Origin of the sequence: Brevibacterium litoralis, from assembly GCF_040212315.1 — a bacterium.
GTDB classification, from domain to species: Bacteria; Actinomycetota; Actinomycetes; order Actinomycetales; family Brevibacteriaceae; genus Brevibacterium; species Brevibacterium litoralis.
Map to the genome: position 1 here is coordinate 113,320 of NZ_JBDIUY010000022.1, position 57,671 is coordinate 170,990.

The following is a 57,671-nucleotide window of genomic DNA, read 5'->3' on the forward strand; positions in this document are numbered from 1 at the left end:
ACCGGTGGGCGCCGCCGGAGGACCCGAAGGCCGTCGAGTCGCTCGTCGCCGCCGTCATCCGCCACCACGTCGACGTCCTCACCTTCACCTCCGCCCCCTCGGCCGAGGCGCTCTTCGAGGCCGCCCGCGCCGAGGGCACCTACGACCTGCTCGTCGAGGCGATGCGCACCGAGGTCACCTGCGCCGCCGTCGGACCGGTGACCGCCGCGCCTCTCGTGGCCGCCGGGGTCGAACCGCTGATCCCGCCGCGACACCGCCTGGGTTCTCTCATCCGGGTCGTCGTCGACCACCTCAACGACCACGCGATCGACCGGGCCGAGACCCCGGCCGGGACGGTCGCCCTGCGCGGGGTCGACCTGCACGTGACGCCGATGGACGGCGCGCGTGATGGGGACGGTACCGGTCGTGACGGACGTGTCGGTGACGGCTCTGTCGGTGACGGTGAGCCCAACGTCATCACGCTGCCGCCGCACCTGGCCGACCTGTTGCGGATCGTCATCCAGGCACAGGGGGACGTCGTCAGTCGCGACACGCTGCGCCGTGCGCTGCCGGCCGCTCCGAGCGATCATGCGATCGACATGGCCGTCTCGCGCCTGCGCAAGCTCCTGGGCGACCTCCAGGTCGTCGTCACGGTGCCCAAGCGCGGCTTCCGCCTGGCCCGCTGACCACCCCACCGCTGACCTGATCGCCGCCCGACCCCCGGCACGCACATCGGCCTTGCAGTCACGTGACTACAAGGCCGATGTCGTTCGCCAGGACACATGTCTCGTAGTCCTTGGGGGTGACGAGACAGATGTCCTGTCGAACGACATCGACCTTGCAGTCGCGTGGCTGCAAGGCCGATGTCGTTCGACAGGACATATGTCTCGTAGTCCTTGGTGATGACGAGACAGATGTCCTGTCGAACGACATCAAGCTCGTAGGTACGCGGGTGGAGCCGATTCAGGCGGCCTTCCGCTCAGGCGGGGAAGAGGACTTCCACGGCGCCCTCGGTGATCCGGACCGGGTAGGTGATGAGGTGGAGGTCCGGGTGGGTGGGCGAATCCCCGGTCTCCAGGTCGAAGACGGCCTTGAGGAGGGGGCTCGCGACGGTCGGGTTCCCACCCTTGTCGCCGACGATGCCGCGCGACATGACGGCCGCACCGGTGTGGGGATCGACGTTGTCGGTGACGAACACCCGGTCGTCCCAGAGGCGGAAGATCGCGAGCTGGTGGCCACCGGGCTCGCCGTTCTCGATGAGCGCGGCCGCGCCCCATTCACGGTCCAGGGCGTCGAGCGCGCACAGACGGAGCCAGGTGCCGAGCGCCTCCGCCTCGGTCGCGGGTGAACCGGTGCTGGCGGCCGCGGTCGAGGGCGCCTCGGCAGCGGGAGCCTGATCGGTACGGGGAGCGGTGAGCGTGTCCATGGGGTTCCTCTCGTCGTCACCGGTCGAGCGACCGGTGGAGTCGTGCGGAAAGGGTGCGGGGGTGCCCGTGGTTCCAGGGCCGGTGTGGGGGTCCATCGTGCGGGTGGAGGTCGATCAGATCCGGGCGTCGCCGAGGACGGTGCCGCGGCGGCCGTAAACGGCCCAGGTGAGGAGACCGAAGCCCAGGTAGACGCCGGCGAAGGCGATGAAAGCCAGGTCGTAGCCGCCGGTGTTCTCCTTCACGAGGTTGAGCAACTGCGGGACGAGGAAGCCACCGTAGGCACCGACCGAGCTGATGAGGCCGAGCGCGGCGGCCGACTGACGGGCCGGGTCCATGACACCGGCGCGACCGCGGGCCGTCTTGAGCTGCGCCCGCAGGTCGAAGACCGTCGGGATCATCCGGTAGGCGGAGCCGTTGCCGAGCCCCGAGGCGACGAACAGCACCAGGAACGCCGCGAGGAACAGCCAGAAGCTGTCGACCTGCAGGATCCCGAGGACGACGACCGACATGACGGCCATGACGAGGAAGCAGGCGATCGTCGGGCGGGTGCCGCCGAACCGGTCGGCGAGCTTGCCACCGTAGGGCCGGGCGAGCGATCCGACGAGGGCACCCATGAAGGCGAGCGAGATCGTCGCCGCGCCGACCTGGAAGCTGGAGAAGACGGGGAAGGTGTCGGCGATGAGCTTGGGGAACACACCGGCGAACCCGATGAAGGAGCCGAAGGTACCGATGTACAGCAGCGCCATCATCCACATGTGCGGTTCCTTCACCGCGGAGGCATAAGCGGAGGTGTCGGACTTCGTGTTCGACAGGTTGTTCATGAAGAACCAGGCACCGACGGCCCCGAGCACGATGAGCGGCACCCAGAACCAACCGGCGAGCGAGAGCGGCGCGACCCCGGTCATGAGCACGGCGCCGAGGGTCACGACGATCGGCACGACGAACTGGGCGACCGCCGCACCGATGTTGCCACCGGCGGCGTTGAGCCCGAGTGCCCAACCCTTCTCCCGGGTGGGGAAGAAGAAGGTGATGTTCGTCATCGAGGAGGCGAAGTTGCCGCCGCCGAACCCGGCCGTACCGGCGACGAGGAGCATGAGCCAGAAGGGGGTGGCCGGGTTCGACAGGCACAGGGCCAGGCCGATCGCGGGGATCAACAGGAGCAGCGCCGAGATCACCGTCCAGTTGCGCCCGCCGAAGATCGGCACCATGAACGTGTACGGGATCCGCATCGTCGCGCCGACGAGGCTGGGCACCGAGATGAGCCAGAACTGCTGGGAACTGCTGATGTCGAACCCGTAGGCCGGCATCGACACGACCGCGATCGACCACAGCTGCCAGACGACGAAGCCCAGGAACTCCGCGTAGATCGACCAGCCGAGGTTCCGTCGCGCGATCGGCCTGCCCGCGGACTCCCACTGCGCGTGGTCCTCCGGGTCGAACCCGTCGATCCAGCGGCCGGGCCGGTGGACGAGCGCACCGCTGTCCGAGGGGGGCCGGGCCCGCACCGAGGACGGACAGCTCCGTCGCCGGGGCCGTGGCCCTCTCGTGTGTGACGTCCTGTGTGGTCCGCATGGCGTGTCCCTTCCGTCGGTGTGTTCCCGACACTAGGAAGGCCGTGTTCGGGTTCCGTGCACCCGCGATGACACCTCCGTCAGGTCCCCGTCACACGCGTTCGACAGGTGGTGAGAGTCACCGGAATACTGGTCCGCATGACCTCCGCCGCTCCCCCGCACTCCCCCGTTCCCCTCCTCGGGCTCGCCCACGGCTCGCGCAAGACGGAGACGGCCGGCGCGATCGACGCGCTCCTGGCCGCCACGGCCCGTCTCGCCGCCGAGGCGCCCCGCCCTCCCGATCAGGACCGCACTCCCGGCACCGCCCCCGCTGCCGGCACCGACCTGCCCGTGGCGGCCGCGTACCTGGAGGACTTCGCACCACCCTCCCCGACGGTCGCCGTCGAGGGTCTCGACTCCGCGGGTCTGCTGCCCGCGGACCGGACGGCCGTCGTCGTCCCGCTCCTCTTCACCCGCGCCTACCACGCGAAGACGGACGCCCCGCAGGCGATCGCCGCGGCCGAGAGCGCGACCGGCACCCGCCTGCACACGGCCGAGGTCCTGGGGCTCGGCACCGACATGGAGGACGTCGTCCTCGCGGCCATGGAACGCGACGGGGTGGAGTCCGCGGCCCCGGTCGCACTGCTGGTCGTCGGCTCCTCGGACGCGGACGCGAACGCCGCGGTCCACCGGTTCACCGCGGCGCTCGACGCCCGCCGGGACGGCAGCGTCACCGCCGTGTTCGCCACCTCGACCGAGCCGCGGGCGAAGCAGTGGATCGCGGAGTACGCCGATGGGAGGGACGGTGCCGACGCGAAGGACGGTGCGGACCTGGTGGTGGTCCCGCTCTTCGTCGCCCCCGGGCTCCTGCTCGACGGCGTGGCCCGGGTCGCGGAGGACCACGGAATCCGCACGACCGAGCCCCTGGGCGACCTCCTCGCCCCCGTGGTCCTCGCCCGCTACACGGCGGCACTCACCGCGTGAACTCTCCTTGAGTTCCACTGTGGAAGGAATGGCGTCCGCGAGGCTGTCCGACGCCATTCCTTCCACAGTGGAACTCCGGTCTCACTCCTGGGTGCGGAACTGGGTCTCGTAGAGATCGGCGTACCGCCCGCCGGCGGCCAGGAGCTCGCGGTGTGTGCCCGCCTCGACGATCCGGCCGGCCTCGATCACGAGGATCCGGTCGGCATTGCGCACCGTGGAGAGCCGGTGGGCGATGACGAGCGCGGTCCGGCCGGCCATCGCCTCGGTGAGGGCCTGGTGGATCGCTTCCTCGTTCGTCGAGTCGAGAGCGGAGGTCGCCTCGTCGAGCACGACGACCGGTGGGGCCGCGAGCAACAGCCGGGCGATCGTGAGGCGCTGACGTTCGCCGCCGGACAGGCGGTGTCCCCGTTCACCGATGACGGTGTCGAGGCCCTCGGGCAGATCCGCGAGGACCTCCTCCAGGCGGGCCCGGCGCACCGCGTCGCGCAGGTCGTCCTCGCTCGCGTCGGGGCGGGCGAGCAGCAAGTTGTCCCGGATCGACTCGTGGAACAGGTGTCCGTCCTGGGTGACCATGCCGACGGTGCGCTTGAGGGAGTCGAAGGACACCTCGCGGATGTCGGTCCCGTCCAGGCGCACGGAACCACTCGTCGCGTCGTAGAGGCGGGGCAGCAGCGAGGCGATCGTCGACTTCCCCGCCCCGGAACTGCCCACGAGCGCCACCGTCTGTCCCGGATCGATCCGGAAGTCGATGCCGTGGAGCACCTCCTCACCACTGCGGTGGTCGAGGACCGCCACGTCCTCAAGGCTCGCGAGCGAGGTGTCCTCGGCGGACGGATAGGCGAACCGCACGTCGCGGTACTCGACCCCGATGCCACCGGCGGGGAGGGCACGGGGTGAGGGCGCCTCGGCGATGAGGGGTTTCAGGTCGAGGACCTCGAAGACCCGCTCGAAGCTCACGACGGCGCTCATGATGTCCATCCGCGCGTTCGCGAGCATGGTGAGCGGCGTGTACAGGCGGGTGAGCAGCATGGCAAGGGTGACGACGGCCCCGGCGTCCAGGTGCCCGAGCACCGCCTGCGCACCGCCGAGGCCGTAGACGAGCGCGAGGGCCAGAGCGGACACGAGGGTGAGCGCCTGGACGAAGGTCGTCTGGAGCATTGCGGTGCGGATGCCGATGTCGCGGACCCGGGCCGCGCGCTCCGCGAACCCGCGGGACTCCGCCGCCGGGTCACCGAACAGTTTGACGAGGGTCGCACCGCCGGCGGAGAACCGCTCGGTCATGCGGGTCGACATCGAGGCGTTGTGGTCGGCGGCCTCGCGCTGCAGCTTCGCCAGGCGGCCGCCCATGAGGCGGGCGGGGACGAGAAAGATCGGCAGCAACAGGAGGGAGAGCACCGTCACCTGCCAACTGATCGTCACCATCACGCCGACGGTGAGCAGCAGGGAGACGATGTTCGACACCACGCCGGAGAGGGTGTTCGCGACGGCCCGTTGCGCGCCGACGACATCGGTGTTGAGCCGGGAGACGAGCGCTCCCGTGCGGGTCCGGCTGAAGAAGGCGACCGGCATGCGCTGCACGTGGTCGAACACGGCGGTGCGCATGTCGTGGATGAGGCCTTCGCCGATCCGGGCCGAGAGCAGCCGGTTGACGAGTGCAAGACCCGCGTCGAGGACCGCGACCCCGGCCATCGCGACGGCCAGGAGCACGATGAGACGGATGGGACCGTCCCCCGTGATCGCGTTGACGACGTCACCGGCGAGGATCGGGGTGATGACACCGAGTACGGCGACGAGCACCGAGAGCAGGACGAAGACGAGGACTGCCCGCCGCTGACGCCCGACGAAGGACCAGATGCGGACCCAGGTCTCCTGGGGGATCCGACCCGACCGTCCGCCCAGGTCACCACTCTTGCCCTGGGACCGGACGGTCTGCCGCATCATCATGTGCGGCGAGGGCATGGTCACAGCGCGAGTTCCGCCTTCACCACGGTGGCCAGGCGGTCGGCGTGGTCCTTGGCGAGTTCCTGGGTCGGGGCCTCGACCATCACGCGGATGAGGTCCTCGGTGCCGCTGGCCCGCAGGAGCACGCGGCCCTTGCCGTCCAGCTGCGCCTCGACCGCGGCGACCTCCGCGGCGATGGCCGAATTGCCGACCTGGGTCTTGTCGACCCCGCCGACGTTGACGAGCACCTGCGGCAACTGCGGGATCTCCGCGGCGAGGTCCGCGAGCGTCCGCTTGGTCCCGGCCATCCGGGCCATGAGGTGCAGGGCGGTCTGCACGCCGTCACCGGTCGTGCCGTGGTCGAGCATGAGGACGTGACCGGACTGTTCGCCCCCGAGGTTGTAGCCACTGCGCAACATCTCCTCGAGGACGTACCGGTCACCCACACCCGTCTGCACCGTGCGGATCCCGGCCTTCTCCATCGCCAGGTGGAGGCCCAGGTTCGACATCGTCGTGACGACGAGGGTGTCCTGGGCCAGCAGGCCCTTCTCCTTGAGACCGAGGGCCAGGATGCCCATGATCTGGTCGCCGTTGACCGGGCGGCCCAGGGAGTCGACGGCCAGGCACCGGTCCGCATCGCCGTCGAAGGCCACACCGAGGTCCGCGTTGTGCTCCGTCACCTGCGTGACGAGGTTGTCGATGTGGGTCGAACCGACACCGTCGTTGATGTTGTACCCGTCGGGATCGGCCGCGGTGACGATCACCTGGGCGCCGGCCTGCCGGAGGGCGGCCGGACCGACGACGCTCGCGGCCCCGTGGGCGCAGTCGACGACGACGGTGAGGCCGGACAGCGGGGAGTCGTCCCGGTTGCGCTCGACCTCCTTGACGAGGGTCTCGGTGTACTCGTCGGTCGCCGAAGGGAACCGGGTGATCCGGCCCAGACCGTCACCGGTGGGCCGCTCCCAGTCCTTGCCCATGAGGTCCTGGATCCGGTCCTCCAGGGCGTCGTCGAGCTTGGTCCCGCCGCGGGCGAAGAACTTGATGCCGTTGTCCGGCATGGGGTTGTGCGAGGCGGAGAGGACCACACCGAAGTCCGCGCCGGTGTTCTTCACGACGTGGGCGACACCGGGCGTCGGGAGCTCGTCGACGAGCAGCACGTCGACACCGGCCGAGGACACGCCGGCGGCGACGGCGGCGGCGAGCATCTCACCGGACACCCGGGTGTCGCGTCCGACGACGGCGAAGGGACGGGCACGTCCCTCCGGGGCGGGGCCGGCGCGTACACGGGCCCCGGCCTCCCCGAACTGGAGGGCCAGGGAGGCGGTGACCAGGCCGGTGGCCAGGCCACGGACGCCGTCGGTTCTGAAGAGTAGGGTCATGGGTTCAAGTCCTCGTTCCTGCGGTCGGGGTGACGGCACTCAAGACTAGTGGAAAGGAGTGGGGACGACGGGACCCCCGCCGCCGTGGACGCACGCGGCGCACACGGGGACGGGGGTCGTCGGGCACGGACGGGGTCCGTGCGGCAGTCCGGCTGCCTGATCGGATCCGATCAGCGCTTGGAGAACTGCGGAGCCTTGCGGGCCTTCTTGAGACCGGCCTTCTTGCGCTCCGGGACGCGGGCATCGCGGGCCAGGTAGCCGGCCTTCTTGAGCTCGGGGCGGTTGTTCTCGCGGTCGATCTCGTTGAGCGAGCGGGCGACACCGAGGCGGACGGCGCCGGCCTGACCGGAGGGGCCACCACCGGAGATGTTGACGAACACGTCGAAGCGGCCCTCGAGGTCGAGCAGGGTGAAGGGCTCGTTGACGAGCTGCTGGTGCAGCTTGTTCGGGAAGTAGGTGGCCAGGTCGCGGCCGTTGATCTTCCACTCACCGGAGCCGGGCACCAGGCGCACGCGGGCGATGGCCTGCTTGCGGCGGCCGACGGCGGAACCGGGGGCGGTCAGGGACTGGCCACGGCCACCGGCCACGGCCTCGCCCAGACCGGCGTCTGCCGGGGTCTCGGTCGAGTAGGAGGTCATCTCGACGTCCTCGACGACGTCAGGGGTGTTGTTCTCAGTCACGATTCTCCTCGTCAGTCTTCAGTACCGGGCGCTCACTGCGCAACCTGGGTGAGCTCGTACACCTGGGGTGCCTGAGCGGTGTGGGGGTGCTCGGCGCCGGCGTAGACCTTGAGCTTCTTGACCATGGCGCGACCCAGACGACCCTTGGGCAGCATGCCCGCGATCGCCTTCTCCACCGCGCGCTCCGGCTGGGTGGCGAGGAGTTCCGCGTAGTTGGTGGACTTGAGGCCACCCGGGTAACCGGAGTGGCGGTAGGCCTTCTTCTGCTCCAGCTTGGAGCCGGTGAGGGCGACCTTCTCGGCGTTGATGATGATGACGTTGTCGCCCATGTCCACGTGGGGGGCGAAGGTCACCTTGTGCTTGCCGCGGAGCAGGCGTGCGGCCTGCGAGGCAAGACGACCGAGAACGACGTCAGTGGCGTCGATGACGAACCACTGGCGATCGACGTCGCCGGGCTTGGGGGTGTACGTACGCAAAGTAGCCTTCTTTTCGTCTATGGATGATCTGAAGCGAGTGTCCGGTGAACCGGGAGGTCGTGAGGTCTCCTGAAGCCCGGACTGGCTTGCCATGTGCGCGGTACGTTCCCGTCCAGCCGACCTCACCACACAATGCCTGCAACGCGATTGAGGCTTCGTGAGGGGCGTGCACTGACGTACGCAACAGCAGACGAGTCTACGCCCGTTCCGACACTGAATGCAATCGGTCACGGGCCCCCGGGGGCTGGATGTGGCACTGAATACACGGACGGCACCGAATACGTGCCGGGCCCCGTGGACACGACCGACCCCGGGTCCCTCCCATGGAAGGAGCCCGGGGTCGGTCGTGTCTGCGGTGGCCGCGGTCGGCCGGCCTCAGACCCGGCGGCGGGTGAGGACCATGGCGGCCCCACCGATCGCCAGGAGCAGGACGCCGGCGCCGACGAAGGGAGCGGCGTTCGACCCGGTGTACGCGAGGTCACCGGCCTCGTCGTCCCCCGCGCCCGAGGTGCCCTGACCCTCGTCCTCGGTCGCGTCCTCCACGACCGGTGCGGTGGTCGCCTCGGTCGGGGCCTCGGTGGGCTCCTGGGTGGGCTCGACCGTCGGGTCCGTCGTGGGCTCCGCGGTCGGCTCGGTCGTCGGTTCCGTGCTCGGCTCCTCGGTGCCGTCGGCCGCGGCGATCGAGAACTCGAAGCCCTCGAAGGCGTAGGCGGCGGGCATCGGGTTGTCGTCCCAGAAGGCGGCGGCCGGGTCGGCCTGGATCTGCACGTCGACGCTGTAGTCCCCGGCGGGGCCCGTGAAGGAGAAGGGGATCTCCGACTCACCGGCGGGGATCACGTCGATGGTCGCGGTGTTGACGTCGGTGACGGTCACCGGCAGTTCGGCCGGGAGGGCACCGGTGACGGCACCCCCTGCGTTCGCCGCCTCGGCACCGGACCACTGCAGCTCGACTCCCTCGGGGAGGTCGAAGGACAGGAGGAAGGGACCGGTGACGTCCTCGGTCGCGTTCGACACGAAGGTGTAGGCGCCGTCGGTGTAGGAGGCCAGGGACAGTCCGTCCTCGGCGATCCTCCCGGTGTTCACCGCGTCGAGCGCGACATCGGCCTGACGCTCGGCGGTGTCCGGGGCGACCGGCGAGTGCTCGGCGAAGTAGTCCGCCCAGACCTCGTAGTCCGTGTACCCGGTCTGTTCGAAGGGTCCGTTCGTGAAGGCGGTGAAGTTGTCACCACCGGTGGCGAGGAAGGACAGGGTCGCCACCCGGTAGGTCGCGGCCGGGTCGATCGGCTCGCCGTTCACGGTGACCTGCTGAACGCGGGCGCCCTCCGCGGCGTTCGAGTCGTAGACGACCTCGATCTCCTCGGAGATGCCCAGGTGCAGGAAGGACCGGCTCTCACCCTCGGGCTGCCACTGCTGCTCGAAGAGCTGGATCACGTCGGCACCCGTGAGGGTGGAGACCACGTGGTCGTTGGCGAAGGGCAGGACGGCGTTGAGCTCGGCGGCGGTGACCTCACCGGGCGCCTCGTCGTTGTAGATCGCGTCGACGAGCAGGTCGTCGCGCAGACCACCGGGGTTCGTCAGCGCGAAGTCCGCCGGTGCGACGTTCGGGTTGAGGGTCGAGCCGTACTGCAGGGCGTCGGCCACGAGGTTGCCGAGCGTCGACTCCGCACCGCGGTCCTCCTCACCCGTCTCGTCGGTCGCCCGTGTCAGGTCCTCGGTGATCGATCCCTCGACGACACTGCCGGGGCCCTCGGCCGCGGCCTGGGCGGCCTCGACGATCCGCGTGGTCTCGTCGATCACGGGGTTCGTGCCCGGCTCGGGGATCGTGGCGGCCTCGGTGTCGAGCAGTGCGTGCTCGGCGACCGTCCAGTCACCCTCACCGAGCGGCGAGAGGACGACCTGGGCGACGGTCGAACCGTAGTTGGCACCCTGGAGCAGCGGCCGGATGCGCCCGTCGCCGAGGTCCTGCACGTAGTCGGCCGGCAGGTGGGTGTGGCCGAAGAACATCGCGTCGACCGCGTCCGAGGCGTTCGTGACGAAGTCCCCGAACTCGGAGCTCGACGCGATGGCCTCCTCCATCGTCCCGGCGGTGTCGTTCGGGCCCAGGTGCGCCTGGACGACGATCATCTCGGGACGTTCGGCCTCCGGCAGGGCGTCGAGGGCCGCGGCCTCGCGGTTCATCGCCTCGGTCGGGTCACCGAACACGATGTCGGCGATCCCACCGGGCGAGACGAGGGAGGCGGTCGCCTCGGTGACGACGCCGATGACGCCGATCCGCACGCCGTCGACCTCGATGACGGTCGAGCCCTCGAGGCCCGGGGCCACGTCCTGCGTGCCCGCGGCGTAGACGTTCGCGCCGAGGTAGGGGAAGGCGGCCTCGTCGGTCACCCGGCCGGTCAGGTCGTCCATGCCCTTGTCGAACTCGTGGTTGCCGACGGCGGAGGCGTCGAGGCCGAGGGCGTTGAGATATTCGAGCGTCGGGGTGTCGTCGGCCGAGGACGAGGCGAACACGGAGGCACCGATGTTGTCACCGGCCGAGAGGAAGGCGGTGGGGCCACCGAAGTCCGCGCGGGCGGCCTCGACGGTCGCGGCGGTTTCGATCGCCGGGTCGTACTCGCCGATCCGGCCGTGGAAGTCGGTGATGCCGAGGAGCTGGACGTCCTCGCCGGTCTCGGGGAGGGGCGCTGCACCGACCGGCGTGACGGCCAGTCCGCAGCCGAGGCCGAGGGCGGTGACGCCGCCCAGGACACTCAGGAGAGTTTTCCGCATGGGGTATCCGTTCTCAGGGAGTAATGCACTGATACACAGTCTCCCCGCAGCATGTGACCCACGTCCACCCCGAAGGTGAATGTTTCGTGAACGGTCGCCCGCCTTCCCTTTGTACCCTGGTTGGATGCAGCGATCCGTGCCGAACCCCCTTCCCCGCCCCGGCCTCTCGCTGCTGCGCGCCACCACCCTCCCGGTCCTCGTGGCGACCCTTCTCCTCGCCGTCGTCCTCACCGGCCTCGGGCTCCCGGCACGGGCCACGCCCGCTCCCACCGACACCCCGTCCTCCCCCGCCCCCGAGGCGCCCGCCACGGCCGGTGCCGACGTGCAGGGCGCCTCGGCGGCGGACTCCGCTGAAGCCGGTACCGGGGAGGCGGACTCCCCCGTCCTCGTCCTCGGGGCCTCCGGCCTGCGGTGGACGGACATCGACCCCGAGCTCACCCCGCACCTGTGGGGGCTCGCGGAGTCCGGGGCGCTCGGCAACCTCACGGTGCGGACGCTCACCTCGACCACCTGCCCGACCTCCGGCTGGCTCACCCTCGGCGCGGGCAAGCGCGCCCGCGACCCCCGTCCCGGTGGACTGAGCGTCTGCCCGGACGCGACCGGACCCGCGGACCTCCGAACGGGGCCGCTGGGCACCGACGACGACCCCGCAGGCCTGTCCACCGATCCCCTCCCCGCGCCCCCGGCGGCCGACACCGACGCCGAGGTGCTCCCCGGGTTCTCCCTCCTCGAACGGGTGAACGCCTCCGGCGGGTACTCGACGCGGCTGGGCGTGCTCGGCGACGCGGTCGCGGAGTCGGGGCAGTGCCTGCGGACGATCGGCGGGGGCGCCGGGTACGCGGGTGTGCGCAGCGACGGGACCGTGGCGGACTGGGCGCCGGCCGGGGCACCGGTCGTCCCGGAGGACGCGACCGACCCCTGTGGCGTCACGCTCGTCGATCTCGGCACGATCGCGGTCCCGCGCTTCAGCGACGACACGGTCCTCGCCTCCGACCGCGAGACCTTCGACGACGCGGCCTACCGCGCCCAGGTCGCCGCGGTCGACGCACACGTGGGTGAGTACCTGGCGCAGATCGACCCGGCGGACACGACCGTCTTCGTCGTCGGTGTCGGCGACACGACCAACCCCTCCCGGCTGCGGACCGTCCTCCGCGCCGGCCCCGGCGTCGAGCCCGGTTACCTGGGGTCGACGACCACCCGCCGCGACGACCTGGTCCAGCTCACCGATCTCACCGGCACGATCGTGCGGGCGGCCGGGATCGACACGATGCCCGGCGGCGCGGCCGTCGACCCGACGGTCACGACCGGCACGTCCGCAGGTGTGGAGGAGCGGGTGGCCCGGTTGCAGGCCGAGTACACCTCGGCCGCGACGGTGCACAAGAGCGCCTCGACCTTCGGAGTCGTCCTCGACGTCTTCTTCTACCTGCTCGTCCTCGCCGCCGCGGCACTCTTCCACCGGGGTGTGCGGGTGCGGTTGGACGGTGTGCTCGGGGACGGTGGTTCCGTCCCGCGTTGGCGGCGGGTGGTCGGCGGGATCGGCCTGGGCGCGGCGACCGTGCCGATGGGGGCGTTCCTCGTCGCACTCCTGCCCTGGTCGCGGTTCCCCGTGCCGGAACTCGGGCTCGGTCTCGGGATCGGGCTCGCCTCGCTCGCGCTGCTCGGGGTGGCCTTCCTCGGGCCGTGGCGACGGACCTGGTCCGGCCGGGTGGCCGCGATCTGCGTGACGACCGCCCTCGCCCTGGCCGTCGACAACGCGACCGGGTCCCGCCTGCAGTACGACACGCTCATGGGGTACAACGCGATCGTCGCCGGGCGGTTCTACGGCCTCGGCAACCAGGGTGTCGCCTTGTTCATGGTCGCGGTGTTCCTGGGCCTCGGCCTCGTCGTCGCCCGCCTGCGGGGTGCTGGCCGGGCACGGCTCGCCCTCGGCCTCACGGTCCTCGTCGGCCTCGCCTCCGTCGTCGTGCTCGGCAATCCCGCCTGGGGTGCCAAGTTCGGCGGGACCATCGCGGTGATCGCCGGCTTCCTCGTCTTCGCAGCACTCCAACTGGGCATCCGGCTGAACATCCTCAAGCTCGCGGGGATCGGTCTCGTGTCGCTCACGGTCGTCCTCGGGATCGCCGGGCTCGACCACCTGCGGCCGGAAGCGCAGCAGTCGCACTTCGGCCGCTTCTTCGGGCAGATCCTCTCGGGGGAACTGTTCACCGTCATCGAGCGGAAGCTCGCGGCCAACCTGAACATCGTCTCGATCAACCCGGCACTCGCGATCGTCGTGCCGCTGGCGGTCCTGCTCGTCGTCGTCTTCCTGTCCTACGGCCGGTGGCGCCGTGAGGGACCCCTGCGGGAGATGCCGGTGCTTCGGGACTGGCAGGGACCGCTCCCCCGCCTGTTCCGGGAGTCGGATCCGGCGCTGCACTGGGGGTTCCTCGCCGCCGTCACCGCACTCGGCGTCGGGCTCGTCATCACGGACTCCGGCGTCGCCGTCCCGGCCACCGGAGCCTTCATGCTCGTGCCGCTGCTCCTGGCCCTGTGTGCCGATCAGCCCGGCTGGGATCCGGTCGAGCGCACGAGTGGGCCCGACTCGGACGACGACTCGGAGGCGGATGCGGCGGAGACACAGGCGGAACCGCGACTCCTGAGCGCGTGAGCGAGTGGTCGCAGCGCCATCGAGTGTTCGCAGATCACAGGTCTGCGAGTCCGGGTTCGGGATCCTGCGACCACTCGATCACGCTCTGACCAGTCGTCCGGCCTCGACTCACTCCGTGTCGCGGCGGGCCTTCGTGCGTTCGACCCGGAGCGCCCACTCATCGGGGTCGTCCGGGTAGTCGATCCGCTCGAGCACCAGACCGTGTGCCGGCATCACGTGCATCGGCCCGAGCTCCGCCTTGGTGGCTGGGGCGGTCGAGGCGGCGGGCGTCCTCGACCCGGCGGGCGTCTCGGCGGCGGTTCCCGGAGGCACCGGTCCTTCCGCGCGGGCCACGAGTTCGGCCGGGCGGGTGACGGGCCAGGAGCCCGTCCCGACCTTCACGAGGGCCCCGACCGTCGCGCGGACCATGTGGTGGCAGAAGGCGTCGGCCGTGATCTCCAGGACGATGACGCCGGCCTCGTCCCGCGTGACGTCGAGTGCTTCGAGCGTCCGGATGGTCGTCGACTCCTCCCGCGGCTTGCAGAAGGGCAGGAAGTCGTGGAGGCCGAGCAGTTGGGTGGCCGCCTCCTGCATCGCCGCGGCGTCGAGCTCCCCGCAGTGGACGACGGTGTCCGCGGTGCGCAGAGGGTCGAGGAAGGCCGATTCGTCGGCGATCCGGTACGTGTAGGTACGGCGCAGGGCGGCGAACCGGGCGTCGAAGGAGTCCGGGACCGCGGCGGCCGCGTGGATCACCACGTCGTGGGCACCGAGATGTCCGAGCACCCCACGCAGCCGGGAGACGAGGGCTTGGGCCGGGGTCCGGCGGGTCCCGTCCTTCCGGGGCCGCCCGGCCAGGCGGTCGAGGGCGTCCCCGGCGAGATCGAGGTGGACGACCTGGCGGCGGGCGTGGACTCCGGCATCGGTGCGCCCGGCGACGACCGTGCGCACGGGTGCACCGCACACCTTCTCCAGGGCCTCTTCGAGGATCCCCTGGACGGTGCGCAGTCCGGGCTGCCGGGCCCAGCCGTGGAAGTCGGTACCGCGGTACCCGAGGTCCAGTCGCAGGCGCGTGGTGTCCGGGGCCGGCTGAGCGGTCATCGACCGCCCACCGGGTCGCGGTCGCCCTGCTCCTCGTCGTGACGGTCGTCTCCGGACTTCACCCGCGGGATCACCCGGGACAGGTCCTGATCCGGGTACTCCTCCCGGTCGAGGACCTCGAGGGGGCCGACACCGCGATAGCGGACGGGCGCCTCGGCGGCGACGAGACCACGGAAGGGCAGGGAGCACGGACGGGCGCGGCGGGCGTTGTGCACGACGACGGCATGGGAGTGGTACCGGACGGCCGCCGCGATCCGGGATTCGAGCGTGGCGAGTTCGGGGAGCAGGTGGGCGGTCTCGTCCAGCTGTGCGGCGGTGACCAGGACCTCCTGGCTCAGCAGGGACTCCGCCGCCCCGATCTCCTCGGGGGTGTGTGCTGCCGTTGCGGCGCGGACGGCCGCGCAGAGCTCCGCGGCGCCCCTCTCCGCGAGGACCGACTGGACGAGCAGGTGGCGCTCCCGGCGGACGTTGGCCAGCTGACGGTGCGCCTCGCGGACCAGGTGCCGCGCCTGGAGGAGCGAGTTGTAGCGGACGGCCATGCAGACGCCGAGAGCGGCGAGTGCGAGGACGACGAGGAGGACGACGACCAGGACGAGCATCCTGCGACCTCCCCTTCTCACGGGCCGGTCGGTCGACCGGCGGCGGACATACGTGCGACGGGCACCGACCCGTCCCACCCCGCACCGGTGCCGGGCTCGGTGAGTTTATCGGGAATTCTCCACCTGTTTCCAGAACCGTGTGTTTGCGCACATCCGTTCCTCATCCGCCCGGCGTCCAATGAGAAGCGTGAGAACAGCGATCGTTGCCGAATCGTTCCTGCCGCAGACCAACGGTGTCACCCACAGCGTGGTGCGCATCCTCGAACACCTCGCCGAGCGGGGCGACGAGACCCTCGTCATCTGCCCGGGTGAGGGCCTGGTCGAACACGTCGAGCACCCCGCGGAGGCCTTCGGCGCGAAGGTCGTCCGCGTGCCCTCCTTCGCCGTCCCCGCCTACCGCAAGGTGCGCGTGGCCCCGGGGACCGTGGCCCGGGTCCGCCGGATCCTCAGCGAGTTCGACCCCGACGTCGTCCACCTCGCCTCCCCCTTCGTCCTCGGCTGGCGCGCCGCGCTCGCCTGCCAGGACCTCGGCCTGCCCTCGGTGGCGGTCTACCAGACGGAGGTCCCCGCCTACGCCGCCCGCTACGGCATGCACGGCGTCGAGCAGGCCCTGTGGAACCACGTGCGCAACCTCCACCAGCACGCCTCGCTCACCCTCGCACCCTCCAGCTACACGATCGACCAGCTCACCGATGCGGGCGTCTCCGAGGTCCGGCTGTGGGCCCGCGGGGTCGACTCCACCCGCTTCGATCCCTCGCACCGTTCCGAGGAGTGGCGGCGGTCAGTCCTCGGGTCCGCCGCCGAGGCGCCCTCGGCTCCCGGCAAGAAGATCGTCGGGTTCGTGGGCCGACTGGCCGTCGAGAAGCAGGTCGAGGACCTGCGCGCGATCGCCGATCTCCCCGACGTCCAGCTCGTCATCGTCGGCGAGGGACCCCAGATGCCCCGCCTGCGGCAGGTGCTGCCGGACGCCCACTTCACCGGGTTCCTGGGCGGCGACGCCCTGGCCCGCGCCGTCGCGAGCTTCGACCTCATGGTCGCCCCCGGTGAGTTGGAGACCTTCTGCCAGACGATCCAGGAGGCGATGGCCTCGGCCGTGCCCGTCGTGGCACCGGCCCGCGGCGGTCCGCTCGACCTCGTGCGGTCCTCGCACACCGGGTGGCTCTACGCCCCGGGTGACCTCGACGCCATGCGCCGCCACGTCCAGGACCTCGTCGGTGACGACGCCAAGCGCCGTGCGATGGGCCGCTCCGCCCGCGAACTCGTGCTCGGCCGGTCCTGGAAGAGCGTGTGCAACGAACTCGTCGGCCACTACGCCTGGGCGATCGAGAACCCCGCACCCCAGGTGCTCGGCCGCTCCCTCACCGGCTTCCCCCGCTGGGCCCAGGACCGCGTCGGCTGAACCGTTCAGTGGGCGCTCCCTACCTGTCGACCGGGCGCTCCCGAACCGCTCAGCCGAGGCCACGGGCGTCGAGTGCCTTGCCGACCCTCTCGGCGTGGGCGACGGTGCCGAGGACGACGGGGACCGTCCGGGCGCGCAGGTCCCGGTCGAGTCCCCGGGCCCGTGCCGCGTCCCCGGCGGTCGCGGCGAGACCCGCGATGTGCGCGATGCTCCGGATCATGAGGGCCGCGGCGAGTGCGGGACGTTCCGGTGGTACGCCGAGGCGTCGGATCCCCGGCCACCCGAGCGGGGCGCACAGCAGCGCGAAGAGCGCCAGGATCTCCCCCTGGGAGGTCGTGAGCATGAACAACCCTGCCGCACCCACACAGGCGAGCAAGGTCGTCGACAAGGTGAGCGCCGCCCACGGCCCGACCAGGAGCCCCTGGACGAGGAGGACCGCGAGGACGAGCACCCACACCGCGCGATAAGGCCGCAGCAGGTACCGCCACGGGATCCGGGCCGTGGCACCCACCGAGCACACGCCGGCGATCACCAGACCGTTGACCCAGGGCTCACGCACGAGCAGGACGACGATCCCGAGCACCACGAGGACCGCGAACCGCACCGGCGTCGGGATGCGGTGCAGCCAGGTGTCCATCGGGACGTGCTGCAGGAGTTTCACCGCTCCGCCGCCCCCTCCTGCTCCGCGGGGGCCGCGCCGTCGGCGAACCCCGCATGGCGCGCCGCGATCCGGGCGCGGTAGGTCTCGATCGCGGCGGCAGGGTCGCCGTCGAGGACGACCTGCGCGTCGTCGACGAGGATCGTGCGGTCCGCCGCGGCCGCGACCTCGAGGTCGTGTGTGGTGAGCAGGACGCGCAGTCCACGTCGCCGGACGAGGTCCTCGAGAGTCCGCCGCAGGAGCAACGTGTTGTGGAGGTCGAGCAACGTCGTCGGTTCGTCGAGCACGAGGACGTCCGGGTCGAGAGCGAGGACCGAGGCGAGTGCCACGAGTTGCCGCTGCCCGCCGGAGAGCTCGTGCACGCTGCGCTCGGCGAGGTCGGCGATCCCGAGCCCGGCGAGCACCTCGAGGGCACGGGTGCGACGGGTGGCGCGGGCGCCTCGCGAGCGGCCCGGGTGGGGCCGTCCGAGGGAGAGCTCGACGTCCTCGACGACCGTGGGCATGACGAGCTGCGCGGCGGGGTCCGTGAACACGAAGCCGACGCGGCGGCGGACCTCACGGCCCGCCCGCACGGTGTCGAGTCCGCCCACCGTCACGGAGCCCGTGGTCGGCGCGGTCAGCCCGTTGACCAGGGACAACAGGGTCGACTTGCCGGACCCGTTGGCACCGATCACCGTGACGACCCGTTCGTCCTCGGCCCCGAACAGGGTGAGGTCGGTGGGTGCCAGCAGGGTACGGCGGTCGGGCGTACCGTCGGGTGCCAGGTCCTCGACGACGACCGAGGCGCCCGTGAACCGGACGGTCGCGCCGTCCCCGGCGGGCGCCTCGGCAGCGGAGTCCCCGGAGGGCGTGCGCCGTGTGGACCGTGCGGTCACGGGCGGCGGAGGATCTGCGGGAAGGCACGGTGGACGAGCGCGGCGAGCAGACCGCCGAGCAGGCACTTGATGACGTCGCCCGGCCAGAAGGGCATGTCGAGGAACAGGGCCGCGCGCAGGTCGACGCCGAGCACCTGGCTCATGCCGAGGATGCCGAGCGGGTGGGTGGTCGCGAAGCTCGCCACCAGGGCACCGAGCGCGAGGAGCAGGCCGAGTACCCAGACCCGACCCCGGTGCACACGTCCGAGGCGGCGCAGGACGAACAGAGAGACGAGACCGCACACGAGCGCGAAGAGCGGGAAGGCGAGCAGGTAGCCGACGGTCGGCCCGGCGAGCACGCCCACTCCCCCGCTGAACTGGGCGAAGATCGGCACACCCAGGAGACCGACGGCCACGTAGAGGGCCGCCGCGAGGAAACCGCGGACCGGGCCGAGCACGAGACCGCAGAGGCCCACGGCGAGGGTCTGCAGGGTGATCGGCACGCCGCCGGCCAGGGGGATCCCGGGCATGAGCGCGAAGACGGCGATGAGTGCGGCGAAAACCGCGACATAGGCGAGATCGCGGGCGGGTGAGCGCCGGGTCGTACGGCGATCGGTGGCGGCCGCGGCAGGAGCGGCACCGGCGGTGACAGCGGTGGCACCGGCGGTGGCACCGGCGGTGGGAGTCGTCTCGTTCATGCCCGGAAGGCTACCTGAACAGTGTTCAGGAAGGGAAGTGCCGAGCCGTCGAGTGGGCGCTCCGTACCCGTCTACCGGGCGCCCCCGCACGGTGCGGGAACGACGACAGGGCGCCTCGTGCGCGGATGTGCGGCACGAGGCGCCCTGTCGATGGCGAGGGAGCGCCCACTCGACGGGTGGGGAGCGCCCACTCGACGGTTCGGGTCACTCCCACTCGATGGTGCCCGGGGGCTTCGAGGTGATGTCGAGGGTGACACGGTTGATCTCGTCGACCTCGTTCGTGATGCGGTTGGAGATGACCGCGAGCGTGTCGTAGGGGACGCGGGTCCAGTCGGCGGTCATCGCGTCCTCGGAGGACACCGGGCGCAGCACGACCGGGTGACCGTAGGTGCGGTGGTCGCCCTGGACACCGACGGAGCGGACCTCGGAGAGGAGGACGACCGGGCACTGCCAGATCTCCCCGTCGAGACCGGCCTTCGTGAGTTCCTCGCGGGCGATCGCGTCGGCGCGGCGGAGGATGTCGAGCTTGTGCTCGGTGACGTCGCCGATGATGCGGATGCCCAGGCCCGGGCCCGGGAAGGGCTGGCGGGAGACGATGACCTCGGGCAGGCCGAGTTCGCGGCCGACGGCGCGGACCTCGTCCTTGAAGAGGGCGCGCAGCGGCTCGACGAGGTCGAACTGCAGGTCCTCCGGCAGGCCACCGACGTTGTGGTGGCTCTTGATGTTCGCGGTGCCGCTGCCGCCACCGGACTCGACGACGTCGGGGTAGAGCGTGCCCTGGACGAGGAAGTCGATGGACTCGCCCTCGCCCTCGGCGGCCTCGGCCACGAGGTCGGCGGCGGCCTGCTCGAAGGTGCGGATGAACTCGCGGCCGATGATCTTACGCTTGGTCTCCGGGTCGGAGACCCCTGCGAGCTCACCGAGGAACTGCTCGCGGGCGTCGACGGTCACGAGGCGCACGCCGGTCGAGGCGACGTAGTCCTCCTCGACCTGCCGGCGCTCGTCCTGGCGCAGCAGTCCGTGGTCGACGAACACGCAGGTGAGCTGGTCACCCACGGCCTTCTGCACGAGTGCGGCGGCGACGGCGGAGTCGACACCGCCGGACAGACCGCAGATGACCTTCTTGTCGCCCACCTGGGCGCGGATCCGGGCCACCTGCTCGTCGATGATCGAGGAGTTGTCCCAGTCGGGCGCGAGGCCCGCGACCTCGTAGAGGAAGTTCTCGATGACCTTCTGGCCGTACTCCGAGTGGAGGACCTCCGGGTGCCACTGGACACCGGCGCACATGCGCGCGACGTTCTCGAAGGCGGCCACCGGGGTGTCCTTCGTGGCGGCGAGGACCGTGAAGTCGGCCGGCGCCTGGGCCACGGAGTCGCCGTGGGACATCCACACCGTCTGGTCGGCCGGCTGGTCCTTCAGCAGGCTGCCGGTCTCGGTGACCGTGACCGGGGTGGAGCCGTACTCCCGCTTGTCCGTGTGGGCGACGGAACCACCGAGCGAGTGGGCCATCACCTGGAAGCCGTAGCAGATGCCGAGCATGGGCACCTGCAGGTCGAAGACCCCGGCGTCGAGCGAGGGCGCGCCCTCGGCGTAGACGGAGGAGGGCCCACCGGAGAGGACGATCGCCACCGGCTTCTTGGCGGCGAACTCCGCCGCGGTGGCGGTGTGCGGGATGATCTCGGAGTACAGGCCCGCCTCACGCACACGGCGTGCGATGAGCTGGGCGTACTGGGCACCGAAATCGACGACGAGGACGGGAGGGACCGCCGTGCTCGCGGGCGTGGGGTCCGCGGCAGGGGCGCCGGTCGAAGACTGGGTCATGCGCCCGATTCTACCGACGCCGGTCGCCCCAGGCCCCTCCGGGGGCGCGAGGTGACCGGTCTCACGGCTCCCCTCAGGCGCCGCGAAGGCGCCGCGGGTCGAGAGTGCCGTCAGCGCAAGGCGGAGGAGCGAAGGAGTACGTGGGTTTTGTACTTCGAGCGATCGACAACGCAGCGCTGGCGGTGCTATCGGCCCGCGGCGGGGGCGATGACCACGACGTCTTCGAGTGTCTGTTCCGCTTCCTTGTGGAGCTTGCGCTCCATGAAGAAGGAGAGGACCGGCACGACACCGGCCAGCGCGAGGACGACCAGGCGCCCGATCGACCACTTCATCTGCGTGTTGAGCCAGAAGCAGGAGATGAGGTAGACGACGTAGACCCAGCCGTGGGCGATCGGGACGGCCCGCCCGAGGTCGAAGGGGCCGAACACGAGCGCCGAGGGGTCGTCCCGGAAGACGATGTACTTGAGGATCATCTCGACGCACATGATGAGGAGCATGACGCCCGTGATGATCGCCATCGGGCGGTAGAACCGCAGCGCGTTGCGCGCCGAGGTGTACCGGTTCACCGTCCAGGCGGTCGCCGGGTCGAAGTCCGGCCGTGCGTCCATGTCGTGATCGTCGGTGCTCATCGTCCGCCCTTCGTCCGTGTCCCCGCGGTCGTCCGTCCCGCGGTGGTGAGTTCCCTGGTCCCGGCCGGTTTCACGACCACGTACTCCACCGGGCCGCCGGCGCCGTGACCGGATGCCTCCGCCGCCTGGGTGCGCCGCTGGTGGGCGTCCCGCAGCAGGCTGAACCAGATGTAGAGCGCGAACCCGGCGAAGAACAGCCACTCCACGGCATAGGCCGCCGACTGCAGGTCGAAGCCACCGGTCGTCTGCTTCTCCAGGCCCACGTGTTCCAACCCGTCGACCGCTTCCGAGGCGCCCGGCCCGGAATCGTACTCCGGGAACAGGTACCCCGCGTAGGTGTACACGTCGAACATGTTGACCAGCTGGGCGGTCGCGACGGTCCGGAGTTGTCCCTCCGGCAGGTCCTCGGTGCTCGCCGGCGCCTCGTTGACGCCGACCCGGGCCCGCATGGTCACCTCGCCGGTGTCCGCACGGGAGGACATGGCCGTCTCCTCGTCGGCGGTCCACCCGCGGACGACGGCGATGGCGACCTCACGGTCGGGCACCTCGGGCTCGCTTTCCGCTGCCGGGTGGTCGCCGACGGCAGGACCGAGCGGGGCGTCGTCCGGGGCGAACATCGTGACGACCCAGTAGCCCTCCTCGCCGTCCTGCAGGCGGCCGGGGATCACGACCTGCATGTCCGGCAGGTAGTGGCCGGTGAGGTCGACCATCTGGTCGGAGAGCAGAGACGGCATGGGCACCTGGGCGTCCATGACCTCGGCGAAGGGACGCGGGGTGTCGACGTCCTGGGCGGCGATCGCGTCGTTCTTGTGCTGGGCGCGGTCGACCTGCCAGGCGGACAGCCCGACGAAGGCCGTGGCGAGCACGAGGACGAGCGCCAGCAGTGCGAGCCAGCGCGGGGTGAGGGCGAGCCGGAGCATGGCGGTGCGGCTCAGACCTCGACGTTCGAGGGAGTCTGGTACGGCGAGACGACGACGTCGACGCGCTGGAACTCCTTGAGGTCGACGTAGCCGGTCGTCGCCATCGCCTTGCGCAGCGACCCGGCGAGGTTCATCTCACCGATGGCGGAGTGGCCGGGACCGTTGACCAGGTTCTCCAGCGGGGCGATGGTGCCGATCTCGATCCGGCGACCGCGCGGCAGACTGCGGTGGTGCGCCTCGGGACCCCAGTGGAACCCCTTGCCGGGCGCCTCCTCGGCGCGGGCGAGCGCGGACCCGAGCATGACGGCGTCGGAGCCCATGGCGAAGGCCTTGACGATGTCGCCCGAGGTGCCCAGACCGCCGTCGGCGATCACGTGCACGTAGCGGCCACCGGACTCGTCCATGTAGTCACGACGGGCGGCGTGGACGTCGGCGATCGCCGAGGCCATGGGCACGTGGATGCCGAGCGACTGGCGGGTGGTCGAGGTCGCTCCGCCGCCGAATCCGACGAGCACGCCGGCGGCACCGGTGCGCATGAGATGGAGAGCGGCGGTGTAGGTCGCGGCACCGCCGACAATGACGGGCACGTCGAGTTCGTAGATGAACTGCTTGAGGTTGAGCGGCTCATCGCCGGTGGAGACGTGTTCGGCGGAGACGGTCGTGCCGCGGATGACGAAGAGGTCGACGCCCGCCTCGACGACGGTGCGCCAGTGCTCCTGGGTGCGCTGCGGGGTGAGCGAACCGGCCACGGTGACGCCGGCGTCGCGGATCTGCTGGAGCCGGGCGGTGATGAGCGCGGGCTTGATGGGCTCGGCGTAGATCTCCTGCATGCGGGCCGTCGCGGTCTCCGCCGGCAAGGAGGCGATCTCGTCGAGGTACGGCTGCGGGTCCTCGTAGCGGGTCCACAGGCCCTCGAGGTCGAGCACGCCCAGGCCACCCAGACGCCCGAAGGCGATGGCCGTCTCCGGGGACATGAGGGAGTCCATCGGGGCGGCGATGAAGGGGAGGTCGAACGTGTAGGCGTCGATCTGCCAGTCGATCGACACGTCCCGGGGGTCGCGGGTCCGGCGGGCCGGGATCACGGCCACGTCGTCGAGTGTGAATGCGCGGCGCCCGCGCTTGCCCCTGCCGATCTCGATCTCGATGCTCACCCGCACAAGGGTACTAGAGGGGCGGGGCCGCGTCCCTTCCGGGAGTTCCCAGGTGCGGGAGGATGTGGACGGTCGGGCGGCGTCAGGCTCCCACGAGTCCGCGGAGGGTGTGGAGCACCGCGTGCGGGACGGCGCCGCTGGAGCGCGGGTTCGCCGGCGAGGGCCGGTTGCGGATCGTGAAGTCGTACTCCCCCGCGGGGCCGGTGGCGGTGATGTGGTGCGCGGTGAGGTCCGCACCGGGGTCGGCCACGAGCTCGACCCGCACGAGGTCCCAGTCGTCGACGGCCAGCGCGAGCGCGGCGGCGACGTTGAGGGAGGAGGGGAACAGCCGGGCCGCCTCGGCGACGGGACCGGCGAAGACCGACATCGGGCCCGTCGCCTCCCGCAGGCGCACCGTCTCCCCCTCGTCCATCCAGTCCTGGACGAGCGCCCCCGGCTTCTTCGTGGTCCGCAGGGTCACCGACCCGAAGGGCGCCATGTGGGTGGCCGCCGCGAGCACGTCGAGTCCACCGACGGCACCCGCAGTGACGCCGAGGCGCCCCGGCCCCGTCTGCAGACGTTCCCGGAGACCGGGGTCGGCGAGTGCACCGACGGCCGTGACGAGGAGCGTCCTCCCGCTCTCCACGACCGCCGGTCCGTGGTCGCGCAGGGCCTGCTGCCCGGCGGCCTCGACGACGAGGTCCGCGCGGTCGAGGGCCTCGTCGAAGGGGAGATTCGGTGCCGGGGTGTCGGCGTGGGGTGTGCGCGTGACGACCGCGACGAGTTCTGCTCCGGGCACTCCCCCTGCGGCCAGGTCGGCGGCGACGACCGCACCGATCGCCCCGTGTCCGATGACGGCGACGCGGGTGGGCGCGATGGACGGACGGGCGGTGGGGCCGGTGTGTGGCGCGGACGTCATCGGGGCTCCTCGGTGGCGGTCGGCGATCGCCCTCCATTCTCCAGCACTCCCCACCGGCCTGCACTCTCCACCGGACTGCACGGTCCACCCGCCCGAGGTGACGTGCGACACTGTGGGCGAATGCGTGGCCCTCCCACCAGGGACGGGTCACGTGATGAGTCGGGGCCAGGGCGCCTCGGCAGCGGTCGGCGGAACCGCGGACCGGACGACACATGCGACGAAGGAGTCACAGGACGTGAAGTATGACGAGGTAGTGCACGGCAGGCGGAGCATCCGCGGGTACCAGGACCGGCCCGTCCCGAAGGAGGTGCTGCGCGAGGTCATCGAGATGGCGATGCGGGTGCCCTCGTCGATGAACACCCAGCCGTGGCACCTGTACGTCATCACCGGCGACGTGCTCGACCGGATCCGGGAGGGCAACACCGAGCGCAACCTCGCGGGGGTCCCGCACTCGCGGGAGTTCCGTGTCACCGAGGGCTACGAGGGCGAGCACCGCGACCGGCAGGTGGGGATCGCCAAGCAGCTGTTCGGCGCGATGGGGATCGAGCGGCACGACAAGGACGCGCGCCTGCAGTGGGTGCTGCGCGGGTTCCGTCAGTTCGACGCGCCGGTGTCCGTCATCATCACCTACGACAAGGAGCTCGCGGGCAACGACCTGGCACCCTTCGACTGCGGGGCGCTCGCGAACGCCCTGGTGAACGCCGCGTGGTCGCGAGGCCTGGGCTGCGTCATCAACTCACAGGGGATCATGCAGTCCCCGGTCGTGCGGGAACACGCGGGCATCGCCGACGACGAGGTCATCCAGATGGCGATCGCCATGGGCTACCCCGACGAGGAGTTCCCCGCGAACGCAGTCGTCTCGACCCGCAAGGGCATCGACGAGGCGGTCGTCTGGGTGGGCTTCGAGGACTGAACGTCGTCGGCGGCGCGCGGCATCGTGCGCGGATCGTGATTGAATACCCGCAATGTGTCACCGGTCACAGAGTCGTGACCAGCAGTCCACGAATCCAGGAGCCGTGCGATGAAGCTCGGAACGATGCTCGATGCGACCGTCCGCCGCGATCCCGCCAAGGAGGCCCTCGTCTTCGGCGACGAGCGGTGCACCTACGGACAGTTGAAGGAGCGTGCGCTGCGGGCGGCCGCCGTCTTCCGGGAGGCCGGGTTGGAGCCGGGCGACACGATCGGGATCATGACCTTCAACGTGCCCGGGTTCGTCTACGCGGCGTTCGGCGCCTGGTATCTGGGCCTCACCGTCGTGCCCGTCAACCACAAGATGCAGGCACCCGAGGTCGCCTACACCGTCGACCACTCCGGTATGAAGCTCGGGATCGTGAGTGCGGAACTCGCCGAGATCGCCCGGGCCGGTGGGCCGGACATCGACTGGTGGGAGACGGAGGCTCCCGAGGCGCCCGGCGGTTTCGACGCCCGTCTGGCCGCGGCCACCCCGCTGACGGAGGACGAGCTGCCGGAGTTCACCGACGAGCAGGTGGCGCAGGTGCTGTACACCTCGGGCACGACGAGCTCGCCGAAGGGCTGTGTCCACCCGCACCGGAACATCGCCGGGGTCGCGCAACTCATCACCCTCAACATGGCCTACGTGCCGGACGACCGGTACCTCATGTGCATGCCGATCTGGCACTCGGCACCGCTCAACATCCTGCTCATGCCGATGGTGTTCATCGGCGGGACCGTCGTGATGATGCGCGAGTACGACCCGGTCGAGTGCATGGAGATCCTGCCGCGGGAGAAGGTGAGCGTGTTCTTCGCGCCGACCGTCGGGTACGTCGCACCCATCCGGGTGGCCGGGCAGATGGGACGCGAATTCGCCGACTACGACCTGTCCAGCGTGCGGATCTGGAACTACGGCGGGGCGCCGATCGACCGGGAGACCGCGCAGCTACTCATCGACACGTACGGCACCGACCAGTTCTACAACCTCTTCGGCATGAGCGAGATGGGACCCACCGGGTGCATGCTCCGGCCGGCGGACCAGCTGCGGAAGGCAGGGTCCGTGGGCCGCGAGGCGATGTGGGGCAACGCGATGCGCGTGGTGAAGGCCGACGGCACCGAGGCCGGACCCGGGGAGACGGGCGAGATCTGGTTCTCGGGAGACTGCCGGATGCGGGAGTACCTTCACGATCCCGAGGCGACGGCCCAGGCCTTCGAGGGCGAGTGGTACAAGTCCGGGGACGTCGCGCGGATCGACGAGGACGGATATCTGTACATCGTCGACCGGATGAAGGACGTCATCATCGTCGGCGGGGAGAACGTCTTCTCACTGGAGGTCGAGGAGGCGATCATCGCCCACCCCCGTGTCGTCGACGTCGCGGTCGTCGGGCGGCCGGACCCGGAGTGGGGCGAGCAGGTGGTCGCCGTCGTGACGACCGGTGACGGCGAGGGGATGGAACTCCACGAGCTGCGCGACTTCCTGTCCGAGCGGATCGCCCGCTACAAGCTGCCCCGGCAGATCGTCGTGACCCCGGAACTCCCCCGGAACCCGAGCGGCAAACTGCTCAAGCACCGCCTGCGCGACCAGGTCGTCGAGGCGTGAGGCGCGTGACGGGAGCGAGAGCGAGAACCGCCGCCGCGACCTGGCAGACCACCGCCACCCACAGGAGAGAGACCCAGCTCGTCGGTCGTCTGGCGATCATCCCGCCGATCGGCTGTCCGGTCCGGGGGTCCGCACCGTCCCACATGATCGTGCCGTCCTGGAGGCCCATCCAACCGGCGGCGAGCACCAGTGTGCTCGCCGCGAGATAGACGGGAAGTGATCCGACGACCTTTGTCCCCACGGTTCGGGCCCGGAACTTCCACACCGCGACCGTGGCGAACCCCGTGAGGACGACTGTCGTGTACACGAGGAACGACACCGGATGTGCCGGGTTCTCGAGAACTCCGTACGGAAGCAGGTCGTGGTCGAAACTGCTCTCTGCCGGGAACACGTCGACGAGGCGGACGCATGCCGCGACGGATATCCCGACGAGAGCGAGCGTCAAGAACACCGTCCGTACGATCCTGAGCACCATGACCCCAGTGTTCCAGCGGAGCCCAGCCACAGGGCCTGCCGCCAGGTGACAGGATCGCCACGACGCCTGGCTACGAGCTCGATGTCGTTCCACGAAGCTCTTGTCCCGTAGTCGTCCGTGACTGCGAGACAAGAGCTCTGCACAACGACATCAAGCTCGTCATCCCGGGTCACTCGTCATCCCTGGCCGCTCGGTACCCACCCGGCCGGCACCCGGGCCGCCCGGCCCGACCTCACCGGGTCAGATACCGGACTGGTGTTCCTCCATGATTCCGCCGGCGAGCAGATTGAGGACGGCCGACTGCGCTCCGCGGTACGAACCCATCGCGACCATCGCGTCCTCCCCGTCCGCCGCGACCCTGTCGGCGAGACCCGCGATCTCGATCCGGTGCTCGACCCGCTCGTCCTCGGCCACCTCGAACGTCACGGTGAGCGTCAGGAAACACCCGGATGCAGCCTCATGGTCGATTGCCGCACCGATGCCCGGCAATCACGGCGGACCACCGGGCATCGGCACGGTAATCGACATCGAGGTTGCAGCGTAGACGGCCGAACCCACGAGGCCCGGGCCGAGAACCGCGCTCAGTCCCAGTTCTGGAGGTGGTGGGCGGTGTCCCAGAAGTGGCGTTCGAACACCGTCGCGCGGACGAAGGCACGCTCCATCCGCTCGCGCAGGGCGTCACCGGCGGGGCCTTCGCCCGCCTCGGCCGCGAGCTTCTCGTACACGCCGACCGCCTGGACGACCGAGGCGTCGAACTCCGGGGAGTCGTAGGTCCGGATCCACGTGCCGTAGGGGTGGGTATCGAGCGACATCCGCGTCCCGGACGCGTGCGCTTCCTCCGCCCGCGCCACGAGCACCTTCCCCACGTGGGCGTACACCCAGAAGCAGGGCAGCACCGCGGCCACACCCACGGGATAGGGCTCCGTCGCCGCCGTCGCGACGAGGAAGGACGCGTACCCGAGCGCCGTCGGCGAGGCGTGCGTGACCGGATCCGGCGCACCCGTCCCGGGCACACCCTCGTCCGGGCGCCCCGCGAACCTCTCCACGAGCCCGACGAACCGGTCCTCGGCCAGGAGGTCCTGGTGCATCTGCTGTTCGACGGTGATCGCCTCGCCGGCGGCCTGCGCCCAGAACCGCGTCTGGTCCTGGTCACCGGCCCGGGCCGCGAGCAGGCTCATGGCCCGCGCATAGGCGTCGAGGTAGAACTCGTCCTGCACGAGGTAGTTGACGAAGGGTTCCGGTTCCAGCGTCCCGTCGAGGAGTTCCTGCAGGTAGGGCAGCTGCTCGATCCGGGCGACCTCCTCGGCCACCCGTTCCCACACCCGCGCCGAATACGGCCCTGCCGAAAAATCCGTGGTCATCGTGTTCCTCCGTTCGCTTCCGCTTCCGTCCCCACCAGGTCGACGAGGTGGTCGACCGGTCCGTTCGCGCCCTCCGGATGCCGGGAGATCCGCCAGTCCGCCGCCGAGGCGAGCGCCCGCGTCAGGTACTCCCTCCCCGCGACGACCGCCGCCTCCAGGTCCGCACCCTTCGCGAGTTCCGCCGTGATCGCGGCACTCAGCGTGCACCCGGTGCCGTGCGTGTTCCGGGTGTCGATCCGCTCCTGCGGGTACTCCCGCACCAGGGTGTCGTCCCCGGCCCTCGCCACGAACAGGTCGACCATCCGACCGGTCTCCAGGTGGCCACCCTTGAGGAGGACCGCGCGGGCGCCTCGGGCGAGGAGTTCGTGGGCCTGCGCCCGCATGCTCTCCAGGTCGGTCGCGACGGCCACGTCGTCACCGAGCAGCAGGGCCGCCTCCGGCAGGTTGGGTGTCACGAGGTCCGCGCGGGGCACGAGTTCGGTCCGGACCGCCTGGACGGCGTCCGCGTCGAGCAGCCGGTGGCCGGAGGTCGACACCATGACGGGGTCGACGACCAGGCGTCCGAGGTCCCGTTCGTCGACGGTGCGGCACACGAGTTCGACGAGGGAGCGAGTGCCGAGCATCCCCGTCTTCGTCGCGTCGACGGGCAGGTCGTCGGCCACGCTCGCCACCTGGTCGGTGACGAAGTCCTCGTCGATCCCGTACACCCGCTGCACGCCGTGTGTGTTCTGCGCGACGAGCGCCGTGATGACGGTCGTGCCGTAGACGCCCCGGGCAGTGAAGGTCTTGAGGTCCGCATGGATCCCCGCCCCGCCCGAGGGGTCGGTCCCGGCGATCGACAGCGCGATCGGCGGCCGCAGGCCGCTGTCGTCCGGCCGTACACCACCCGTCACCGCGCACCTCCCAGGTACGCCGCGCGGATCGCGGAGGCTGCGGCCCGGGGGTCGTCGGCGGTGCAGATCGCGGAGACCACGCAGATGCCCACGACGCCCCGCGCGGCGAGCCCGGCCGTCCCGAGTTCCGCGGCACGCGCCGCATCGATCCCGCCGATGCCCACGCTCGGCAGCCCGGCCACACCCGCGAGTTCCGCCAGTCGCACCGGACCGAGTCCGGACGGCGCATCCGCCTTCGTCGTCGTGTCGTAGACCGGCCCGATCCCGAACATGTCGACGGCCCCGGTCGCCCGTCCGGCGGCGAACTCCTCCGGGGTCGCCGCCGAGAGCCCGATGAGCGGCTCGTCGCCGAGCAGTCGGCGCACCTCGGCGGGGTCCATGTCCGACTGCCCCACGTGCACGTGCACGCGCTCACCCGCGTCGAGGAGATCCCGCGCGACGGCCACCCGGTCGTTGAGGAACACCGGCACCTCCCGGTCGATCCCGTGCACCGCTCGGGTGCGGGCCACGGCCGCGAGCACCTCGTCGGCGAGCGCCCGGAAGTCGGCGTCGGACACGTCCTTGTCACGCACCTGCACGACGTGGGCACCGCCCGCGACCGCCTCGGCGACGGTCGCGGCCACGCTGCGTCCCGCACCCGCGCACTGGGCCGTGTCCGTGACGATGTAGAGGGTCGGGTCAACGCCGCCGAGGCGCTCCGCACTCGCCCCACTCACGCGCGGATCCCCTCCGCTTCGTCGGCCGGAGCCGTGACGGGCACCTCGGCGGTCTCGAGGTCGACCCGGACGGCGCCGATGTCCTCCGCGGAGACGGTGTACAGCGCGTCGAGGAAGGCGGTGGCGTAGCTGCCGGGCGCCTGGGCGAACCCGGCGGCGCGGGCACCCGCGGCGGCGAAATGCGCGTGGGCGGCGACGGTGGCCCAGAAGGCGGCGTCCGCGTCGAGGGTGCCGGCCTCCCCCAGTTCGTCGGAGGCCTTCGCGGCACCCAGGTAGGCGGCGACGGTCGCCCCGAGCGAGCAGCCGGTGCCGATGACCAGCGGCATGAGTTCGCTGCCGCCGTGCACGCGGGCCACCTGTCCGGTCGCGGCGGCACCGGTCGCGGCGACTCCGGTCCCGTCGGAATCGATGCGCACGATCGCGTCGACCTCACCGGAGACGCCGACGACCCCACCGGTCCGGTCGGCCAGCGAGAGTGCGGCGGGCAGGACGGCCTCGACGGAATCGGTCGAGTCGACGCCGCGACCACCCAGGCCCATCCCGGCGAGCGCCGCGACCTCCGAGGCGTTGCCGCGCACCGCGGTCGGACGGCGGGTGGCCATCGCGCGGATGCGGGAGGTGCGGTAGTCGATCGCGCCGACGCTCACGGGGTCGAGGACCCAGGGGGTGCCGATGTGGTTCGCGACCTCGACGGCGGCCTCCGCGCCGAGGAACTGGTGGCTGGTCGCCGTCCCGAAGTTCACGAGCAGACCGTTCGCGATGCCGGCGAACTGACCGGCGTCCGCCTCGTGGTCGAGCATCGCGGGGCTGGCACCGGCCGCGAGCAGCGCGTTCGCCGTGAACTGCTGGACCACCGTGTTCGTGATGCACTGGACGAGAGGCGTGTGCTCGGCCACGGCGCAGGCCGCGGTGGTGAGCATGAATGAGGGGTCAGTGTTCTCCATGACCATCCCTTCGCTGGTGTTAACCGGATCAGGTTCGACGGGTGTGTTCTCAGCCGGCCTCCGTGCCGGCACCCCGTGTCACTGCCCGCCACCGTACACCGGGACGTGGCCCGGGGCACGTCGGCCACCGCGCGCGAGGCGCCCCGGACAGGGCACCTCGCGCGCGGTGTCCGCGTGGGTCCGGCGGGTGCGGGCACGGACGAGGCGGGGCCCTGATTGTGACCCCGATCGCGCCGGGTGCCCGGGACCTCGGTAGGATCGCGGGCATGAGCACGACGCCCGACGACCTCACCGGCCACGTCCATCCCGTCGAACCGCGGGACGACGACGTGTTGTTCGGTCACAACGACCTCGAGGGGTCGTTCCTCGACCTCATGGACCTGGAGACGATCGACCCCAACATCTTCCGGGCCAACTACGTCTTCGAGGAACCCTGGGCGCTCTACGGCGGCCAGGTCGCGGCCCAGGCCCTGCTGGCGGCGGCCCGCACCGTCGAGGAGCCCGCCCGCCTGCCGCACTCGCTGCACGGCTACTTCCTGCGCCCGGGCAACGCCTCGGAGCCGACGATCTTCCAGGTCCACCGGGACCGTGACGGCCGGTCCTACTCGGCCCGCCGCGTCGTCGCGCTGCAGAACGGCAAGGTCATCTTCAACATGTCGACCTCCTTCACGGAGGGCACCGACTCCCCCGACCTGCAGGAGTCGACGGCGGCCTCGCGCGGGCCGGTGCGGATGGGCTCGGAGTCCAAGTTGCCGCGCATGTTCGACTTCATCGGGCGGACGACGGACCAGGACTACGACGTCGAGGACTACCCCGTCCGGTTCTGGGGCACGTGCACCGCGGACCTCGGCGACGACCAGTTGCTGCACGCCGTGGCGCTCACGTACATGTCCGACATCTCCAGCGGGGTCGGCGCCTTCAACACCGAGGAGTGGAAGAGCGGGTCGAGCCTCGACCACTCGATGTGGTTCCACCGGCCGGTCGACATGAACGCGTGGAACCTCGTCGACTTCTTCCCCCGGTCCGTCGCCCGGGGTCGTGGCCTGTACACCGGGGACATCACGGACGAGCGGGGTGCGCTCGTCGCCTCCGTCGCGCAGGAGACGCTGTACCGCAAGCACGTGAAGACGCTGCCGAAGTGAGTTCGTCCGCGGTCGGCACGCGTCACGCCGACCGGCCCCGGGGTGGGCTCGTCGCCCTGTGTGTGGCGGTGACCGTCAACTGGGGCATCCTCTTCTACGGGCTCCCGACGGCCGTCGTGCCGATCGCCGCGGACACCGGGTGGTCGCAGACGGCCATCACCGGGGCGTTCTCCGCGGGGCTCGTGCTCTCGGCCTTCCTCGGGATCCCGGTCGGGCGGTGGCTCGACGTGAGCGGGCCGCGCGGGATCATGACCGGGGGTGTCGGGGTCGGGGCCGCGGCGCTGTTGCTCGTCGCCTGGTCGCCGCACTACGTGGTCTTCGCGCTCGCATGGTTGATCGTCGGTGCGGCCCAGACGGCCACCCTCTACCCGCCGGCGATCGCGGTGATCACCCGCTGGTACGGGGCGCAGCGGGTCCGGCCGCTCACGCTCCTCACCCTGTTCGGGGCCTTCGCCTCGACCGTGTTCTCGCCGATCACGGCCTTCCTCGTCGAGGGTCTCGGGTGGCAGGCGGCCTTCGCGGTGCTCGCCGGCCTGCTCGTCGTGCTCTCCGGGCCCCTGCACTGGTGGTTCCTGGGCGCCCGGTGGACGGATGTCGGCGCGGAGTCTGCACCCGGCGCGGGGACCGCGGCCGGTGCGGGGTCCCGACCGCCCCGAAATCCTTCACGGCCCTCGGAATGTCGTGACATATCGGGGGCCGCGGACGATATCGGGGCGGAAACCGCCGGCGAGGTGCCGGACTCCGACGCGGCGCCGGAGTCCGAGGGACTCTCCGAGAAGGCCCGCACGAAGGCCGAGATCCGCGCGGTCGTCCGGGATCCGCGCTTCGTCCTGCTCCAGGCGGTCGCGCTGCTGGGCGGATTCGCGCTCTACACCGTGACGATCAACCTCATCCCCCTTCTCACCGGGCGTGGGGTCGACTACACGCTCGCGGCGACGGTGCTCGGACTCGTCGGGGCGGGCCAGGTGCTCGGGCGTCTGGCCTATCCGTTCCTGTCGGTCCCCGGACGTCCGGCCTGGCGGGCGATGACCGTCTACGCGTTCGGTGCGGTCTTCCTCTGGTTGCTCGCGCTCCTGCCAGGGCCCACCTGGCTGCTCGTCGCCTCGGCGATCGGAGCGGGTGCGGCCCGCGGGTGCGACACTCTCGTGAAGGCGACCGCGGTGGCCGATCGTTGGGGCACCCGGAACTTCGGGGCGATCAACGGCCGGTTCACGGTGCCGCTCACCATCGGCGCGGCACTCGCCCCGGTCGCCGGACCCTTCCTCGCCACGCTGTTGGGCGGCTGGTCGACGATGGCGATCGTCATGGCGGCGATCCTCACGGCCGCGGTCGCCCTGGCCTCCCGGACCTGATCCGCACTCGATACCGTGTCGCACCGGTCCCACCTGGAGAAACGCTCCGAACGTCCCCGCCCTCGCTCGGAACCGGGTCACCGGGTATTCAGCAAGGTTCGACGGCACCCTCGAACGCGAAGGAGAGCAGGAAGTCGCGTTGAATCGCGGGCCACAACACATTCGTGTCGAGAACTGCGGTGGACATGAGTGCACTCGATCAATTGGCCGCATGCGCACGTCGCTCCGCGGCCACGAGTTTTCGGATCTCTCGAAGCTCGGCAAGTACCTGCTCCTTGTCGTCCTCCGGACCGTAATCTCCCATGATGTCGTCGAGAGCGGCACGCTGTTCCTGCCGCCGGGTCTCCCGGTATTCGAGGCCATCAATTCGGAAGGCCCCAGGAGGGACTCACACCCGGCGCCCAGTGTCCGTCTGCGGGTCCTTCGCGAAACGGCGCTCCAGCCACACGCCGATGCCGACGAGCAGGCCACCGGCGAGGACGAGGCCGAGGACGGGGAGCACCTCGGCGGCGGGGATCGTGACGAAGTCACGGTTCTCGTCCTGCCAGGGCCAGAGTGCGCGCAGACCGCCGGCCATGAGACCGGTGATGACGACCATCGTCACGTGATGGCGGGTGGCCAGCAGCTTCCGGAGGCCGAGGACGATGAGGACGCCTCCGGTCGCGGCACCCAGGAAGAACAGGCCGAGGTAGCCGAGGTCGCGGTCGTTGACCGCCTCGATGGTCGGGGCGTAGATGCCCAGCGACAGCAGGATGAAGGAGCCGGAGAGACCCGGGAGGGCGAGCGCACACACCGCGACGGCCGCGCACAGGAGGATCGTCACGGGGTTCACGGCGATGTTCTGCGGCGGCAGGGAGACGGCCACCGCGGCGACGAGCGCGACGACGACGAAGGAGACCCAGTCCCGCGGACGGAACCGACCCGCCAGACGGATGGGCACGAGCAGCGAGACCGCGACCATCCCGAAGAAGGCCGCACGCATGTACACCGGATGTTCGTGGAGCAGGAACTCCATGAATCGCGACATCGTGAGCAGGCCGAGCACCATGCCGACGGCGAGCGGCCCGAGGAGCAGCCATTCGACGGTCGCCAGACGGCCCAATCCGGAACTGCGGACGGCAGGTCCGCGCCACAGGCCGGAGACGAGCTCCCACACGCCCGCGATCGCGTTCGTCGCCGAGGCGATGAGCCGCTCGTAGATCATGACGACGAGCGCGACGGTCCCACCGCTCACGCCGGGCATCGCCTCGACCATGCCGATCAGTCCGCCGCGCAGGGTGTTCGCGACGATCTCGGGGACCGGGCGCCGCCGGACTCTCGGGGCCGGGTCCATCGGGACGGTCGCGGGATCGGCCGACCGCGCGGCCGTCCCGTCGGTGCCAGGGAGTGCGCCACAGCCGGGATGGTCGTCGGCGGGCGTGGGGCGATCGGGGGTGTCGGGTCCGGTCATGCCCGAAAGCCTAGCGAGCGCACCTCGGCCCACCTGCCAGCGAGGACTCGGGAACGAATGATGATCAAGTACCAACAACTTTCCAGTCCGATCGGAAGACACAGTAAACCACAGCATCCAACAACTTGCGATTTTATCGATTATCATGATTCCAACAAAAGAACAATACCCAATTGTATTGAATTCTGATCTAATCGACACCACTGTGGAAGCCAGGCACCACACCATCACTCCCGAAGAAGCCTCATGATTCAGTCAATCAAGCGCACAATCTCCATACTTGCAGTCTCGATCCTCATCTCAACGTCCGCGGCCTCTGCAGCACACTCCAGCACAATCCAAAAGATGGCGCCGCCAGACTGCAATGCCTTCTTCCTGCAATACAAGGGAAACACTCTGACCACAGCAATGTTCTCCATAGTCGGTGTCGACGCAAGTCGGTGGCTCACAACCTATGAAGTCGTCGAGATGGCTTGGGAGAACAACTCAACAACTCCAAGACCCTCCACATTGGACCCAATACCGACCGATTCGACTCCGGAATCCTCGATCAGAGCGACAAAGATAGCATCTTTGTCGAGGTTACCATTCGAGATAATGTGGGAGGAAGAGTGATTTGCATTGAGTCTCTTTATGAAGATATTTCATGACACTTGAGAAATTCTGCGTTTTCGGGTTCTCCGAACCCCGGCACCCCCCGGGCGATCACATCCGACACCACGCGGTTCAGGACGGCATGGACGGCACCGACTTCGACGAATTGCTCTACCGGGGCCCGACCGCCCGGGTCGAATCCATGGTGACGACTCTCACCGAGCCGAACGATGCGTTCACGTCTTCGCGCGGCGAGCCGGGCGAGGCTGCCCGTTCGACGATCCTGAGCCTTTATTCTGGCGCGTCCGACTCGATCAAGCAGTGGATCCACAGCCTCATTCGAGCTGAGCCGGCAGACCCCGACCTCCGACACGACGTCATGTTCCACATCGACGGAATATCGACCGCCGGCCACATGTGGTTCACGGACGAGGCATTCGGAGGAGAAGTTCGCCTGGACCGCTACAGCATCGGAGTCGGTGGTCACGGCCGGTTCGACCCATGGGCGCTGAACCTCCGGACGATGACCGGCAACGACCTCGATCTCTTCGCGTTCCCGTCGATGCCCGCGCGCGACGGCACGAGGATCATCAACCGATTCGGCGAGCGCACACTGGACTCTTCCTCGTAGGCCCCGGCGGAACGATGCCGGCGGCGCGTGGCACATCGGGCGCCACCCTGTCCGACTCAGCGAGGACTCGGGAACGGATGATGCCCCGATACCGATATCGGGATTTCCCCACCTCCACGGGTGTCAAGTGCGCTTTACAGTGACGGCATGGACACGCACACGACCACCCCGCAGCCGATCTGGAAGACCCTCCTCTGGATGGGCCACTGGGCACTCCGCTACCTGCTCGCCGGCGTCATGCTCGTCTACGGCTGGTCGAAGGTCGTGCTCGGGCAGTTCGGCACCCTCGACTACTCGAACGCGCTCACCCAGTACGGCGAGATGAGCCCGATGGGCCTGTTCTGGCGGTTCTTCGGGTACTCCGAGTTCGTGCAGATCACCTCCGGCCTCGTCGAGGTGCTCGCCGCCGCCCTCCTCCTCTTCCACGGCACAGCATGGTTGGGCGGACTACTCATGACCGCCGCGTGTGGTGCGGTCTTCGCTTTCAACATGGCCTACGACATCCCCGTCAAGCAGAACTCGCTCGCCTACACGGTCATGGGCCTCCTCATCGTCCTGCCCTACGTGCCCGTCCTCCTGCGTATGCTCCGCGGCCGAGGCGCCCCGCCCCTCCCGACACCCCGCCCGATCCCCTGGCCGAAGGTCCGACGTGTGACCCGCTGGGTCGGTGGCGCACTCGCGGTGCTCATGATCGTCGGGTCCGCCCTGCCCTTCGTCTCCGGCGCCTTCTACGGAGCACGACCGACACCGGTCGATTCCGAGCTCCCGGGTGTCTACCGCGTCGTCGCGGACTCCCGCGAACCCGCGGCACAACTGGCCGAGGACACGCGCTGGCAGATGGTCTCCTTCGGGGAACTCGTCCGGGCCCCGGGTGCCACGGCGGCGGCGACCGCGGACGGCGGCACCCCGGATGTCGACGCCTACGGTGAGGACGCACGAACCGTCGGGATGGAGCTGCGACTGGCCAACGGCGACTACCGCAGTGGCATCGCGACGATCGACGGCGACGTGCTCCACGTGGAACTCAAGCGTCCCCGCGCGGGCGATTTCGGCACCCTGGAACAGCGCGAGGACGCCTTCGACCTCGACTGGACCGCCGACGGGCCCGACCGGATCGCCCTCACCGGAGAGACGACCGACGGCACCCCGGTCGACGTCACCCTGGAGATCGACCCCGAGCTCCAGTACCTCCACCACAACGAGATGCACTGGTGGCCGGACTTCTCGAACGGCGCGATCAACCGCTGAGCCCGGAACACCGGCGCCCCGGCACCACCCAGCCGGGTCCCGGCACCGCCCGCGAAAGTGAGATGCAGGTTCCGCCTCGAGATGTGAGCCGCGCAGGCTGCATCTGAAGGCGAATCCTGCTTCTCAACTCTGTGCTCCGTGTAAGGACCGGACGTTCCCGCTTCAGCCTTGCCCCGCAGCTGCACACGAGTACCATGTAGGAACATACCTACAATGGCGGAGGTGGCGACATGACGGCAATCAGCGCACGCGAGTTCAACCAGGACGTCAGCGCGGCCAAACGCGCAGCGGACTCCGGACCCGTGGTGATCACCGACCGTGGCGAACCCGCGTACGTCCTGCTCTCCATCGCCGAATACCGTGCCTTGCGACCTGCGCGGAGCCTGCTCGAGACGCTGCAGACGGACGACGACATCGATTTCACCCCTGTGGTCTCACGCGACTTGCCCGAGGCAGCCGACTTGTGAACCATTTGCTCGACACGAACGTCATCAGCGAGCTTCGCAAGAACACGACTCGGATCGATCCCGCAGTGGCGTCCTGGGCTTCCACCCTCGACGTGGAGCTCCAGTTCCTCAGTGCGGTCACCGTCTTCGAGCTCGAACTGGGCATCCGGCGGATCGAACGTCGCGACGAACGCCAAGCCGCGGTTCTGTGGCGCTGGTTCGACAGCGCTGTTCTCGATGCCTTCGCCGGCCGAATCCTTCCCGTGGACCTGACGGTGGCGCGAACGGCATCACGATTGCACGTACCGGACCCGCGCCCGGAACGCGACGCCTTCATAGCCGCGACCGCACTTGCACACGGACTCACCGTCGCTACACGGAACGTCGCCGACTTCGGCCCCACAGGAGTCGCCACAGTGAATCCGTGGGACAGCTCCACGCCGGACTGACGGTGCCCCGATGTGGCGCCGCACTCTCACCGCACCCCGCCTGAACTGAGATGCAGGACTTCTTGTGAGATGACGTGCTCGAACACGTCATCTCACAAGAAGTCCTGCATCTCACTTCGGGGTCCGGGTTCGGCCGCCGGTCGGTCAGCATGCCTCGGCACGACCCTCGCCGTCCGACCGTCTGCGGGATCAGGCGCCGACGGCGTGGAGCGCACCCGCGGAGTGGAACCCGTGGTGGGTCCGGCCGCGGATGTCCCGGAGTGACGGGTGTGCCGCGAGCTCCCGGGCCACGAGCGCGGCCAGGGTGTCGCGGTCGTGGACACCGTCGAAGACGGGGGTGCCCGGTTCGAACACGCGCCCGGCGGCCAGGGGTCCGGCATCGACGGCGTCGAATCCGAGACGGTCGAGAAGCGCCGCCACGACATCGCGTGCACGCGGGTCATCACCGGCGACGGCCTGCGCGCGACGTTCCGCGAACACCCGCCCGGTCGGCCCCGTCCGAGCAGGCTCCATCCCGGCCGACTCCGACCCGACGACCAGGGAGCTGGACACCGGCCGGGAATCACGTTCGATGTGCGCCCCGGCGATGTGGTTGAGCGTCTTGACGACGCGAGCACCCGCGAAATGACGCTGCACGTCCTCACTCGTCCCGGTCCTCCGCGGGGTCGTCACCCCGCGCTCGACGTCCTGGGACGGTGGCGCCCAGTGATTCATCACGTCGACGAGGGTCCGGCCGGTGAAAGGCACGGGGTCGACCGACCACGCGGCGTCGAGCGGGAGTGCGAGGACGACGAGGCCGGCCTCCGCCAGATCATCGGTGGCGACCGCACGCACGCGCGCACGCTCCGAGGTCGAGGCCCCGAACATGGCGTCGAGGCGCGCCTCGATCTCGACGGGGTGGGACCGGGCAGCGACGTTGACGGCGTATCCCGCTCGCAGAGCGGTCCGGAGCACCGCACCACCCACACGCCCGAGCCCGAGCACCCCGAGCGTCGGCGCCGGAATCGAGGCCGACGCGATTGCAGGAAACGCAGAGCTGCCGGGAACCGTCGAGGGCCCGGACACCACGCTCATCGGGACACGTCCGTATTCATCACCGCACACCGTACCCCGCACCCACTCCCCCGCGCCGTGGCGCTCATCACCCCCACGCGGAACACCCCGGCCCCTCCCGATTTCTCGGAAGGGGCCGGGGTGTTCGCGGAAGGAACCCGGGAGCGGAGGACCAGTCCGCCTCCGGTGCTGATCAGGCGGAACCGATCAGTTGAACTGGTTCATCGTGTTGTCCTTGCCACCGGCCTTGAGGGCGGCGTCACCGGCGAAGTACTCCTTGTGGTTGTCACCGATGTCGGAGCCGGCCATGTTCTGGTGCTTGACCGTGGCGATGCCCTCGCGGATCTCACGGCGCTGCACGTCGCGGACGTAGGCGAGCATGCCCTCCTCGGCGAAGTACCCCTTGGCCAGGTTGTCCGTGGACAGGGCGGCCGTGTGGTAGGTCGGCAGGGTGATGAGGTGGTGGAAGATACCCGCACGGGCGGCGCCGTCCTTCTGGAAGGACTGGATCTTCGCATCGGCCAGCTGCGCGAGCTCGGTGTCGTCGTAGTCGACGCTCATGAGGTTGTCGCGGTCGTAGGCCGAGACGTCCTTGCCCTCCTCGACCATGCGGTCGTAGGCCTGCTGGCGGAAGTTGAGCGTCCAGTTGAACGACGGGCTGTTGTTGTAGACCAGCTTCGCCTTCGGCTCCTGCTCGCGGATCTTGTCGACCATGCTGCCGATCTGCTCGACGTGCGGCTTCTCGGTCTCGATCCACAGCAGGTCCGCACCGTTGCGCAGCGACGTGATGCAGTCGAGGACCACGCGGTCCACGCCGGTGTCCTTGCGGAACTGGTACAGGTTGCTGGCCAGTCGCTTGGGACGCAGGAGCTTGCCCTCGCGGCGGATGACGACGTCACCGTCGCCCAGCTCCGCCTCGGAGATCTCCTCGACGTCGAGGAAGGAGTTGTACTGGTCGCCCAGGTCACCCGGCTCCTGCGAGACGGCGAGCTTCTGCGTGAGGCCGGCGCCCAGCGAGTCGGTACGGGCGACGATGATGCCGTTGTCGATGCCGAGCTCGAGGAAGGCGTAGCGGACCGCGTTGATCTTCGCGATGAAGTCCTCGTGCGGGACGGTCACCTTGCCGTCCTGGTGGCCGCACTGCTTCTCGTCGGAGACCTGGTTCTCGATCTGGATGGCGCAGGCGCCCGCTTCGATCATCTTCTTGGCCAGGAGGTAGGTGGCCTCCGGGTTGCCGAAGCCGGCGTCGATGTCGGCGATGATCGGCACGACGTGGGTCTCGTGGTTGTCGATCTCGTTCTGAAGGAACTCCACGGCGGTGTCGTCGCCGGCCTCGCGGGCCTCGTCGAGCTTGGTGAAGAGGATGTCGAGCTCACGGATGTCGGCCTGACGGAGGAAGGTGTAGAGCTCCTCGACGAGGGCCGGCACGGCGGTCTTCTCGTGCATCGACTGGTCGGGCAGCGGACCGAACTCGGAGCGGAGTGCCGCAACCATCCACCCGGAGAGGTAGAGGTAGCGCTTCTTCGTCTCCTTGAGGTGCTTCTTGATGGAGATCATCTTCTGCTGACCGACGAAGCCGTGCCAGACGCCCAGGGACTGCGTGTACACGGAGGTGTCCTGGTCGTACTCCTCCATGTCGCGGCGCATGATGTCCGCGGTGTACTGCGCGATCTCGAGACCGGTCTTGAACCGGTTCTGCGCCCGCATCCGGGCGACGTACTCGGGGTTGATCGCATCCCAGGAGGAACCGTTCTGATCCTTGAGGGCCTGCACTGCCTCGATGTCGTTCTGGAACGCAGTCATGATGCTTCCTTTGCGTGGTGGCGGTTGCACGGTCCGGATTGGGACATCGAACCGATCCTTCGGCTGTGGATCCCGTTTCCGTCCCCGTGCTTCGTTGACTGAGTCCATCTTCACCGCTCGCAACCCCCGAAACCCCCTCGAAACGAGGTGAAGATTCGCCGTTTTTCTACCGTTCAGAACTTCCGGCTGTCTGTGCCCGGAAAAGTGCCGGTCCGGACCCGGGCACGGCCCGGGGTCACCCCCACCGACGACGAGGCACCCTGCACTTCCCATCGGAAGTGCAGGGCGCCTCGGGAGCGAGGGCCGGGCCGGAACGATCCGACTGCGTCGGGGTTCGGGCCAGGGCGCCTCGGGAGCGGCCTCAGACGGTGTGCGTCACTTGGAGTGGTAGTTCGGTGCCTCGACCGTCATCTGGATGTCGTGCGGGTGGCTCTCCATGAGGCCGGCCGTCGTGAGGCGCACGAACTGGCCCTTCTCCTTGAGCTCGGGGATCGTGCGGGCTCCGACGTAGAACATCGTCTGGCGCAGGCCCCCGGTGAGCTGGTGCGCGACGTTCTTGAGACGGCCGCGGTAGGCGACGCGACCCTCGATGCCCTCGGGGATGAGCTCGGTGTCGGTGGCGACGTCGGCCTGGAAATAGCGGTCCTTCGAGTAGCTCTTGCCCTTGCGCGGGGCCATGGCGCCCAGCGAGCCCATGCCGCGGTAGGCCTTGTACTGCTTGCCGTTGACGAGGACGAGGTCACCGGGCGCCTCGGAGGTGCCGGCGAACAGCGAACCGAGCATCACGGAGTCGGCACCGGCGACGAGTGCCTTGCCGATGTCACCGGAGTACTGCAGGCCACCGTCTCCGATGACCGGGACGCCGGCCCTGCGGGCGGCCTGGGCGGCCATGTGGATGGCCGTCACCTGGGGCACGCCGACACCGGCGACGATCCGGGTGGTGCAGATGGAGCCCGGGCCGACGCCGACCTTGATGGCGTCCGCGCCGGCGTCGATGAGGGCCTGGGCACCCGCGGTGGTCGCGACGTTGCCGCCGATGATCTGCACGTGGGCGAAGGCCGGGTCGTTCTTGAGCTTGGAGATCATCTCCGTGACACCGCGGGCGTGGCCGTTGGCGGTGTCGACGACGAGGACGTCGACACCGGCCTCGGCGAGGAGCCCGGCGCGGTCGTAGGCGTCACCGTAGAAGCCGACGGCGGCACCGACGCGCAGGCGACCCTCCTCGTCCTTCGTCGCGTCCGGGTACTCCTCCGACTTCACGAAGTCCTTGACGGTGATGAGTCCCTTGATGTGGTTCTCGGCGTCGACGATCGGCAGCTTCTCGATCTTGTGCTCGGCGAGCAGCGCGAGTGCGTCCTCGGGGGCCACACCCTCCGGGGCGGTGACGAGCGGCATCTTCGTCATGGCCTCGGCGACGGTGGTCGTCGCGAAGTCCGAGTGCTTGACGAACCGCAGGTCGCGGTTGGTGACGATGCCCACGAGCACGTCGTTCGCGTCGACGACCGGCAGGCCGGAGATCCGGTACTGGCCGCAGATCGTGTCGAGTTCCTCGAGGGTGGCCTCGGGACGGATGGTGAGCGGATCCTGGATCATGCCGGACTCGGAGCGCTTCACGTAGTCCACCTGCTCGGCCTGGTCCTCGGCGGACAGGTTGCGGTGGATGATGCCGATACCGCCCAGGCGCGCCATCGCGACGGCCATGCGCGACTCCGTCACGGTGTCCATCGCGGCGGACACGAGCGGCATCTTGATGTCGATCTCACGGGTGAGGCGGGTGGTCGTCGAGGCCTCCGAGGGGATCACGTCGGTGTCCCCGGGCAGGAGCAGGACGTCGTCGTACGTGAGTCCGGTGAGCGCGAAAGGATCCTCCGTCACCATGTTCGTCGGCATGTTCTCCGGTTCCCCTGCCATGTGGTCCGCTCCCCTTCGGTCCTCGGTCCGGGTACCACGACACCTCGACGAGGGACGCGCCGGACCGGCGAAAACTGTTGGATCAATGGTAGCCCCGAGGCCTGAAGCGGCAGGCGTGAGATCCGGCACGTGAACTGTGGGTCCTGTCACGTCGCACCCGTTGAGGAGGCCACCTCAGGCCCGGGTGACGTCCGGGCGCATCCGGCTCGTGAACACCCGCTCCGCGCCGGTGAGCGGGTCGGTGAACTCGAGACGTTCGGCCACGAGCTGGAGCACGTGGGACATGTCGTAGGGGTCCGGCCCGAGGTCGACCGGGTACACCGGGTCCCCGAGCAGCGGCATGCCGAGGCCGTTCATGTGTACCCGCAACTGGTGGGTCTTGCCGGTGTGGGGTGTGAGGACGAACTCGCCGACGTGCCGGGTGGGGTGGTCGGCGGCGCCCGGGGTACCGGGATGTGTCAGGTCGGCGGGCACCTCGGCGGCGGGGAGGACACGGTCCAGACGGACGGTCGTGTGGGAGTTGGGCTCCCCCGGCTCCTCGATCACGGTGCGCTGCCCGTCGATCTTGCGGATGCGGGTACGGACCTCGGCCGACCGGCCGGACTCCAGGCCGAGCGGGAGCGGGTCACCCGGGACCCAGCCGACGGGCAGCCAGGCGAGTGCGCGGTAGGACTTGCGGATCCGCTTCTGCTGGAACAGGACCTGATACTTGCCGCGCGTGTCCGGGTTCCGGGACAGGACGAGGAGGCCACCGGTCACGCGGTCGAGGCGGTGGATCGCGACGAGGTCGTCCTCCCCGCGGGCCACCCGCAGGCGGGTGACGACGCACTCGCGGACGAAGACGCCGTTAGGCGTACTCGCGAGGAAGTGGGGTTTGTCGACGACGAGGAGGTCGGCGTCCTCGTGGACGACCGTGACCTCGGCGGGGATCCGGTCCTCGTACGGGATCGGCTTGTGGAACCAGTAGAACCCGCCCGGTTCGACCGGTTCGTCGAGGGACACGCGGTGCCCGTCGGCGGCGGTGAGTTCCCCGTCGGTGACGAAGTAGTGCAGGGCCGCCTCGGTCTCGGCGAGTGCGGTCACCATCGTCGTCTCGCGGTGGAGGACCTGTGGGAGGACGGTGTCGGTGAGCCAATCGCGGACACTCGCCGGCACCGGCAGGTGCGCGCCCGTGTGGGTCTCGTTACCGCCCGGGGCGCGCAGCTTGGCCGCGGAGATCCCCTCCCGCGGGGGAAGCGGACTCCGCGACCGGCGTCGGTAGGGGTGACTCACCGGTTCGACCCACCGGTTCAGAGACGGACGTCCTCGCCTGCTTCGGCGACGAGCTCCTCGAGGATCTGCTGCTTGCGGATCCGCGTCCAGTGCACGGCGCCGGCCTCGTCGACCGTGTAGGCGTAGACGGCGGTGCGGGGCAACGCGTTGTAGGAGAAGGGCGTCGACCAGTAGTACGCGCCGGTGTCGTGGATGACGGCGATGCCGTCCTTCTCGAACTCGGGCAGTTCGTAGTCGCGGCCGATCATGTCGCCGGTGAAGCAGCAGGGACCGGCGAGGTCCTGCGTCGTCACGGGCGCGTCCGAGGGGGTGCCCTCCGGGGTGTAGGCCGACACCCGCAGCGGCCAGTGGTCGGGCATGAAGACGGTACGGGTGGCGACCTGGGCACCGGCGTGGCCGATGGCGAAGCGCCGCTCCCCCACGTCCTTCGTGTACTCGATCTTCGTGGCGATCGACCCGGCCTTGGCCAGCAGCGACCGGCCGAACTCCGTGATGACGGTGTACTTGCCGCTGAACAGGTCCGGGACCTCGATCTTCAGCAGCGAGGCGTAGTCGTGGTAGCTCGGGGTCACGTCGTCGGAGTCGAAGTTGACGGTGAGGCCACCGCCGATGTCGACCCGGGTGATCTGCTGCCGGCCCACGGCCTGCTCGACGTCCTCGGCCAGTGCGAGGATGCGGCGGATGCCCTCGGCGGCGAGCTCCAGCGGGACGCCCTGCGAGCCGGAGTGGACGTGCAACTGGGTGATCCACGGGCGGGCGGCGATCGCGTCGACGAGTTCCTGTCGGGTGGCGTCGTCGATGATCGCGATCCCGAACTTCGTGGTCGTCGTGGCCGTCGACATCGCGGCGATCGAGCCGGTACCGACGACCGGGTTGACGCGCACACCGATGGCGGAGTCCGTCGGGTTCCCGGCGGCCTCACGGGCGGACACGAGCTCGTCGAGACGGTCCATCTCCTGGTAGTTGTCGATGTTCATCGCGGCCCCCACCTCGAGGGCGTGCTCGATCTCCGGGAGGGTCTTGGCCGGGGAGTCGACGACGATCGTGGCCGGGTCGAATCCGGCGGCCTCGGCCATCGCGAACTCGCCGGGGCTGGCGACCTCGCAGCCCATGCCCAGGTCGGCCAGGTACCGCAGCAGCGGCACGACGGTGACGGCCTTGGCGGCCACCGCGTGGTTGGTGTGGGGGATGGCGTCGAAGGCGTTCTGCAGGGCCTCGACCTGGGCCTTGACGGCGGCGGTGTCGATGAGGCCGACGACCGGCTGCTCGGTACCGATGAGACCGTCCGCGACGAGCGCGCGCACGGCGGCGTCCCGGTGGGCGACGAAAGTAGACATGCCCAAAAGTCTACTTCGCATACCTTTAGGGTCCCATTCCGGGGTCGGCGCGGACCTCGCGCCGACCTCCGACACTCCAGCACCGGAACGACGCCGAGGCGCCGTGCACCTCTCCACGAGAAGTGCACGGCGCCTCGGCGTCGGTACGGGGAGCGGACCGGACCTCACCGAAAGATGCAGGACGGTCCCGACGACTCACTTGTCGTCGTCGTCCTCGTCCTTCTTGTCCACCACGAGGGCCTCGGTCGTGAGGACCAGGGCGGCGATGGACGCGGCGTTGCGCAGGGCCGAACGGGTCACCTTGACCGGGTCGATGATGCCCTTTCCGATGAGGTCACCGTACTCGCCGGTGGCAGCGTTGAAGCCCTCACCGGCAGCGAGCTCGGAGACCTTCGAGGCCACGACGTAACCGTCCTGGCCGGCGTTCTCGGCGATCCAGCGCAGCGGCTCGACCACGGACTTGCGGACGATGGACGCACCGGTGGCGGCATCGCCGGACAGACCCAGGTCGACCTCATCCAGGACCTTGGCGGCCTGCACGAGTGCGGAGCCACCACCTGCGACGATGCCCTCCTCGATGGCGGCACGGGTCGCGGCGACGGCGTCCTCGACGCGGTACTTGCGCTCCTTGAGCTCCGGCTCGGTAGCGGCGCCGACCTTGATGACGGCCACACCGCCGGCCAGCTTGGCCAGGCGCTCCTGCAGCTTCTCGCGGTCCCAGTCGGAATCGGTGTTCTCGACCTCGGCACGGATCTGCGCGACCCGACCGGCGACGGCATCGTCGGTGCCGGCACCATCGATGACCGTCGTCGTGTCCTTGGTGATCGTGACGGTGCGGGCCTGGCCCAGCTCCTCCAGACCGACGGCCTCGAGCTTCATGCCCATGTCGGGCGTGACGACCTGGCCACCGGTGAGGACGGCGAGGTCCTCGAGGATGGCCTTGCGGCGGTCACCGAAGCCGGGGGCCTTGACGGCGGCCACGTTGAGGATGCCGCGGATGCGGTTGACGACGAGCGTCGACAGTGCTTCACCCTCGATGTCCTCGGCCACGATGAGCAGCGGCTTGGAGGCCTGCTGCACCTTCTCGAGCACCGGGAGCAGGTCCTGGACGTTCGAGATCTTGCCCTGGTTGATGAGGATGTAGGGATCCTCCAGGACGGCTTCCTGGCGGTCGGCGTCTGTCACGAAGTACTGCGACAGGTAGCCCTTGTCGAACTGCATGCCCTCGGTGAACTCGAGCTCGACCTGGGTGCCCTGGGACTCGTCGATCGTGATGACGCCGTCCTTGCCGACCTTCTCGAAGGCCTCGGCGATGAGCGTGCCGATCTCCGGGGACTGCGCGGACAGCGCGGCGACGTTGGCGATCTCGTCGGAACCGTCGACGTCGCGGGCGATCTCCAGGAGCTTGCCCTCGACGGCCTCGACGGCCTTCTCGATGCCCACCTTGAGCTGCGCGGGGGCCGCACCGGCGGCCACGTTGCGCAGACCCTCGTGGACGAGTGCCTGGGCGAGGACGGTCGCGGTGGTCGTACCGTCACCGGCCACGTCGTTCGTCTTGGTGGCGACCTCCTTGGCGAGCTGCGCGCCGAGGTTCTCGTAGGGATCGTTCAGTTCTACCTCACGGGCGATGGTCACACCGTCGTTCGTGATGGTGGGGGCGCCCCAGGCCTTGTCGAGAACGACGTTGCGGCCCTTGGGGCCGAGCGTCACCTTGACGGTGTCGGCGAGGACGTTGACGCCGCGCTCCAGGGACTTCCGTGCCTCGTCGTCGAACGAGAGAGTCTTGGCCATGTTCACACTTCCTGTTCTGGTGTGTACGGGATGTACAGGTGGTCAGGAAGAACGGTCAGCCGATGACCGCGAGCACGTCGCGGGCGGAGAGCACCAGGTACTCCTCGCCGGCGTACTTGACCTCGGTGCCGCCGTACTTGGAGTAGATGACCTTGTCACCCTCCTGGACGTCGAGCGGGATGCGGGAGCCGTTGTCGGCGACGCGGCCGGGGCCCACGGCGACGACTTCACCCTCCTGTGGCTTCTCCTTGGCGGAGTCGGGGATGACCAGACCGGAAGCGGTGGTCGTCTCAGCCTCGACCTGCTTGATGACGATGCGATCCTCGAGCGGCTTGATGGAGACCGACATGCGGACACACTCCTTCTAGATGAGTTCCTACCTGGCGGGTCACCGTCGGCGACCCGGATGCCGGGGATGCGCGTACCCTCTCGCGGTCCCGTGGGGCTCCCACGCGCTGGTGAGGCGGTGGGCCACGGTGCCGGTCGACGGGTATGCGGGGAGTCGTTCGTCGTCGCGGGTGCCGAACGACTCGTGTCTGCATCCCTCGAAAGGTTGCTGGCACTCTCGGGGTGAGAGTGCAAATCCCAGCGTAGAAACCCTTTGGCACTCGGTCAACTCGAGTGCCAGCGCACGACCGAAAGTTCACCACGGGATGAATTCGTCGTCACCTCCACCTAAAATCACCGAACAGGCGTTCGATCCCCGCGCCCCCACCCATCCCGTACGAAGGAGTACACCCGGATGTTCGACACACCCGCACGCATCTACGAGCACGCGTTCGCCGTCTACCCCACCCTCACGGCGATTCGCGACGAGTCCGCCCCGTCCGTCGCCCCGGGCGAGGTCGCCGAGTACACCTACCGAGACCTCCACGTGTGGTCGGACGCCGTCATGGACCAGTTCGACGAGCTGGGCCTCGGTGCGGGTGACGTCGTCTCCATGTTCGCGCTCAACCGCGTCGAGTGGCCGGTCGTCGAGACCGCCGTCGCCCGTGCGGGCCTCACCCGGTCACCGGCCAACTACATGTCCGCCCTCGACACCGTCGCCTACCAGCTCGGGTACGCCGGAACGAAGGTCCTCGTCACCGACTACGACCTCGGCTCCGAGCTCCTCCCCCGCCTGGCCGCGGACCCCGCGACGCAGGACGTCACGGTCGTCCAGCTCCAGGACCCGGACGGCCGGACCCTGCCGGGGTCGATTCCGCTCGCCGCTCGCCCGGCCGCCGGCACCGCGCCGCACCGTGCACCGGTCGATCTCGACCCGCAGTCCCTGTCGACCATCAACTTCACCGGGGGCACGACCGGCAAGCCGAAGGCCGTGGCCCACACCTGTGCCTCGGCCGCCGCCGCGATGTACATCCAGATGATCGAGGCGGAGATCGCGACCCGGGAACGCATGCTCGTCATGTCCCCGCTCGCCCACTCCGCCGGCGCCTTCACCTCGGCGGCTCTGGGTCGCGGCGCGAACGTGCGGATCCTCGACGGGTTCGACGCCGAACGCACCGTCGAGCTCCTCCGCACCGACGGCATCACGTGGACCTTCATGGTGCCGACCATGATCTACCGCGTACTCGACACCCTGGAGGCGAGCAGCAATGCGAGCAGAGGGGCCGAGGGTGCGGGCACCTCGGACCTCGACCTGCGCACCATGGTCTACGGGGCCGCACCCATGTCCCCGGCCCGGCTCCAGCAGGGCCTCGACACCTTCGGCAAGGTCTTCATCCAGCTCTACGGGCAGACCGAGGCGCCGCAGTTCATCACCTCGCTCGGCAAGCTCGACCACGACCCGGCCCGCCCCGAGCTCCTCACCAGCTGCGGCAACGCCTCGCTCTTCACCGAGGTCGAGGTCGCCGACGAGGAGGGCAACGTCCTGGCCGTCGGGGAGTTGGGCGAGATCATCACCCGCACCCCCTTCGCACTGCGGGAGTACCTGGGAAACGCCGAGGCGACCGCGGAGAAGTTCTTCGGCGACTGGGTCCGCACCGGTGACATGGGCGTCAAGGACGCCGACGGGTTCGTCTACCTCAAGGACCGCCGCAACGACATGATCATCTCCGGCGGCTTCAACGTGTACTCCCGCGAGGTCGAGGACGCCGTGGCCATGCACCCGAACGTCTCACAGTCCGCCGTCATCGGGATCCCGCACGAGGACTGGGGCGAGGCGGTCCACGCCTATGTCGTCACCCGCGACGGCACCCCGGAGGATCCCGCCGGCAGCCTGGCCGAGCAGGAACTCTGCGAATTCACCCGCGGCAAGGTCGCGAACTACGCGCGCCCCAAGACCGTCACCTTCGTGAGCGACCTGCCGCAGACCCCCTTCGGCAAGATCGACAAGAAGAAGCTCCGCGCACCCCACTGGCAGGGCGCCTCACGCTCCATCGGCTGACGCCAGTGGACAGCGGTCGGAGACGGGTGTCCCGCCAAGGCGGAGGAGCGACGACGTACGTGGGTTTGGTACTTCGAGCGACGAGAACGCAGGCGGGGCGCCCGTATCCGGCCGCTGTCAGGCGCAGGCCCATTGGGACCAGCCGGCACGTGCCTGGAGGGTCTTGGCGCGGTCGAACTGTTCCTGCGGGGAGGCGTCGATCGGGTTGCCGGTGCCACCGACGGACCGCCAGGTCGCGAGCTTGAACTGGAACAGCCCGAAGTGGGCGTTGTTCTGTTGATTGACCGCGCGCGGGTTGAAGGTCGATTCGCACTGGGCGATCTGGTACCACTTCGAGCCCGGCCCACCGAGCATCGCCTTGATCTCCTCGGTGGTCATGTCCATGGGGTCGTTGGTCCCCTCGAGGACCACCTGCTCCTCGGCCTCGGCGAGGACGGTCGAGTCGAGTTCCTCCTTCTCGACCTCCTCACCGTCGACGGTGGTGATCGAGTAGGTGACCTCGCGCTTGCCGTCCTTGCCCTCGACCTTCACCTCGGACTCGCCGATGTCCAGGTCGTCGGTCTCCTCGGTCTTCACGGGGCGCTCGATCGTCTCCTCGACGGTCTTCTCCTCGACGGAGACCCGGGAGACCGTGAGGTTCTGCCCGTCGACGACCGGGGTGGTGAGCGGGGAGGAGACGATGTCGTCGGCGTCGAGGGAGAGGCCGAGTGCCGTCAGGGCGTCCTCGACGGTGGCCACGGGTTCCTCGACGCGGTGGGACTCCCCGTCCGCGGTGATCGTGAGCGTCTTGTGCGTGACGACCTCGATCGCCGACACACCGGTCGGCCCGTCGCCCTCGGCCACCACGTCGAGCGCCGGGGAGGCGAGGGTGGAGTCGAGACCGGCGGAGTCGAGGTCCGTGGAGACGGTCGCCCCCTCGGTGTCGACGCCCAGGTCCGCGAGCGCCTCACCGACGGTCGTGGCGGTGGTCGTCTCGGTGGTCGTCGTGCCGTCGACGGTGAGCTCGATGTCCTTCGCCGTGTTCACGACGATGTCCATGCCGCGGTCGACGGCGGTGCCGCGACCCGGCAGCACGTCGTCGCGGTGGGTGACCTCGTAGTCCTGTGCGGCCAGCACGTCGGCCACGTCGTTGCCGAAGGTACGCACCTGCTGGGCCTGTCCGTCGACGGTCATCGTCACCGGTTTGTTGAGCGCCACGAAGGCGCTGGTGCCGGCGACGAGGCCGCCGATGACGAGCGTCTGCCCGACGATCTGGATCGCGCGTTTCCCCAGGATCATGTCCACCCGCCCCGACTCAGCGCAGGCCGAGCTGGCTGGAGCAGGACGGCCAGGCACCCCAACCCTGCACTGCGAGGACCTTCTCGGCGATCGCGATCTGCTGGGCGCGGGTGGCCTGGTGGGCGTAGGAGGCGTACTGCCCGCCACCGAAGGCCGTCCAGGTCCGCGCGCTGAACTGCAGACCGCCGTAGTAGCCGTTGCCGGTGTTGATCGACCAGTTCCCGCCGGACTCGCACTGCGCGAGGGCGTCCCACGTGCTGCCGTTGCTCACGGCCGGTTCGTCACCGGAGTTCGACCCGGAGGAGTCGGAGGAGTCGGAGGAGTCGGAGGAGTCGGAGGAGTCGGAGGAGCTCGTGTCCGGCTCGGGTGCGGGGCGTTCCTTGGTGCCCTTCGCCACGACCTCCGTGACGGGTTCCGCGACCGTCTTCTCGCCGGTCTTCTCCTTGGAGACCTCCTCGCCGTCGACGGTGGTCACGTCGTAGGTGACCTCCTTCGTCCCGTCCTCGCCCGCGGTCCGGACCTCCGACTCGTCCTCGTAGAGGTCGTCGTCCTCCTCGGTACGGGTCTCGTGCGCGATCGTCTCCTCCTCCGTGACGGTGGAGTGCTGCACGTTCGTCACGTTCAGTGCCATGCCGTCGGTCACTGGACCGGCGAGCGGCATCGAGACGGTGTCGCCCTCGCCCAGTTCGATGCCCGCGGCGGCGAGCACCTCGGCGACGGTGGAGACGGCCTCGTCGCGGACCTTGACGGTGTCACCGCCGACGTTGACGTTCACGGCCTTGGGCGTGACGACCTCGATCGCCTCGACCCCGGTGTCCGTCGCCGGGGAGGCGAGCACCTGGTCGGCGTCCTCGGAGATCTCCGCGGCCGCGGCGTCGACGCCCAGGTCCTCGAGCGCCTGGCCGACGGTGTGCGCGGTCGTCCACTCCTCGGTGGTCATCCCGTCGACGGTGAGGTCGATCGACTTGGCGGTGTTCACGACGATGTCCATGTCCCGCTCGACCTCGGCACCACGGCCCGGGAGCACTTCGTCCCGCTCTTCCAGCCCGATGTCCTGCGAGGCCAGCACGTCCTCGACGGAGTCACCGAAGGTACGCACCTGCGAGGACTGGCCGTCGACGGTCACGGTCACGGACTTGTTCTGGGTGACGAAGACGCCGGTCCCGGCGACGAGGGTGCCGATGACGACCGCCTGGGAGGCGATCATGGCCTTGCGGTTGCGGAGGATCTTCATGGGTGGTTTCGCTGCTTCCGTCGATGTGGGAGCGGGCACGGGTGTGCCGCGGGCGGACCGGGGTGGAGGTCCGGGATGTTGTCAGGGGTCCGGGAGGCCCGGGGTGCGGAGCGCCTCAGGCGCAGGCCCACTGGCTCCAGCCGTAGCGGGACTGGAGTTCCTTGGCCCGCTCGAACTGTTCGCGCGGCGAGGCGTCGATCGGATTGCCGGTGCCGCCCACGCCGCGCCAGGTCGCGAGCTTGAACTGGAACAGGCCGAAGTGGGCGAAGTTCTGCTGGTTGACCGCGCGCGGGTTGAACGTCGACTCGCACTCGGCGATCTGGTACCACTTGGAGCCCGGGCCGCCGAGCATGGCCTTGATCTCCTCGGTGGTCATGTTCATGTCGTAGCCGTGCTCGTCGGCACCGTCCGAGGTCCCGGACGAGCCGGAATCACCCTCGTCCGAGGAACCGGTGCTCTCGGTCGACCCGCTGTCGGACCCCGAGTCCTCGACGACCGGCTCCGGTTCGGGGGCCGGGCGTTCCTTGGTGCCGACGAGGACCACCTCGTCGACGGGTTCGGTGACGACCTGTTCGGAGACCTTCTCGCGGGAGACCTCCTCACCGCCCACCGTGCGGATCTCGTAGGTGATCTCCTTGGTGCCGTCCTCGCCCTCGGTGTCGACCTCGGACTCACCGACGTAGAGGTCGTCGGTCTCCTTCTCGGTCGAGTCGTGGGCGATCGACTCCTCCTCGGTGACGGTGGAGTCCTCGACGGTCGTCACCTCGACGGTCATGCCGGCGGTCACCGGGGAGGCCAGGGGGACGTTGAGGACGTCGTCCGTGTCGACGGGCACCTCGGCCGCGGCCAGGACCTCCTCCACGGAGGAGACGGCGACGTCCTTGACCCGCGTCGATTCGCCGTCGACGTTCACGTAGACGGACTTGGGACTCACGACCTCGACCTTCTCGACACCATCTGTGACGGTGTCCGAGGCCAGCTGCGCCTCGAGATCCGTGGAGACCTCCGCCCCCTCGGTGTCGACACCGAGGTCGGACAGTGCGTCGCCGACCGTCTGAGCGGTCGTCCACTCGTCGGTGGTGACGCCGTCGACGGTCATCTCCATCGATTTCGCGGTGTTCACGACGATCTGCATGTCGCGCTCGACGGTGCTGTCGCGGCCCGGGGCCACGGCGTCGCGTGCGTCGAGGGTGATGTCCTGGGCGGCCAGGACGTCCTCGACCTCTCCCCCGAAGGTCCGGACCGTCTCCGACTGCCCGTCGACGGTCACGGTGACCTGCTTGTTCATGGCGACGAAACCGACGGTGCCCGCGACGAGCGCGGAGATGACGACGGCCTGTCCGGCCAGCATGAGGGGTCGCCGACGGGACCGGCGGGTGGACTTCCCGCCGTCCTCGGTGGCCTGTGCGGTCTCGCGCTGCGCGCTCAGGGCCTGCGACTCCACGACGGAGTCCCCGGTGGCGCCGGGGTCCGGGGTGCTGCTGGATGCTTTCACGACATGGTTCCCATCGGTGACGTACGACGGCAGTCGGTGGGGGAAGGCCTGCCGGGTGCGGTTGCTACGGGTGCGACAGGGTGCACTGCTCCCGTCGACCACACCAGCGTAACCGAACCGTTACCAACCCGGCAATTCTGTTACCTGAATGATCGATCACAGTGCCCAGGAGCCGAAGGCGCGTTCAGCGTTGGCACTCGCCTGCTGCGCGATCGTGACCTCGTCGACACCTCGGACGCGGGCCAGCTCCCGCACGACGAGGGGCACCAGGTAGGACCCGCCGGGCTTCCCGCGGTGCGGCACCGGGGTGAGGAACGGGGCGTCGGTCTCCGTGAGCAACAGGTGATCGGGGACCACCGAGGCCGCGTGCCGCAGTTCCGCCGCGTTCTTGAACGTCACGTTCCCGGCGAAGGACATGTGGTAGCCGCGCTCGGCACAGATCCGCGCCATCTCCACGTCACCGGAGAAGCAGTGGAAGACGGTCCGCTCGGGCGCCCCGTCCTCCTGCAGGATCCGCAGGACGTCGGCGTGCGCCTCGCGGTCGTGGATCTGGAGGGCCAGACCGGTGCGCTTGGCGATGTCGATGTGCGCGCGGAACGACTCGATCTGGGCCGCCGTCCCCTCCTCGCCGGTCCGGAAGAAGTCGAGGCCGGTCTCGCCGACCACCCGCATGCGGGAGCCTGCGCACAGCTGCTCGATCTCGTGGAGGGACTCCTCGAGGAGACCGGCAGCGGCCAGGCGGGGCGCCTCGTTCGGGTGGATCGCCACGCCGCCGAGCATCCAGTCGTGCCCGGCGGCCGCCTCGGCCTCGACGGTCGCGGCGGTCCAGCGGGCCGCACCCATCTCACAGCCGATCTGCACGATCCGGGTGATGCCGGCGGCGAGCGCGCGCTCCCGGAACCAGTCGAGACCCGGGAACTCCTCCCCGTCGGTCGGGTCGACCTCCGGGGCGGGCTCGCCGGCCTTGAGAGGACCGCGCGCCCCGGTCCCGATGTCGAGGTGGGTGTGCGTGTCGACGCCCGGGACCGCGAGGGCCTCCGGGACGTCGGGGTACGACCCGGCGGCCCGGGATGCCATCAGGCGTCCTCCTTCTCCACGTACTTGGGGAACACCGGCACGGGCCCCGGCAGCGGGGTGCCCGCCACGAGCGGGGTGTCGATCGTCGCGAAGGCGCGGGACGCCTCGTCGGCGGGGACGCCGAGGAGGTCGAGGACCCGGCCTGCGGCCGTCGGCATCACGGGGCGGGCGAGCAGGGAGACGATGCGGACGACCTCGAGCGTCGTCCACAGGACGGTCTCCATCCGTGCGGTGTCGGTCTTCCGCAGCTTCCAGGGTTCCTGGGCACTGAAGTAGCGGTTGGCGCTCGAGAGCACCTTCCACGCGGCCTCGACGTAGAGGTGGATGTTCTGGGCGTCGACGTGGCGGCGGGCCTGCGGGAGGATCGCCCGGGCCTCGGACAGGAGCGCCTCGTCGTCGGCGGTGAGCTCGCCCGGGGTCGGCACCGCGCCGGCGCAGTTCTTGGCCACCATCGACAGGGATCGCTGCGCGAGGTTGCCGTACTCGTTGGCGAGGTCACCGTTCATACGGGAGACGAACGCCTCGTGGCTGTAGGAGCCGTCCTGGCCGTAGCTGATCTCGCGGAGGAAGAAGAACCGGACGGTGTCGAGGCCGTATTCGGCGATGAGGTCGTGCGGGTCGACGACGTTGCCCAGTGACTTGGACATCTTCTCGCCCTTGTTGAACAGGAAGCCGTGGGCGTGGACCCGGCGGGGCAGCTCGACGCCGGCGCTCATGAGGAAGGCCGGCCAGTAGACGGCGTGGAACCGGGCGATGTCCTTGCCGATGATGTGGACGTCGGCCGGCCACCATTTGGCCAGGGCGTCGGCGTCGGAGGGGAAGCCGGCACCGGTGAGGTAGTTGGCGAGCGCGTCGACCCACACGTACATGACGTGCTTCTCGTCGCCCGGCACCGGCACACCCCAGTCGAAGGTGGTGCGAGAGACGGAGAGGTCCTTGAGACCGGAGGCGACGAAGGCCGCGACCTCGTTGCGGCGCGTGTCCGGACCGACGAACTCCGGGTGCTCCTCGTAGAGGGCCAGGAGCTTGTCCTGGTAGGCGGAGAGGCGGAAGAAGTAGGACTCCTCCTCCGTCCACTCGACCTCGGTGCCGGTCCCGGTGGCCACGCGCACGCCGTCCTCGCCCACGTGGGTCTCGTCGTCGGTGTAGTACGCCTCGTCACGGACGGAGTACCAGCCGGAGTAGGAGTCGAGGTAGATGTCCCCGTTCGCCTCCATCCGCTTCCACAGCTCCTGGGCACAGGTGTGGTGGTCGGCGTCGGTCGTGCGGATGAACCGGTCGTAGCTGGAACCCAGGGCGTCGTGCAGGTCCTGGAACACCGCGGCGTTGCGATCGGCGAGCTCCCGGGCGGTCACGCCCTCCTTCTGCGCCGTCTGCTGCATCTTCAGACCGTGCTCGTCGGTACCGGTGAGGTAGAAGACCTCCTGGCCGTCCATCCGCTTGAAGCGGGCCAGGGTGTCGGTGGCGATGTACTCGTACGCGTGCCCGATGTGGGGGCGACCGTTCGGGTACGCGATCGCGGTCGTGATGAAGAAGCTCATGATGCCCGATTCTATCCGCCACCCGAGGCCGTCCCACCCGCGCGATCCATGCCTCACCTCCGTCACCACCCGCGGACCTGGAACGACCCGTCACGGACAACCGGAGGGCCGTATTCGCCCCAGGATGCGGAGTCGGACCCCGTATATTGCTCCGGTGGGGACGGGAGACCCTGCCGGAAAGTTCATACAGGCAAGTTCCCCCGGGACCCACTCGTCCACCCGGAGTGGCCCCACCTGCACGCCCCACCCGCACACTGCACACCGCCCAGCGACTCGTCGAGACCCGGAACGGACCGCCTCCCCATGACCGCCGCCGACATCCCCGGCACCGCCTTCGCCGTCACCCCCGGCACTTCCGTCCCTCCCACCTGGGACCGCCTGGAGCGCACCGAGTTGTCCACCCGCATCCTCGTGCCCGTCGGCCCCGCCGGCAGTGGCCGCCGTGCCCTCGCGCGGACCTGGCTCTCGGCCGCCACCGTCCCCGAGGAACCGCCCCTATATCCTTCACGACCCTCGAAATGTCGTGACATATCGGGGGCCGCCGACGATATCGGGGCGGAACACACTCCCGACCCCACCACCGTCGACACCCTCCTTCTCACCCGCTTCCTCGACAGGGCGGACCACCTCCTCGCCTCCCCCACCCCGGCGGGCGAACCGACCGAACCCACACCATCCGGAACCCACGCCCCGCCCCTCCGGCTCCTC

At 69.7% G+C, this 57,671-nt stretch carries 51 protein-coding genes and 1 riboswitch (2 of these 52 only partly in view); of the genes, 15 read left to right on the top strand and 36 right to left on the bottom strand.

Annotation, left to right across the window (positions count from 1 at the left end):
* Positions 1–665 carry the final stretch of a uroporphyrinogen-III synthase gene (locus AAD496_RS08110; protein WP_349828153.1) on the top strand. It extends 1,876 nt beyond the left edge of the window, so the window shows 665 of its 2,541 coding nt (coding positions 1,877–2,541); its start codon lies off the left edge, out of view; the stop codon is at positions 663–665.
* Positions 666–958: 293 nt separating this feature from the next.
* Here AAD496_RS08110 and nirD read toward each other — a convergent pair whose 3' ends face one another.
* Both nirD and AAD496_RS08120 read right to left on the bottom strand, forming a co-directional pair.
* A complete protein-coding gene (gene nirD, locus AAD496_RS08115) occupies positions 959–1,405 on the bottom strand; it encodes a nitrite reductase small subunit NirD (RefSeq protein WP_349828154.1) in 447 nt (148 codons plus the stop codon).
* A gap of 114 nt (positions 1,406–1,519) precedes the next feature.
* Positions 1,520–2,911 (bottom strand): MFS transporter, encoded by a 1,392-nt coding sequence (locus AAD496_RS08120; protein WP_349828155.1) that lies wholly within the window; start codon positions 2,909–2,911, stop codon positions 1,520–1,522.
* Positions 2,912–3,115: 204 nt separating this feature from the next.
* Here AAD496_RS08120 and AAD496_RS08125 point away from each other — a divergent pair, with 204 nt between their 5' ends.
* Positions 3,116–3,940, top strand: coding sequence for a sirohydrochlorin chelatase (locus AAD496_RS08125; protein WP_349828156.1), 825 nt, complete (start codon positions 3,116–3,118; stop codon positions 3,938–3,940).
* A gap of 81 nt (positions 3,941–4,021) precedes the next feature.
* Here AAD496_RS08125 and AAD496_RS08130 read toward each other — a convergent pair whose 3' ends face one another.
* The 5 genes from AAD496_RS08130 to AAD496_RS08150 form a co-directional block, all read right to left on the bottom strand.
* Positions 4,022–5,899 (bottom strand): ABC transporter ATP-binding protein, encoded by a 1,878-nt coding sequence (locus AAD496_RS08130; protein WP_433913746.1) that lies wholly within the window; start codon positions 5,897–5,899, stop codon positions 4,022–4,024.
* Positions 5,900–5,901: 2 nt separating this feature from the next.
* Positions 5,902–7,260 carry a phosphoglucosamine mutase gene (gene glmM / locus AAD496_RS08135; RefSeq protein WP_349828158.1) on the bottom strand — a complete coding sequence of 453 codons (1,359 nt, stop codon included), beginning with the start codon at positions 7,258–7,260 and terminating at the stop codon, positions 5,902–5,904.
* A gap of 170 nt (positions 7,261–7,430) precedes the next feature.
* On the bottom strand, positions 7,431–7,898 hold the full coding sequence (rpsI, locus tag AAD496_RS08140; RefSeq protein ID WP_349828254.1) for a 30S ribosomal protein S9: 468 nt from the start codon (positions 7,896–7,898) through the stop codon (positions 7,431–7,433).
* A 74-nt stretch (positions 7,899–7,972) separates the two neighbouring features.
* Entirely contained in the window at positions 7,973–8,416 is a 444-nt protein-coding gene (gene rplM, locus AAD496_RS08145; protein WP_349828159.1) for a 50S ribosomal protein L13, read from the bottom strand.
* A 375-nt stretch (positions 8,417–8,791) separates the two neighbouring features.
* Complete coding sequence (locus AAD496_RS08150) at positions 8,792–11,182, bottom strand: 5'-nucleotidase C-terminal domain-containing protein (protein WP_349828160.1); 2,391 nt, start codon at positions 11,180–11,182, stop codon at positions 8,792–8,794.
* Between the two features lie 124 nt (positions 11,183–11,306).
* Here AAD496_RS08150 and AAD496_RS08155 point away from each other — a divergent pair, with 124 nt between their 5' ends.
* On the top strand, positions 11,307–13,829 hold the full coding sequence (locus tag AAD496_RS08155; RefSeq protein WP_349828161.1) for a hypothetical protein: 2,523 nt from the start codon (positions 11,307–11,309) through the stop codon (positions 13,827–13,829).
* 108 nt (positions 13,830–13,937) lie between these two features.
* On the opposite strand, the gene truA is transcribed toward AAD496_RS08155, so the two are convergent.
* Together truA and AAD496_RS08165 are read right to left on the bottom strand one after the other, a co-directional pair.
* Positions 13,938–14,906 (bottom strand): tRNA pseudouridine(38-40) synthase TruA, encoded by a 969-nt coding sequence (truA, locus tag AAD496_RS08160; protein WP_349828162.1) that lies wholly within the window; start codon positions 14,904–14,906, stop codon positions 13,938–13,940.
* Entirely contained in the window at positions 14,903–15,505 is a 603-nt protein-coding gene (locus AAD496_RS08165) for a hypothetical protein (protein ID WP_349828163.1), read from the bottom strand. Before AAD496_RS08165 ends, truA begins: the two co-directional genes overlap by 4 nt.
* A gap of 187 nt (positions 15,506–15,692) precedes the next feature.
* On the opposite strand from AAD496_RS08165, the gene AAD496_RS08170 reads away from it, so the two are divergent.
* Complete coding sequence (locus tag AAD496_RS08170; RefSeq protein ID WP_349828164.1) at positions 15,693–16,904, top strand: glycosyltransferase family 4 protein; 1,212 nt, start codon at positions 15,693–15,695, stop codon at positions 16,902–16,904.
* A gap of 49 nt (positions 16,905–16,953) precedes the next feature.
* Here the strand turns inward: AAD496_RS08170 and AAD496_RS08175 are convergent, their stop codons facing one another.
* From AAD496_RS08175 to AAD496_RS08210, 8 genes are all read right to left on the bottom strand, one after another.
* Entirely contained in the window at positions 16,954–17,565 is a 612-nt protein-coding gene (locus tag AAD496_RS08175; protein ID WP_349828165.1) for an energy-coupling factor transporter transmembrane component T family protein, read from the bottom strand.
* On the bottom strand, positions 17,562–18,326 hold the full coding sequence (locus tag AAD496_RS08180) for an energy-coupling factor ABC transporter ATP-binding protein (RefSeq protein ID WP_433913747.1): 765 nt from the start codon (positions 18,324–18,326) through the stop codon (positions 17,562–17,564). The genes AAD496_RS08175 and AAD496_RS08180 overlap by 4 nt, the downstream gene beginning before the upstream one ends.
* 107 nt (positions 18,327–18,433) lie before the next feature.
* The gene (locus tag AAD496_RS08185; protein ID WP_349828166.1) at positions 18,434–19,114 is read right to left on the bottom strand and encodes a biotin transporter BioY; all 681 of its coding nucleotides are present in this window, start codon (positions 19,112–19,114) and stop codon (positions 18,434–18,436) included.
* A 204-nt stretch (positions 19,115–19,318) separates the two neighbouring features.
* Entirely contained in the window at positions 19,319–20,935 is a 1,617-nt protein-coding gene (gene guaA / locus AAD496_RS08190; RefSeq protein ID WP_349828167.1) for a glutamine-hydrolyzing GMP synthase, read from the bottom strand.
* 185 nt (positions 20,936–21,120) lie between these two features.
* Positions 21,121–21,564: a DUF3817 domain-containing protein gene (locus tag AAD496_RS08195; RefSeq protein WP_349828168.1), complete on the bottom strand. Its 444-nt coding sequence runs from the start codon at positions 21,562–21,564 to the stop codon at positions 21,121–21,123.
* Positions 21,561–22,484, bottom strand: coding sequence for an SURF1 family protein (locus AAD496_RS08200; RefSeq protein WP_349828169.1), 924 nt, complete (start codon positions 22,482–22,484; stop codon positions 21,561–21,563). Before AAD496_RS08200 ends, AAD496_RS08195 begins: the two co-directional genes overlap by 4 nt.
* 11 nt (positions 22,485–22,495) lie before the next feature.
* Positions 22,496–23,635 (bottom strand): GuaB3 family IMP dehydrogenase-related protein, encoded by a 1,140-nt coding sequence (locus AAD496_RS08205; RefSeq protein WP_349828170.1) that lies wholly within the window; start codon positions 23,633–23,635, stop codon positions 22,496–22,498.
* Positions 23,636–23,717: 82 nt separating this feature from the next.
* Positions 23,718–24,533, bottom strand: coding sequence for an aspartate dehydrogenase domain-containing protein (locus tag AAD496_RS08210; protein ID WP_349828171.1), 816 nt, complete (start codon positions 24,531–24,533; stop codon positions 23,718–23,720).
* Between the two features lie 235 nt (positions 24,534–24,768).
* Between AAD496_RS08210 and AAD496_RS08215 the strand changes: the two genes are divergently transcribed.
* On the top strand, positions 24,769–25,446 hold the full coding sequence (locus tag AAD496_RS08215) for a nitroreductase (protein WP_349828172.1): 678 nt from the start codon (positions 24,769–24,771) through the stop codon (positions 25,444–25,446).
* 108 nt (positions 25,447–25,554) lie between these two features.
* On the top strand, positions 25,555–27,084 hold the full coding sequence (locus tag AAD496_RS08220; RefSeq protein ID WP_349828173.1) for a class I adenylate-forming enzyme family protein: 1,530 nt from the start codon (positions 25,555–25,557) through the stop codon (positions 27,082–27,084).
* Here AAD496_RS08220 and AAD496_RS08225 read toward each other — a convergent pair.
* From AAD496_RS08225 to thiM, 6 genes are all read right to left on the bottom strand, one after another.
* Complete coding sequence (locus AAD496_RS08225; protein ID WP_349828174.1) at positions 27,047–27,559, bottom strand: hypothetical protein; 513 nt, start codon at positions 27,557–27,559, stop codon at positions 27,047–27,049. The two genes, AAD496_RS08220 and AAD496_RS08225, sit on opposite strands and share 38 nt — an antisense overlap.
* Positions 27,560–27,799: 240 nt before the next feature.
* A complete protein-coding gene (locus AAD496_RS08230; protein ID WP_349828175.1) occupies positions 27,800–27,985 on the bottom strand; it encodes a hypothetical protein in 186 nt (61 codons plus the stop codon).
* 155 nt (positions 27,986–28,140) lie between these two features.
* Complete coding sequence (locus tag AAD496_RS08235) at positions 28,141–28,920, bottom strand: TenA family protein (protein WP_349828176.1); 780 nt, start codon at positions 28,918–28,920, stop codon at positions 28,141–28,143.
* Positions 28,917–29,813, bottom strand: coding sequence for a bifunctional hydroxymethylpyrimidine kinase/phosphomethylpyrimidine kinase (gene thiD, locus AAD496_RS08240; protein WP_349828177.1), 897 nt, complete (start codon positions 29,811–29,813; stop codon positions 28,917–28,919). Before thiD ends, AAD496_RS08235 begins: the two co-directional genes overlap by 4 nt.
* On the bottom strand, positions 29,810–30,529 hold the full coding sequence (locus AAD496_RS08245; protein ID WP_349828178.1) for a thiamine phosphate synthase: 720 nt from the start codon (positions 30,527–30,529) through the stop codon (positions 29,810–29,812). The genes thiD and AAD496_RS08245 overlap by 4 nt, the downstream gene beginning before the upstream one ends.
* The gene (thiM, locus tag AAD496_RS08250; protein ID WP_349828179.1) at positions 30,526–31,473 is read right to left on the bottom strand and encodes a hydroxyethylthiazole kinase; all 948 of its coding nucleotides are present in this window, start codon (positions 31,471–31,473) and stop codon (positions 30,526–30,528) included. Before thiM ends, AAD496_RS08245 begins: the two co-directional genes overlap by 4 nt.
* A riboswitch (TPP riboswitch) is annotated at positions 31,461–31,559 on the bottom strand. Its footprint overlaps the gene before it by 13 nt.
* 180 nt (positions 31,560–31,739) lie before the next feature.
* On the opposite strand from thiM, the gene AAD496_RS08255 reads away from it, so the two are divergent.
* Positions 31,740–32,615 (top strand): acyl-CoA thioesterase, encoded by an 876-nt coding sequence (locus AAD496_RS08255; RefSeq protein WP_349828180.1) that lies wholly within the window; start codon positions 31,740–31,742, stop codon positions 32,613–32,615.
* Positions 32,612–33,967, top strand: a complete 1,356-nt coding sequence (locus tag AAD496_RS08260; protein WP_349828181.1) for an MFS transporter — start codon at positions 32,612–32,614, stop codon at positions 33,965–33,967. Before AAD496_RS08255 ends, AAD496_RS08260 begins: the two co-directional genes overlap by 4 nt.
* 388 nt (positions 33,968–34,355) lie before the next feature.
* Here the strand turns inward: AAD496_RS08260 and AAD496_RS08265 are convergent, their stop codons facing one another.
* Positions 34,356–35,417 carry a DUF368 domain-containing protein gene (locus AAD496_RS08265; RefSeq protein ID WP_349828182.1) on the bottom strand — a complete coding sequence of 354 codons (1,062 nt, stop codon included), beginning with the start codon at positions 35,415–35,417 and terminating at the stop codon, positions 34,356–34,358.
* Between the two features lie 246 nt (positions 35,418–35,663).
* Between AAD496_RS08265 and AAD496_RS08270 the strand changes: the two genes are divergently transcribed.
* The 5 genes from AAD496_RS08270 to AAD496_RS08290 all read left to right on the top strand — a co-directional run bounded on the left by AAD496_RS08270 (position 35,664) and on the right by AAD496_RS08290 (position 38,785).
* Positions 35,664–36,032, top strand: coding sequence for a hypothetical protein (locus AAD496_RS08270; RefSeq protein ID WP_349828183.1), 369 nt, complete (start codon positions 35,664–35,666; stop codon positions 36,030–36,032).
* Between the two features lie 121 nt (positions 36,033–36,153).
* The gene (locus AAD496_RS08275) at positions 36,154–36,642 is read left to right on the top strand and encodes a hypothetical protein (protein WP_349828184.1); all 489 of its coding nucleotides are present in this window, start codon (positions 36,154–36,156) and stop codon (positions 36,640–36,642) included.
* 147 nt (positions 36,643–36,789) lie between these two features.
* Positions 36,790–37,890, top strand: coding sequence for a hypothetical protein (locus tag AAD496_RS08280; RefSeq protein ID WP_349828185.1), 1,101 nt, complete (start codon positions 36,790–36,792; stop codon positions 37,888–37,890).
* A gap of 230 nt (positions 37,891–38,120) precedes the next feature.
* Positions 38,121–38,357 (top strand): type II toxin-antitoxin system Phd/YefM family antitoxin, encoded by a 237-nt coding sequence (locus AAD496_RS08285; RefSeq protein WP_349828186.1) that lies wholly within the window; start codon positions 38,121–38,123, stop codon positions 38,355–38,357.
* Positions 38,354–38,785, top strand: coding sequence for a type II toxin-antitoxin system VapC family toxin (locus AAD496_RS08290; protein WP_349828187.1), 432 nt, complete (start codon positions 38,354–38,356; stop codon positions 38,783–38,785). Before AAD496_RS08285 ends, AAD496_RS08290 begins: the two co-directional genes overlap by 4 nt.
* A 189-nt stretch (positions 38,786–38,974) precedes the next feature.
* Here the strand turns inward: AAD496_RS08290 and AAD496_RS08295 are convergent, their stop codons facing one another.
* The 7 genes from AAD496_RS08295 to groES all read right to left on the bottom strand — a co-directional run bounded on the left by AAD496_RS08295 (position 38,975) and on the right by groES (position 48,301).
* On the bottom strand, positions 38,975–39,859 hold the full coding sequence (locus AAD496_RS08295) for an NADPH-dependent F420 reductase (RefSeq protein WP_349828188.1): 885 nt from the start codon (positions 39,857–39,859) through the stop codon (positions 38,975–38,977).
* A gap of 186 nt (positions 39,860–40,045) precedes the next feature.
* Positions 40,046–41,641 (bottom strand): isocitrate lyase, encoded by a 1,596-nt coding sequence (locus AAD496_RS08300; protein ID WP_349828189.1) that lies wholly within the window; start codon positions 41,639–41,641, stop codon positions 40,046–40,048.
* Between the two features lie 375 nt (positions 41,642–42,016).
* Positions 42,017–43,552 carry an IMP dehydrogenase gene (gene guaB, locus AAD496_RS08305; protein ID WP_349828190.1) on the bottom strand — a complete coding sequence of 512 codons (1,536 nt, stop codon included), beginning with the start codon at positions 43,550–43,552 and terminating at the stop codon, positions 42,017–42,019.
* Positions 43,553–43,726: 174 nt separating this feature from the next.
* Positions 43,727–44,824 carry a pseudouridine synthase gene (locus AAD496_RS08310; protein ID WP_349828191.1) on the bottom strand — a complete coding sequence of 366 codons (1,098 nt, stop codon included), beginning with the start codon at positions 44,822–44,824 and terminating at the stop codon, positions 43,727–43,729.
* A gap of 17 nt (positions 44,825–44,841) precedes the next feature.
* Positions 44,842–46,161 (bottom strand): type III PLP-dependent enzyme domain-containing protein, encoded by a 1,320-nt coding sequence (locus AAD496_RS08315; RefSeq protein WP_349828192.1) that lies wholly within the window; start codon positions 46,159–46,161, stop codon positions 44,842–44,844.
* Between the two features lie 195 nt (positions 46,162–46,356).
* The gene (gene groL / locus AAD496_RS08320) at positions 46,357–47,952 is read right to left on the bottom strand and encodes a chaperonin GroEL (RefSeq protein ID WP_349828193.1); all 1,596 of its coding nucleotides are present in this window, start codon (positions 47,950–47,952) and stop codon (positions 46,357–46,359) included.
* A gap of 55 nt (positions 47,953–48,007) precedes the next feature.
* Complete coding sequence (gene groES / locus AAD496_RS08325) at positions 48,008–48,301, bottom strand: co-chaperone GroES (protein ID WP_349828194.1); 294 nt, start codon at positions 48,299–48,301, stop codon at positions 48,008–48,010.
* Positions 48,302–48,694: 393 nt separating this feature from the next.
* On the opposite strand from groES, the gene AAD496_RS08330 reads away from it, so the two are divergent.
* Positions 48,695–50,338 (top strand): AMP-binding protein, encoded by a 1,644-nt coding sequence (locus AAD496_RS08330; RefSeq protein ID WP_349828195.1) that lies wholly within the window; start codon positions 48,695–48,697, stop codon positions 50,336–50,338.
* Between the two features lie 117 nt (positions 50,339–50,455).
* On the opposite strand, the gene AAD496_RS08335 is transcribed toward AAD496_RS08330, so the two are convergent.
* From AAD496_RS08335 to metG, 5 genes are all read right to left on the bottom strand, one after another.
* A complete protein-coding gene (locus tag AAD496_RS08335; RefSeq protein WP_349828196.1) occupies positions 50,456–51,616 on the bottom strand; it encodes a resuscitation-promoting factor in 1,161 nt (386 codons plus the stop codon).
* Positions 51,617–51,632: 16 nt separating this feature from the next.
* Positions 51,633–52,850 carry a resuscitation-promoting factor gene (locus AAD496_RS08340; protein WP_349828197.1) on the bottom strand — a complete coding sequence of 406 codons (1,218 nt, stop codon included), beginning with the start codon at positions 52,848–52,850 and terminating at the stop codon, positions 51,633–51,635.
* Between the two features lie 115 nt (positions 52,851–52,965).
* A complete protein-coding gene (locus tag AAD496_RS08345) occupies positions 52,966–54,345 on the bottom strand; it encodes a G5 domain-containing protein (protein WP_349828198.1) in 1,380 nt (459 codons plus the stop codon).
* A gap of 156 nt (positions 54,346–54,501) precedes the next feature.
* Positions 54,502–55,422, bottom strand: coding sequence for a TatD family hydrolase (locus AAD496_RS08350; RefSeq protein ID WP_349828199.1), 921 nt, complete (start codon positions 55,420–55,422; stop codon positions 54,502–54,504).
* Entirely contained in the window at positions 55,422–56,963 is a 1,542-nt protein-coding gene (metG, locus tag AAD496_RS08355) for a methionine--tRNA ligase (protein WP_349828200.1), read from the bottom strand. The genes AAD496_RS08350 and metG overlap by 1 nt, the downstream gene beginning before the upstream one ends.
* A gap of 303 nt (positions 56,964–57,266) precedes the next feature.
* Between metG and AAD496_RS08360 the strand changes: the two genes are divergently transcribed.
* Positions 57,267–57,671, top strand: partial view of a LuxR C-terminal-related transcriptional regulator gene (locus tag AAD496_RS08360; protein WP_349828201.1) — the start only. The gene runs 2,409 nt beyond the window's last position; 405 of the gene's 2,814 nt are visible here — the first part of the coding sequence; the start codon lies at positions 57,267–57,269; its stop codon lies beyond the right edge, outside the window.

What these genes read in the sequence shown, in the direction of transcription:
- AAD496_RS08315 (WP_349828192.1), bottom strand. Translation starts at nt 46,161, where the DNA reads ATGTCTACTTTCGTCGCCCACCGGGACGCCGCCGTGCGCGCGCTCGTC.
- AAD496_RS08235 (WP_349828176.1), bottom strand. Translation starts at nt 28,920, where the DNA reads ATGACCACGGATTTTTCGGCAGGGCCGTATTCGGCGCGGGTGTGGGAA.
- groES (WP_349828194.1), bottom strand. Translation starts at nt 48,301, where the DNA reads ATGTCGGTCTCCATCAAGCCGCTCGAGGATCGCATCGTCATCAAGCAG.
- AAD496_RS08270 (WP_349828183.1), top strand. Translation starts at nt 35,664, where the DNA reads ATGATTCAGTCAATCAAGCGCACAATCTCCATACTTGCAGTCTCGATC.
- AAD496_RS08130 (WP_433913746.1), bottom strand. Translation starts at nt 5,899, where the DNA reads ATGCCCTCGCCGCACATGATGATGCGGCAGACCGTCCGGTCCCAGGGC.
- AAD496_RS08300 (WP_349828189.1), bottom strand. Translation starts at nt 41,641, where the DNA reads ATGACTGCGTTCCAGAACGACATCGAGGCAGTGCAGGCCCTCAAGGAT.
- truA (WP_349828162.1), bottom strand. Translation starts at nt 14,906, where the DNA reads ATGACCGCTCAGCCGGCCCCGGACACCACGCGCCTGCGACTGGACCTC.
- AAD496_RS08200 (WP_349828169.1), bottom strand. Translation starts at nt 22,484, where the DNA reads ATGCTCCGGCTCGCCCTCACCCCGCGCTGGCTCGCACTGCTGGCGCTC.
- AAD496_RS08265 (WP_349828182.1), bottom strand. Translation starts at nt 35,417, where the DNA reads ATGACCGGACCCGACACCCCCGATCGCCCCACGCCCGCCGACGACCAT.
- rpsI (WP_349828254.1), bottom strand. Translation starts at nt 7,898, where the DNA reads ATGACCTCCTACTCGACCGAGACCCCGGCAGACGCCGGTCTGGGCGAG.
- metG (WP_349828200.1), bottom strand. Translation starts at nt 56,963, where the DNA reads ATGAGCTTCTTCATCACGACCGCGATCGCGTACCCGAACGGTCGCCCC.
- AAD496_RS08225 (WP_349828174.1), bottom strand. Translation starts at nt 27,559, where the DNA reads ATGGTGCTCAGGATCGTACGGACGGTGTTCTTGACGCTCGCTCTCGTC.
- AAD496_RS08340 (WP_349828197.1), bottom strand. Translation starts at nt 52,850, where the DNA reads ATGAAGATCCTCCGCAACCGCAAGGCCATGATCGCCTCCCAGGCGGTC.
- thiM (WP_349828179.1), bottom strand. Translation starts at nt 31,473, where the DNA reads ATGGAGAACACTGACCCCTCATTCATGCTCACCACCGCGGCCTGCGCC.
- AAD496_RS08255 (WP_349828180.1), top strand. Translation starts at nt 31,740, where the DNA reads ATGAGCACGACGCCCGACGACCTCACCGGCCACGTCCATCCCGTCGAA.
- AAD496_RS08335 (WP_349828196.1), bottom strand. Translation starts at nt 51,616, where the DNA reads ATGATCCTGGGGAAACGCGCGATCCAGATCGTCGGGCAGACGCTCGTC.
- guaA (WP_349828167.1), bottom strand. Translation starts at nt 20,935, where the DNA reads ATGACCCAGTCTTCGACCGGCGCCCCTGCCGCGGACCCCACGCCCGCG.
- AAD496_RS08195 (WP_349828168.1), bottom strand. Translation starts at nt 21,564, where the DNA reads ATGAGCACCGACGATCACGACATGGACGCACGGCCGGACTTCGACCCG.
- groL (WP_349828193.1), bottom strand. Translation starts at nt 47,952, where the DNA reads ATGGCCAAGACTCTCTCGTTCGACGACGAGGCACGGAAGTCCCTGGAG.
- AAD496_RS08350 (WP_349828199.1), bottom strand. Translation starts at nt 55,422, where the DNA reads ATGGCATCCCGGGCCGCCGGGTCGTACCCCGACGTCCCGGAGGCCCTC.
- AAD496_RS08275 (WP_349828184.1), top strand. Translation starts at nt 36,154, where the DNA reads ATGGACGGCACCGACTTCGACGAATTGCTCTACCGGGGCCCGACCGCC.
- AAD496_RS08210 (WP_349828171.1), bottom strand. Translation starts at nt 24,533, where the DNA reads ATGACGTCCGCGCCACACACCGGCCCCACCGCCCGTCCGTCCATCGCG.
- guaB (WP_349828190.1), bottom strand. Translation starts at nt 43,552, where the DNA reads ATGGCAGGGGAACCGGAGAACATGCCGACGAACATGGTGACGGAGGAT.
- AAD496_RS08150 (WP_349828160.1), bottom strand. Translation starts at nt 11,182, where the DNA reads ATGCGGAAAACTCTCCTGAGTGTCCTGGGCGGCGTCACCGCCCTCGGC.
- glmM (WP_349828158.1), bottom strand. Translation starts at nt 7,260, where the DNA reads ATGACCCTACTCTTCAGAACCGACGGCGTCCGTGGCCTGGCCACCGGC.
- AAD496_RS08185 (WP_349828166.1), bottom strand. Translation starts at nt 19,114, where the DNA reads ATGAACGAGACGACTCCCACCGCCGGTGCCACCGCCGGTGCCACCGCT.
- nirD (WP_349828154.1), bottom strand. Translation starts at nt 1,405, where the DNA reads ATGGACACGCTCACCGCTCCCCGTACCGATCAGGCTCCCGCTGCCGAG.
- AAD496_RS08155 (WP_349828161.1), top strand. Translation starts at nt 11,307, where the DNA reads ATGCAGCGATCCGTGCCGAACCCCCTTCCCCGCCCCGGCCTCTCGCTG.
- AAD496_RS08295 (WP_349828188.1), bottom strand. Translation starts at nt 39,859, where the DNA reads ATGAGCGTGGTGTCCGGGCCCTCGACGGTTCCCGGCAGCTCTGCGTTT.
- AAD496_RS08330 (WP_349828195.1), top strand. Translation starts at nt 48,695, where the DNA reads ATGTTCGACACACCCGCACGCATCTACGAGCACGCGTTCGCCGTCTAC.
- AAD496_RS08285 (WP_349828186.1), top strand. Translation starts at nt 38,121, where the DNA reads ATGACGGCAATCAGCGCACGCGAGTTCAACCAGGACGTCAGCGCGGCC.
- AAD496_RS08280 (WP_349828185.1), top strand. Translation starts at nt 36,790, where the DNA reads ATGGACACGCACACGACCACCCCGCAGCCGATCTGGAAGACCCTCCTC.
- AAD496_RS08125 (WP_349828156.1), top strand. Translation starts at nt 3,116, where the DNA reads ATGACCTCCGCCGCTCCCCCGCACTCCCCCGTTCCCCTCCTCGGGCTC.
- AAD496_RS08220 (WP_349828173.1), top strand. Translation starts at nt 25,555, where the DNA reads ATGAAGCTCGGAACGATGCTCGATGCGACCGTCCGCCGCGATCCCGCC.
- AAD496_RS08165 (WP_349828163.1), bottom strand. Translation starts at nt 15,505, where the DNA reads ATGCTCGTCCTGGTCGTCGTCCTCCTCGTCGTCCTCGCACTCGCCGCT.